The organism is Variovorax atrisoli 110B (assembly GCF_000382045.1).
GTDB lineage: Bacteria > Pseudomonadota > Gammaproteobacteria > Burkholderiales > Burkholderiaceae_C > Variovorax > Variovorax atrisoli.
Map to the genome: position 1 here is coordinate 1 of NZ_KB907450.1, position 55,947 is coordinate 55,947.

The 55,947-nt window shown below is 67.8% G+C and carries 53 protein-coding genes (1 of these 53 only partly in view); 34 read left to right on the top strand and 19 right to left on the bottom strand.

The genetic code is table 11. The features are described 5' to 3' along the window. The 9 genes from G369_RS35225 to G369_RS0100030 form a co-directional block, all read left to right on the top strand. Positions 1 to 2,747: RHS repeat-associated core domain-containing protein (locus G369_RS35225; protein ID WP_019651911.1), on the top strand; the 2,747-nt coding region annotated here is incomplete at its 5' end. 3 nt (positions 2,748 to 2,750) lie between these two features. Beyond that, on the top strand, positions 2,751 to 2,942 hold the full coding sequence (locus G369_RS37400; RefSeq protein ID WP_080647781.1) for a hypothetical protein: 192 nt from the start codon (positions 2,751 to 2,753) through the stop codon (positions 2,940 to 2,942). Positions 2,943 to 3,004: 62 nt separating this feature from the next. Next, positions 3,005 to 3,862 carry an RHS repeat-associated core domain-containing protein gene (locus tag G369_RS39780; protein WP_157773605.1) on the top strand — a complete coding sequence of 286 codons (858 nt, stop codon included), beginning with the start codon at positions 3,005 to 3,007 and terminating at the stop codon, positions 3,860 to 3,862. After that, positions 3,863 to 4,177 (top strand): hypothetical protein, encoded by a 315-nt coding sequence (locus tag G369_RS37410; RefSeq protein ID WP_080647782.1) that lies wholly within the window; start codon positions 3,863 to 3,865, stop codon positions 4,175 to 4,177. It abuts the gene before it with no gap. A gap of 153 nt (positions 4,178 to 4,330) precedes the next feature. After that, positions 4,331 to 4,687: a hypothetical protein gene (locus G369_RS38380; RefSeq protein ID WP_132798449.1), complete on the top strand. Its 357-nt coding sequence runs from the start codon at positions 4,331 to 4,333 to the stop codon at positions 4,685 to 4,687. Positions 4,688 to 4,987: 300 nt separating this feature from the next. After that, a complete protein-coding gene (locus G369_RS0100015; RefSeq protein WP_019651913.1) occupies positions 4,988 to 6,004 on the top strand; it encodes a sugar ABC transporter substrate-binding protein in 1,017 nt (338 codons plus the stop codon). Positions 6,005 to 6,044: 40 nt separating this feature from the next. Next, the gene (locus G369_RS0100020; RefSeq protein WP_019651914.1) at positions 6,045 to 7,010 is read left to right on the top strand and encodes an ABC transporter permease; all 966 of its coding nucleotides are present in this window, start codon (positions 6,045 to 6,047) and stop codon (positions 7,008 to 7,010) included. A 164-nt stretch (positions 7,011 to 7,174) separates the two neighbouring features. After that, on the top strand, positions 7,175 to 7,975 hold the full coding sequence (locus tag G369_RS0100025; RefSeq protein ID WP_019651915.1) for an ATP-binding cassette domain-containing protein: 801 nt from the start codon (positions 7,175 to 7,177) through the stop codon (positions 7,973 to 7,975). Beyond that, positions 7,968 to 9,197: an ROK family transcriptional regulator gene (locus G369_RS0100030; protein ID WP_019651916.1), complete on the top strand. Its 1,230-nt coding sequence runs from the start codon at positions 7,968 to 7,970 to the stop codon at positions 9,195 to 9,197. The genes G369_RS0100025 and G369_RS0100030 overlap by 8 nt, the downstream gene beginning before the upstream one ends. Here G369_RS0100030 and G369_RS0100035 read toward each other — a convergent pair. The 6 genes from G369_RS0100035 to G369_RS0100060 form a co-directional block, all read right to left on the bottom strand. After that, positions 9,194 to 9,610, bottom strand: coding sequence for a DUF6194 family protein (locus tag G369_RS0100035; protein WP_019651917.1), 417 nt, complete (start codon positions 9,608 to 9,610; stop codon positions 9,194 to 9,196). The genes G369_RS0100030 and G369_RS0100035 overlap by 4 nt on opposite strands. Before the next feature lie 25 nt (positions 9,611 to 9,635). Continuing rightward, a complete protein-coding gene (locus G369_RS0100040) occupies positions 9,636 to 10,655 on the bottom strand; it encodes a tripartite tricarboxylate transporter substrate binding protein (protein ID WP_026346094.1) in 1,020 nt (339 codons plus the stop codon). A 13-nt stretch (positions 10,656 to 10,668) separates the two neighbouring features. Beyond that, positions 10,669 to 12,105 carry a sensor histidine kinase gene (locus G369_RS0100045; protein ID WP_038113861.1) on the bottom strand — a complete coding sequence of 479 codons (1,437 nt, stop codon included), beginning with the start codon at positions 12,103 to 12,105 and terminating at the stop codon, positions 10,669 to 10,671. A 137-nt stretch (positions 12,106 to 12,242) separates the two neighbouring features. After that, entirely contained in the window at positions 12,243 to 12,908 is a 666-nt protein-coding gene (locus G369_RS0100050; RefSeq protein WP_019651920.1) for a response regulator, read from the bottom strand. Between the two features lie 230 nt (positions 12,909 to 13,138). Further along, a complete protein-coding gene (locus tag G369_RS0100055; protein ID WP_019651921.1) occupies positions 13,139 to 14,149 on the bottom strand; it encodes a Bug family tripartite tricarboxylate transporter substrate binding protein in 1,011 nt (336 codons plus the stop codon). 93 nt (positions 14,150 to 14,242) lie between these two features. After that, a complete protein-coding gene (locus tag G369_RS0100060; protein ID WP_019651922.1) occupies positions 14,243 to 15,037 on the bottom strand; it encodes an IclR family transcriptional regulator domain-containing protein in 795 nt (264 codons plus the stop codon). Between the two features lie 199 nt (positions 15,038 to 15,236). Between G369_RS0100060 and G369_RS0100065 the strand changes: the two genes are divergently transcribed. The 15 genes from G369_RS0100065 (at position 15,237) to G369_RS0100135 (ending at position 31,738) form a co-directional block, all read left to right on the top strand. Continuing rightward, positions 15,237 to 16,160, top strand: coding sequence for a shikimate dehydrogenase family protein (locus G369_RS0100065; protein ID WP_020722892.1), 924 nt, complete (start codon positions 15,237 to 15,239; stop codon positions 16,158 to 16,160). A gap of 142 nt (positions 16,161 to 16,302) precedes the next feature. After that, positions 16,303 to 17,136: a shikimate dehydrogenase family protein gene (locus G369_RS0100070; protein WP_019651924.1), complete on the top strand. Its 834-nt coding sequence runs from the start codon at positions 16,303 to 16,305 to the stop codon at positions 17,134 to 17,136. 23 nt (positions 17,137 to 17,159) lie between these two features. Then, a complete protein-coding gene (pcaB, locus tag G369_RS0100075) occupies positions 17,160 to 18,374 on the top strand; it encodes a 3-carboxy-cis,cis-muconate cycloisomerase (RefSeq protein WP_019651925.1) in 1,215 nt (404 codons plus the stop codon). After that, positions 18,371 to 18,802, top strand: a complete 432-nt coding sequence (locus G369_RS0100080) for a carboxymuconolactone decarboxylase family protein (protein WP_019651926.1) — start codon at positions 18,371 to 18,373, stop codon at positions 18,800 to 18,802. Before pcaB ends, G369_RS0100080 begins: the two co-directional genes overlap by 4 nt. Then, positions 18,799 to 20,031: an MFS transporter gene (locus tag G369_RS0100085; RefSeq protein WP_019651927.1), complete on the top strand. Its 1,233-nt coding sequence runs from the start codon at positions 18,799 to 18,801 to the stop codon at positions 20,029 to 20,031. The genes G369_RS0100080 and G369_RS0100085 overlap by 4 nt, the downstream gene beginning before the upstream one ends. Beyond that, a complete protein-coding gene (locus G369_RS0100090; RefSeq protein WP_019651928.1) occupies positions 20,028 to 20,792 on the top strand; it encodes an alpha/beta fold hydrolase in 765 nt (254 codons plus the stop codon). The genes G369_RS0100085 and G369_RS0100090 overlap by 4 nt, the downstream gene beginning before the upstream one ends. A 134-nt stretch (positions 20,793 to 20,926) precedes the next feature. Continuing rightward, complete coding sequence (locus tag G369_RS0100095; protein ID WP_019651929.1) at positions 20,927 to 22,804, top strand: bifunctional sugar phosphate isomerase/epimerase/4-hydroxyphenylpyruvate dioxygenase family protein; 1,878 nt, start codon at positions 20,927 to 20,929, stop codon at positions 22,802 to 22,804. Between the two features lie 88 nt (positions 22,805 to 22,892). Beyond that, entirely contained in the window at positions 22,893 to 24,302 is a 1,410-nt protein-coding gene (locus G369_RS0100100) for an MFS transporter (RefSeq protein ID WP_019651930.1), read from the top strand. Between the two features lie 64 nt (positions 24,303 to 24,366). Next, positions 24,367 to 25,056: a DsbA family oxidoreductase gene (locus tag G369_RS0100105; protein WP_019651931.1), complete on the top strand. Its 690-nt coding sequence runs from the start codon at positions 24,367 to 24,369 to the stop codon at positions 25,054 to 25,056. A 121-nt stretch (positions 25,057 to 25,177) separates the two neighbouring features. Beyond that, positions 25,178 to 25,648 (top strand): hypothetical protein, encoded by a 471-nt coding sequence (locus G369_RS0100110; protein WP_026346096.1) that lies wholly within the window; start codon positions 25,178 to 25,180, stop codon positions 25,646 to 25,648. Positions 25,649 to 25,704: 56 nt separating this feature from the next. Next, positions 25,705 to 27,255 carry a DUF1800 domain-containing protein gene (locus tag G369_RS0100115; protein WP_051127536.1) on the top strand — a complete coding sequence of 517 codons (1,551 nt, stop codon included), beginning with the start codon at positions 25,705 to 25,707 and terminating at the stop codon, positions 27,253 to 27,255. 163 nt (positions 27,256 to 27,418) lie between these two features. After that, the gene (locus G369_RS0100120) at positions 27,419 to 28,630 is read left to right on the top strand and encodes a DUF1501 domain-containing protein (protein ID WP_019653462.1); all 1,212 of its coding nucleotides are present in this window, start codon (positions 27,419 to 27,421) and stop codon (positions 28,628 to 28,630) included. A gap of 373 nt (positions 28,631 to 29,003) precedes the next feature. After that, a complete protein-coding gene (locus G369_RS37415) occupies positions 29,004 to 30,368 on the top strand; it encodes an NHL repeat-containing protein (protein ID WP_019651934.1) in 1,365 nt (454 codons plus the stop codon). A gap of 64 nt (positions 30,369 to 30,432) precedes the next feature. Continuing rightward, on the top strand, positions 30,433 to 30,945 hold the full coding sequence (locus G369_RS0100130; RefSeq protein WP_019651935.1) for a hypothetical protein: 513 nt from the start codon (positions 30,433 to 30,435) through the stop codon (positions 30,943 to 30,945). Positions 30,946 to 30,991: 46 nt separating this feature from the next. Beyond that, positions 30,992 to 31,738, top strand: coding sequence for a tRNA-uridine aminocarboxypropyltransferase (locus G369_RS0100135; protein WP_019651936.1), 747 nt, complete (start codon positions 30,992 to 30,994; stop codon positions 31,736 to 31,738). A 30-nt stretch (positions 31,739 to 31,768) separates the two neighbouring features. Here the strand turns inward: G369_RS0100135 and G369_RS0100140 are convergent, their stop codons facing one another. Next, positions 31,769 to 32,599, bottom strand: a complete 831-nt coding sequence (locus G369_RS0100140; RefSeq protein ID WP_019651937.1) for an HDOD domain-containing protein — start codon at positions 32,597 to 32,599, stop codon at positions 31,769 to 31,771. 250 nt (positions 32,600 to 32,849) lie between these two features. On the opposite strand from G369_RS0100140, the gene G369_RS0100145 reads away from it, so the two are divergent. Continuing rightward, on the top strand, positions 32,850 to 33,329 hold the full coding sequence (locus G369_RS0100145; protein WP_019651938.1) for a DUF4188 domain-containing protein: 480 nt from the start codon (positions 32,850 to 32,852) through the stop codon (positions 33,327 to 33,329). On the opposite strand, the gene G369_RS0100150 is transcribed toward G369_RS0100145, so the two are convergent. Next, on the bottom strand, positions 33,310 to 34,236 hold the full coding sequence (locus G369_RS0100150) for a LysR family transcriptional regulator (protein ID WP_019651939.1): 927 nt from the start codon (positions 34,234 to 34,236) through the stop codon (positions 33,310 to 33,312). The two genes, G369_RS0100145 and G369_RS0100150, sit on opposite strands and share 20 nt — an antisense overlap. Positions 34,237 to 34,390: 154 nt before the next feature. On the opposite strand from G369_RS0100150, the gene G369_RS0100155 reads away from it, so the two are divergent. Next, on the top strand, positions 34,391 to 34,795 hold the full coding sequence (locus tag G369_RS0100155) for a RidA family protein (RefSeq protein WP_019651940.1): 405 nt from the start codon (positions 34,391 to 34,393) through the stop codon (positions 34,793 to 34,795). Between the two features lie 252 nt (positions 34,796 to 35,047). Further along, positions 35,048 to 36,064 (top strand): patatin-like phospholipase family protein, encoded by a 1,017-nt coding sequence (locus G369_RS0100165; RefSeq protein ID WP_019651941.1) that lies wholly within the window; start codon positions 35,048 to 35,050, stop codon positions 36,062 to 36,064. Between the two features lie 145 nt (positions 36,065 to 36,209). On the opposite strand, the gene G369_RS0100175 is transcribed toward G369_RS0100165, so the two are convergent. From G369_RS0100175 to G369_RS0100200, 6 genes are all read right to left on the bottom strand, one after another. Then, positions 36,210 to 37,688 carry an N-acyl-D-amino-acid deacylase family protein gene (locus tag G369_RS0100175; RefSeq protein WP_051127523.1) on the bottom strand — a complete coding sequence of 493 codons (1,479 nt, stop codon included), beginning with the start codon at positions 37,686 to 37,688 and terminating at the stop codon, positions 36,210 to 36,212. Then, positions 37,688 to 38,674, bottom strand: coding sequence for a Bug family tripartite tricarboxylate transporter substrate binding protein (locus tag G369_RS0100180; RefSeq protein WP_019651944.1), 987 nt, complete (start codon positions 38,672 to 38,674; stop codon positions 37,688 to 37,690). The genes G369_RS0100175 and G369_RS0100180 overlap by 1 nt, the downstream gene beginning before the upstream one ends. Positions 38,675 to 38,732: 58 nt before the next feature. Continuing rightward, positions 38,733 to 39,464, bottom strand: coding sequence for a cysteate racemase (cuyB, locus tag G369_RS0100185; protein WP_020722894.1), 732 nt, complete (start codon positions 39,462 to 39,464; stop codon positions 38,733 to 38,735). Then, complete coding sequence (locus G369_RS0100190; RefSeq protein ID WP_026346100.1) at positions 39,461 to 40,411, bottom strand: N-carbamoyl-D-amino-acid hydrolase; 951 nt, start codon at positions 40,409 to 40,411, stop codon at positions 39,461 to 39,463. Before G369_RS0100190 ends, cuyB begins: the two co-directional genes overlap by 4 nt. A gap of 178 nt (positions 40,412 to 40,589) precedes the next feature. Continuing rightward, complete coding sequence (locus G369_RS0100195; RefSeq protein WP_019651947.1) at positions 40,590 to 41,516, bottom strand: LysR family transcriptional regulator; 927 nt, start codon at positions 41,514 to 41,516, stop codon at positions 40,590 to 40,592. 51 nt (positions 41,517 to 41,567) lie between these two features. Continuing rightward, entirely contained in the window at positions 41,568 to 42,146 is a 579-nt protein-coding gene (locus G369_RS0100200) for a dihydrofolate reductase family protein (RefSeq protein ID WP_019651948.1), read from the bottom strand. Between the two features lie 237 nt (positions 42,147 to 42,383). On the opposite strand from G369_RS0100200, the gene G369_RS0100205 reads away from it, so the two are divergent. Further along, the gene (locus tag G369_RS0100205; RefSeq protein WP_019651949.1) at positions 42,384 to 43,439 is read left to right on the top strand and encodes a DMT family transporter; all 1,056 of its coding nucleotides are present in this window, start codon (positions 42,384 to 42,386) and stop codon (positions 43,437 to 43,439) included. Positions 43,440 to 43,490: 51 nt separating this feature from the next. On the opposite strand, the gene G369_RS0100210 is transcribed toward G369_RS0100205, so the two are convergent. Further along, positions 43,491 to 44,780, bottom strand: a complete 1,290-nt coding sequence (locus G369_RS0100210) for an MFS transporter (RefSeq protein ID WP_019651950.1) — start codon at positions 44,778 to 44,780, stop codon at positions 43,491 to 43,493. Between the two features lie 10 nt (positions 44,781 to 44,790). Continuing rightward, entirely contained in the window at positions 44,791 to 46,167 is a 1,377-nt protein-coding gene (gene chrA, locus G369_RS0100215) for a chromate efflux transporter (protein ID WP_019651951.1), read from the bottom strand. 453 nt (positions 46,168 to 46,620) lie between these two features. On the opposite strand from chrA, the gene G369_RS0100220 reads away from it, so the two are divergent. Continuing rightward, positions 46,621 to 46,977, top strand: coding sequence for a hypothetical protein (locus G369_RS0100220; protein ID WP_019651952.1), 357 nt, complete (start codon positions 46,621 to 46,623; stop codon positions 46,975 to 46,977). 5 nt (positions 46,978 to 46,982) lie between these two features. On the opposite strand, the gene G369_RS0100225 is transcribed toward G369_RS0100220, so the two are convergent. Then, positions 46,983 to 47,399 carry a GFA family protein gene (locus G369_RS0100225; protein WP_026346101.1) on the bottom strand — a complete coding sequence of 139 codons (417 nt, stop codon included), beginning with the start codon at positions 47,397 to 47,399 and terminating at the stop codon, positions 46,983 to 46,985. A gap of 119 nt (positions 47,400 to 47,518) precedes the next feature. Further along, a complete protein-coding gene (locus G369_RS0100230) occupies positions 47,519 to 48,400 on the bottom strand; it encodes an AraC family transcriptional regulator (protein ID WP_019651954.1) in 882 nt (293 codons plus the stop codon). A gap of 257 nt (positions 48,401 to 48,657) precedes the next feature. Here G369_RS0100230 and G369_RS0100235 point away from each other — a divergent pair, with 257 nt between their 5' ends. The 5 genes from G369_RS0100235 (at position 48,658) to G369_RS0100255 (ending at position 53,257) form a co-directional block, all read left to right on the top strand. Then, a complete protein-coding gene (locus tag G369_RS0100235; protein WP_019651955.1) occupies positions 48,658 to 49,959 on the top strand; it encodes a UDP-N-acetylglucosamine 1-carboxyvinyltransferase in 1,302 nt (433 codons plus the stop codon). 108 nt (positions 49,960 to 50,067) lie between these two features. Beyond that, positions 50,068 to 51,117 carry an NAD(P)H-dependent flavin oxidoreductase gene (locus tag G369_RS0100240; protein WP_019651956.1) on the top strand — a complete coding sequence of 350 codons (1,050 nt, stop codon included), beginning with the start codon at positions 50,068 to 50,070 and terminating at the stop codon, positions 51,115 to 51,117. A 39-nt stretch (positions 51,118 to 51,156) separates the two neighbouring features. Next, the gene (locus tag G369_RS0100245) at positions 51,157 to 51,828 is read left to right on the top strand and encodes an alpha/beta hydrolase (protein ID WP_019651957.1); all 672 of its coding nucleotides are present in this window, start codon (positions 51,157 to 51,159) and stop codon (positions 51,826 to 51,828) included. A gap of 138 nt (positions 51,829 to 51,966) precedes the next feature. Next, complete coding sequence (locus tag G369_RS0100250) at positions 51,967 to 52,881, top strand: DUF3014 domain-containing protein (RefSeq protein WP_019651958.1); 915 nt, start codon at positions 51,967 to 51,969, stop codon at positions 52,879 to 52,881. 121 nt (positions 52,882 to 53,002) lie between these two features. Further along, positions 53,003 to 53,257 carry a hypothetical protein gene (locus G369_RS0100255; protein ID WP_019651959.1) on the top strand — a complete coding sequence of 85 codons (255 nt, stop codon included), beginning with the start codon at positions 53,003 to 53,005 and terminating at the stop codon, positions 53,255 to 53,257. Between the two features lie 22 nt (positions 53,258 to 53,279). On the opposite strand, the gene gcvP is transcribed toward G369_RS0100255, so the two are convergent. Further along, a protein-coding gene (gene gcvP / locus G369_RS0100260) for an aminomethyl-transferring glycine dehydrogenase (RefSeq protein ID WP_019651960.1) crosses the window boundary here: on the bottom strand, positions 53,280 to 55,947 show its 3' portion. Its footprint extends 248 nt past the window's final position; the window shows 2,668 of its 2,916 coding nt (coding positions 249-2,916); its start codon lies off the right edge, out of view; the stop codon is at positions 53,280 to 53,282.

The following is a 55,947-nucleotide window of genomic DNA, read 5'->3' on the forward strand; positions in this document are numbered from 1 at the left end:
TCCGGCTGACCTACGTGACCGATGCGCTGGGCGGGGAGACCTGGCACTACTACGACATCCAGGGCTACACCTACCGCATCATCCATCCGGACGGGTTGCAGGAGTGGTTCTTCCGCGACGACGCGAAGAACATCACGCGCCACGTGCACACCGACGGCACGACCGACGACTACACCTACGACCCAGACGGCAACCTGCAGACGCACACGCGTGCCGATGGAAGCCGCGTGCACTACGAGTACGACAGGCTGAACAGGCTCACGGGCATCCGTGACGGGGAAGGTGGTGTGTGGAAGCGCGACTACGACGCGCAGGGCCATCTCACTGAAGAGATCGATCCGCTGGGCCACAAGACCGAGTACGCCTACGACAAGGCCGGCAGGCCCGTGCGCATCACCGATGCTAAAGGCGGCGTCAAGGTGCTCGCCTATTCCCCATCCGGCCAGCTGCTGAGCTACACCGACTGCTCCGCCAAGACCAGCCGCTGGGAATACGACGATCGCGGCCGCCTGGTCAAGGCCACCGATGCCGCCGGCAACGCCACCAGCTATCGCTATGCCGCCGGCCAACTCGAAGAGATCGAACAGCCCGACAGGACGAGCGAGCATTTCGAGCACGACGCCGAAGGTCGCTTGCTCGTGCACACCGACGCGCTGGGGCGCGCCACGCGCTACAGCTACACGCGCGCCGGCCTGATCGCCGGCCGCACCGACGCCGCCGGCCGTTCGCTCAGGTACCACTGGGACCTGCTGGGCCGCCTGACCGAACTGCACAACGAGAACGGCAGCCGCTACGACTTCCGCTACGACCCGGTGGGCCGACTGCTGGAAGAAACCGGCTTCGACCGCAAGGCCACCCAGTACGTCCACGAAGAGACAACGGGCGTGCTCGCCGAAGTGATCGAGGCCGGCCACCGCACCGAGCTCGAATTCGATCCACTCGGCCGCCTGAGCGAACGACGCGCCGGCGGGCAATCCGAACGTTTCGCCTACGACCGCAACGGCCGCCTGCTCGAGGCGACCAACAGCGATGCGCGCCTGCAGTGGTTCTACGACCCGGCCGGCAACCTGACGCGCGAGCACCATCACTACCTGGAGCGCAAGCGCACGGCAGTCTGGCAGCACCGCTACGACGAACTCAACCATCGCGTCGCCACCGTACGGCCCGACGGGCATGTCACCCAGTGGCTGACATACGGCTCCGGCCATGTGCATGGCCTGATGATCGACGGCCAGGACATCCTCGGCTTCGAGCGTGACGACCTGCACCGGGAGATCGCACGCGAGCAAGGCAACGGACTGAGCCAGCGGCAGAAATACGACCCGGCGGGCCGGCTGCTCGAACAGCACATCTCCCGCACCAGGCCAGGCGCCATCGAATCGACCACCGGTATCCAGCGCCGCTACACCTACGACAAGGCTGGCCAGTTGGTGACCATCGGCGACAGCCGCCGAGGCAGCCTGAACTACCGCTACGACCCGGTGGGCCGCCTGCTCGAAGCCAACAGCCGCCTCGGGCGCGAGACCTTCGCTTTCGACCCCGCAGGCAACATCGTCGATCCGCCCCCGGCCAACGAGCCGCTGAGGCACCCGGCCGGCAAGCTGCTGGACAACCTGCTGAAGAACTACGCCGGCACCAGCTACCGCTACGACGAGCGCGGCAACATGACCGAGCGCGTACGCAACGGCTGGCGAACCGTCTTCGCATGGGACGGCTTCAACCGCATGACCGCGGCGACCGACCACAGCGGCATAACCACCACCTTCAGTTATGACGCGCTGGGGCGTCGTCTTTCCAAGAGTTCGGGCGACACCACGACGCTGTTCGGCTGGGACGGCGACGTGCTCGCATTCGAGAGCACGCAGAGCAGCTCAGCGATCGAGGAGGGCGGCGAGCACGGCTGGAGCGTGCACTACATCCACGAGCCGAACTCGTTCGTGCCGCTGATGCAGGTGCGCCGTGCGAGCGCGATGGCGCTGAGCGAGACGACGGATGCGAAGGCGTTGATGGAGGCCAATGGAGGCGCCTACGACATCGAGCAGGATCCGCTGTGGAATGGCGAGCAGAGGCAGGTGCCGCGGGCGTTTGACAGAAGGGAGATGGCGTTCTATCAGTGCGATCACCTGGGCACGCCGCAGGAATTGACGGACCACGAAGGCAGTGTTGCCTGGTCGGCGCAGTACAAGGCGTGGGGAGAGGCGCGGGAGGCGATCAGCGAGGCGGGGAGACGGGCGGGGTTTAGGAATCCGATTCGGTTTCAGGGGCAGTACTGGGATGAAGAGACGGGGTTGCACTACAACCGGTATCGGTATTACGACCCGCAGGTAGGGCGGTTTATCAGTTCTGACCCAATAAAACTCCTGGGTGGATTAAATGTTTTTGCGTATGCAAAAAATTCAACTGCTTTCATTGATCCACTCGGATTGGCAACAACGGCGCCACCTACGATCACTGCATCTGAAATTACAGACAAGACCAGATCCGAAATAAGAGCGTTGGCTGCTTCTAAGGGATTAATTGCGACTGGGCAGCCGGATTCTGCAGGATTACCTCGTAAATGGAAATGTCCATGTACCGGCAATCAAAGATTGCGCTTGGATCGCGGGCACATTGATCAGCAAACAGGATTGCCTTACAACGACCCGAAGGCTGCTGTGGATCACGTACACGGGTATCAGCCGGATGGTTTGACAAAAATTGTGTCGCCTGTGGATGGGAATGCGCATTTTCCAACGAAAGGACCATGAAAAATGAGTGAACTATTAAAGCGATACACGTCAGCTGATGGTTGTGTTGACGCTTGGATTGAGCAGGAGTCGTCGATTCATCTGAAATCTGTTTCTAAATTTGGGGATCCAGTTGAGTTGACTGCCAAGGAGGCTCGAATATTGGCGGAAAATTTAAATAAATTGGCGGAATTGTTGGATGCGATGGACGAGTAGCACTACATCCACGAGGCGAACTCGTTCGTGCCGCTGGTGCAGGTGTTAGCGGTGCGAGCGCGATGGCGCTGAGTGAAACCACCGACGCCAAGGCGTTGATGGAAGCCAGCGGAAGCGCCTACGACATCGAACTGGATCCGCTATGGAACGGCAAGCAGGGGCATGTGCCTCAGGCGTTCCACAGGAAGGAGATGGTGTTCTACCAGTGCGATCACCTGGGTACGCCGCAGGAGCTGACGGACCATGAGGGAAGCGTTGCGTGGTCGGCGCAGTACAAGGCGTGGAGAGAGGCGCGGGAGGCGATCAGCGAGGCTGGGAGAAGGGCGGGGTTTAGGAATCCGATTCGGTTTCAGGGGCAGTACTGGGATGAAGAGACCGGGCTGCACTACAACCGGTATAGATACTACGACCCGCACGCGGGGCGGTTCGTCTCAAAGTATCCGCTTCGAATTCTCGGTGGTGAAAATTTCTACGAGTACGCACCGAGTCCGACATATTGGATCGACCCCTTTGGGCTAGCGCGAAAAGGAGGGCAGCGGGCGAATGGGGATAGCACTCCACCGAAAAAACCAGAGCCGGAAAAAACGACCCAAACGCAGGAGACGACGCAATGTCCGTTAATAACGCAAGTGCGGCACTATACAAATCGAAAAGGGTCGACTGGAATTCAACTTGCCGGTAAAGTCATTGCAAGTGACAACAATCGTGTCTATGCCGAACCTGCAAGTGCGAAGCCACTAAGCCAACGCGATGCCGAAGATAAGTATCAGATCGGACAGGGCAGAGGTCGGGACTATGTTGAATTTGACGTGCCAGTGTCAAGGATTGAATGGGTAGAGAATCCCAGATATCACAGGCAAGAGTTGACCATTAAAGGTGATGTTCCAGCATGCAATCTCAAAGTCTTTAGGAGGGCTTAAATGATGAAGGATAATAAGGAATTGAAATATGATGGAGAGAAGATTTTAAATGTTTTGCGGGAAATCGAATACATGCTAATTTCGTTGCACAAAATTGGTTCCTACTATGCGCACGAACTTCCCGGTAAAAAATTGGAATACAATGCAGAAACAACCAAATTCATTGATGACGGTGATGTAACGAGGCGGCTCTCAAAAATTCGGTCTACCTTGTCCGAGGTTTTTGACGAGACGCGAGGTGAAGACGATCTGACAGACATTGAGCGTGCTTTGGAGGGGCTGCGGTTTTGGAAGCCGGGTAGTAATGGTAAGTGAGTAGCGCTGTATAGCGTGCCTAAAATTTCGACTCCCTGGTTTCTGATGGCTTTAGAGCTGTTATCGAAGTCGAACCTTGAGGAGATTATTTGATGCTCCGATGGCAGTGCCGGCAGATGAGGTTGTAGTTTGATAGTTCTTCAATTTGGGCCGTTGAGCAAGGATGAATTGGCGATTTATTTCGATAAAGAAGGTGCTGATTTGCTTTCGTCGAAGATTTCCGCATTGCTAGGCGGAAAGGGCAACGCCGAGCGTGTTGGCTGTCTTCGGTCGCTTCGAGGTGATCCAGAAGAATCGATGATTGAAATGCGATTGAATGTGCTAGATCGCCTCGAAATGAAAAATAATTTGCTTCTCTTGGATATGAGCTCAGATGCCTTGGAATATGCGTTTTATCAGCTGAGTGAATTTCTGAGAACAGGGTACTTCTTCCCCTCCGAATTCTGGAGCTTTTCAAGGGAGGGGCGAAAGTACGATACGCAGGTTTTCTTCGGCAAGCTCTCCTCTTGAAGATGAATTTTTTGGCTCCGGCTTGAGAGGGCTACTCGGAGGCTGCGCGGACCTCCTTCAGGATTGCGCGCACGTTAGACCTTACCCTGCGCGAAACCCCTCGTTCATCTGGCCGCAGCCTGAGCCACAGGCTTCCACGCCTCTACCCCCGTCGTCTCCGGGTTTCCGATAACTAAATCACCTTGATTTAGTCCCTCCACTACCCGATAGTCCCCTTGCGCCCGGACGCCCGCTTCCCACCACGCGATCCGGATCCAAAACCGCAGGCGCAAACCAACCGCCCGCTCAAGGAGACAAACCATGCACACCAGCCCCCGCTCCGTCCTCGCCCTGGCTGCACTGTCGCTCGCCGCAGCCGCTGCGTCGACCGCTGCCTTCGCCGCCGACCAGCCCGTCATCGGCCTCGTGACCAAGACCGAAACCAACCCCTTCTTCGTGAAGATGAAGGAGGGCGCCCAGGAAGAGGCCAAGAAGCAGGGCGCGAAGCTGCTGTCCGGCGCGGGCAAGGCAGACGGCGACAACGCCGGGCAGATCACGGCGATGGAGAACATGATCGCGGCCGGTGCCAAGACCATCCTCATCACGCCGAGCGATGCCAAGGCCATCGTTCCCGCGATCAAGAAGGCGCGTGACAAGGGCGTGATGGTGATCGCGCTCGACAGCCCGGCCGATCCGCCGGATGCGACCGACGCGCTCTTCGCCACCAACAACTACACCGCCGGCGTGCTGATCGGCGAGTACGCGAAGGCCGCGATGGCGGGCAAGCCGGCGAAGATCGTCGCGCTCGACCTGCTGCCGGGCCACCCGGTGGGTGCTCAGCGGCACAACGGCTTCATGAAGGGCTTCGGCCTGCAGGCCAACGACGCGAAGTCGAACGAGTTGTCGAAGGCGCCCGAGATCGTTTGCATGGCCGACAGCTACGGCGACCAGGCCAAGGCGCAGACGGTGATGGAGAACTGCCTGCAGAAGGCGCCCGACGTGAACCTGGTCTACACCATCAACGAGCCCGCCGCTGCCGGTGCGTACAACGCACTCAAGCGCGCCGGCAAGGAGAAGGGCGTGATGATCGTTTCGGTCGACGGCGGCTGCCAGGGCATCAAGGACACGGCCGCCGGCATCATCGCCGCGACCTCGCAGCAGTACCCGCTGAAGATGGCCGCGATGGGCGTGGCCGCGGGTGTCGAATACGCCAAGACGGGCAAGAAGGCTTCGGGCTATGTCGATACGGGCGTGACGCTGATCGCGGGCAAGAGCGTGGCGGGCGTCGACAGCAAGGACACCAAGACCGGTGCCGAGCTGTGCTGGGGCAAGAAGTAAGCAGCCGAGCTGACGACGAATTCCAGGGAGGCACATCTCGATGGCGAAATCCGCATCAGCCACGCACCACATCCCGTGGGGCGCCCTGGGGCCGTGGCTGGCCCTGCTGGGCGCATGCATCTTCTTCGCGACCCAGTCCGACCGCTTTCTCACGGGCGGCAATCTCTCGCTGATCCTGCAGCAGGTGATGGTGGTCGGCGTGATCGCCATCGGCCAGACGCTGGTGATCCTCACGGCGGGCATCGACCTGTCGTGCGGCATGGTGATGGCGCTGGGCGGCATCATCATGAGCAAGTTCGCCACCGAGCTCGGCCTGCCGGCGCCGGTGGCCATCCTCTGCGGCATCGGGGTGACGACGCTGTTCGGCCTTGCCAACGGCCTTCTGGTCACCCGCATCAAGCTGCCGCCGTTCATCGTGACGCTGGGCACGCTGAACATCGCCTTCGCGATCACGCAGCTTTATTCGTCGTCGCAGACCATCACCGACCTGCCCGGCGGCCTCACGGGCCTGGGCACCACCTTCACCATCGGCGGAGCCGAAGTGGCCTGGGGCTCGGTGCTGATGGTGGTGCTCTATTTCCTCGCGTGGTTCGTGCTGCGCGAGACGGCGGCGGGGCGGCACGTCTACGCGGTGGGCAACAACGCCGAGGCCACGCGCCTCGTGGGCATTCCGACCCAGCGCGTATTGCTGGGCGTGTATGTGATGGCAGGCGTGCTCTACGGCATCGCCTCGCTGCTGTCGGTGGCGCGCACCGGCGTGGGTGACCCGAACGCGGGCCAGACCGAGAACCTCGACGCCATCACGGCCGTGGTGCTCGGCGGCACCAGCCTCTTCGGCGGCCGCGGCATCGTGCTGGGGTCGCTGATCGGCGTGCTGATCGTGGGCGTGTTCCGCAACGGGCTCACGCTGATGGGCGTGTCCTCGATCTACCAGGTGCTGGTAACGGGCATCCTGGTGATCCTGGCCGTGACGGCCGACCAACTCTCGCGCAGGGGAGCCCGCTAGCATGAAGCTCACCCCCAGTCTTCGCGCACTTCGTGTCGCTTCGCCAACCCCCTTGCAGGGGGCAACGCCTGCGGCCGGGCAGAGCCCGTTCCGCGGCGTTCCCCGAGGGGGCCGCGCCAGTCTCGTCGGCCGCGGTTCGCGTGCCAGCGTGGTGGAGAACTGAAATGAACACGACTACTACGGACCGCAAGGTCGTGATGCAGGCCAAGGGCCTGGTGAAGCGCTACGGACAGGTCACCGCGCTCGCCGGCGTCGACTTCGAGCTGCGCGAGGGAGAGATCCTCGCGGTGATCGGCGACAACGGCGCGGGCAAGTCCTCGCTCATCAAGGCGCTGTCGGGCGCGATCGTGCCCGACGAGGGGCAGATCCTGCTCGACGGCAAGCCGGTCAACTTCCGCAATCCGCTGGAGGCGCGCCGCGCGGGCATCGAGACGGTCTATCAGGACCTGGCCGTGGCGCCCGCCATGACCATCTACGAGAACCTGTTCCTCGGCCGCGAGCTGCGCCGGCCCGGCTTCATGGGCAATGTGCTGCGCATGCTCGACAAGAAGAAGATGCTGCAGGAAAGCACTGCGCGAATGGCCGACCTGAAGGTCGGCATCCAGTCGATGACGCAGGCGGTCGAGACGCTCTCGGGCGGCCAGCGCCAGTGCGTGGCCGTGGCGCGCAGCGCGGCCTTCGCGCGGCACGTGGTCATCATGGACGAGCCCACCGCCGCGCTCGGCGTGAAGGAGGGCAACATGGTGCTGGAGCTGATCCGCCGTGTGCGCGACCGCGGCCTGCCCGTGGTGCTCATCAGCCACAACATGCCGCACGTGTTCGAGGTGGCCGACCGCATCCACGTCGCCCGCCTGGGCCGCCGAGCGGCCGTGCTCGACCCGAAGAAGATCAGCATGAGCGACACCGTCGCCGTCATGACCGGCGCCATGCCGCCCGACCAGCTGCCCGCGGAGGCGCATGCCTGATGCGCAAGCACCCCCAGCTGTGCGCACGCCCGACCTGCTGCGGCCCCGCGGCTCCAACCAGGTCGGCATGCGCCAGTTCAACGAGCGCACGGTACTGCAGGCGCTGCGCGTTCACGGCAGCCTTCCCAAGGCCGACCTGGCCCGGCTGACCGGGCTGAGCGCGCAGACCATCGGGCTCATCACGGCGCGGCTGGAGGAAGACGGACTCATCGTCAAGCAAAGCCGCGTGCGCGGGCGCATCGGCCAGCCCTCTGTTCCGCTGGCGCTCAACCCCGACGGCGCCTTCGCCATCGGCATCAAGGTGGGCCGGCGCGGCGCCGAGTGGCTGCTGATCGACTTCGCTGCGCAGGTGCGCGAGCGCCACGCCATCGGCTACGACTTTCCCGACGCCGACGAGCTGCTGCCCGCCATCGCGCAGCACATCCACCGCCTGCGCGACGGCCTGGGGCCGCTGGCCGCGCGCAACGTGGGCGTGGGACTGGCCGCGCCCTTCCTGCTCGGTGGCTGGCACCGCACGCTGGGGCTGTCGAAGGCGCAGTCCGACCTGTGGAACCAGATGGACCTGGCCGCCGAGGTGCGGTCGCGCATCGACCTGCCCGTGAGCTTCGCGCGCGACACGGTGGCGGCCTGCGTGGCCGAACTGGTGGGCGGGCGCGGGCACGACCTGAAGAGCTTTCTCTACATATTCGTCGACACCTTCGTGGGCGGCGGGCTGGTCATCAACTCGCACCTGCACACCGGCGCGCATGGCAATGCGGGTGCGCTGGCATCGCTGCCGATGCAGCCGCCGGGCACCCGCGGCGCTCTGCCGCCGCAGCTGGTCGCGCAGGCATCGCTGTGGGAGCTCGAACAGCGCCTGTCGGCCGAAGGCCTGGACCCCATGGCCGCCTACGACGACCGCGCGCTGCAGCCGCCTTTCGCTCAGACCACGACGGCCTGGCTGGCCAGCGCATCGCAGGCGCTGGCGCATGCCATCGTGTGCGGCACCGCCATGCTCGACCTGTCCGACGTGGTGGTGGACGGCTCCATGTCACGCCTGTTGCTGCAGGCGCTGCTCGACCAGACCCGCGACGCGCTCGACCACTGCAACTGGGAAGGTCTCTGGCAGCCGCAACTGCATGGCGGCAAGGCCGGCGCGCAGGCCTGCGCTCTGGGTGGCGCGATGCTGCCGCTGCACGCGAACTTCGCGCCGGACCACGATGTGTTCCTGAAGGCGGCCTAGCCCGCGTGCCCGCCCTGACCGGTCTTTCGCGATCGCGCGAGGCTCAGCGCCTCGGCGATCAGCGGCTTGACCCTCTCGAAGGTCTTGGCGCTCGGGTTGATCACGCTGACCCAGTACATCTTCCCGTAAAGCGGATGCGGCATCAGCGTGTCGATCGCGCTGTAGTCGGGCGCGGCCGGCTGCTCGCCGAAGAGCGCGCGGAAGGTCTCCTTGCCCACGCCGAGGTTCAGCCGGAACACGCCAGGGCGGTCCAGCTTCGAGGCATTGTCGAACTCGTTGTCCTTCGTCACGATGGTCGCGAAAGGGAACTTGTCGTCGCCGTCGTGGAAGAAGAAGGTGTTGTCGTCGGCGATCTGGAAATGGCCGCCGGCCAGCATGTCGATGAGGTATTGGGTGATCGCGTCTTCGGTCATGGGCGCGATCTTGCCCGCATTCCCATCAGGAGGTCGGCCAGCGCCGCAGCCCCAGTTCGTCGGCCAGCCGACGGTAGGCCTTGAGCTGCGCCTGCACGTAGTCGTCGAGCGCGGTGCCGGTGAGGGCGAAAGGGTAGAGCCCGTGCTGCTCGCGCAGCGCTGCATAGCCGGGTGCGGCGCCCGCCTCGCGGAACGCGGCGACCCAGGCCCGCACGGCGTGCTCGGGCACGTCGGCGCTCAGGTACAGGCCGCGCACCGTCGGCCACACGAGGTCCACCCCTTGCTCGCGCGCGGTCGGCACGCCGGTGAGCGCGCCGCCCAGGCGGTTCTCCGACAGCACAGCGAGCAGCCGCACCGGCGTGCCGCCTGCCATGGCCTGCAGCGCCTCGGCGGCGTCGCCGGGGAACGCGTCGACATGCCGGCCCTGCAGCGCGCTCAACGCGTCGCCGCCGCCTTCGAAGGAGACGAATCGCATCGCCTTGTGGTCGCGCCCGGCCGCGCGCACCAGCAGCGCGGCCTTCACCCAGTCCTGGCTGCCCACGGTGCCGCCCGCGCCGAAGGCGATGCGCGACGGGTCCTGCCGCAGCGCGGCGACCAGGTCCTGCAGGCGCCTGAAGGGCGAGTCGCGGTGCACGGCGACCACGCCGTAGTCGGTGCCCAGCGTGGCGATCCAGCGCACGGCCGAAGGCGGATGGGGCCCGAAGCGGCCCTGCGCCAGGTTGAGCAGCGAGCCGCTGGAGAACGCCACCAGCGTGCCCGGCCCGCCGAGCTTGCCGGTGGCGATGCGGTCGAAGGCCACGGCGCCGATGCCGCCCGGCAGGTAGCGCTGACCCAGCGGCGGGCGCGCCGGCCGCACGGCCTGCAGCGCGTCGCGCGCAAGGGCGCAGGTCAGCGCGAAGCCGCCGCCGGCCTTGGCGGGAATCACGCAGTCGGCAGCTTCCTCGGAAGGGTCGCTGGCGGCCATCGCACGCAGGCCGAAGGACGGCGCGAGCAGCGCACACAGCGCGCGCAATGCGTGACGTCGGTGGAGGGCAGGAGATGGCATGGCGGCGGACCTGTCAGTTGGAGGTTGGGGCCGACGAGGTGCGCGGCCACCAGATGATCGCGTGCAGCCCCGGTCCGGCCTCCCGGGCTTCGAGCCGCAGCTCGCCGCGATGCCGCTGTGCGATGGAGCGCGCGATGGCCAGCCCGAGCCCGAACCCGCCCTTGCCGGCACGTGCGCCGCGGAGGAAGCGCTGGCCCAGTGCGGCGCGTTCTTCCTCATTGAGGCCGGGGCCGTTGTCCTCGACGTTGAGGCTCCAGCCCGCTGCGTCACTGGCAGCGAAGAGCGTGATCGTTCCTTCTGCGGGGGTGTAGGCGATCGCGTTGCTCACCAGGTTGCCGAGCGCCTCGCGCATCAGCGCGCGGTCGGCCACGGCGGGGAAATCGGGCATGGCGGAGTGGATGCCCAGATCGATGCCCAGGTCGATGCGCTTTGCGCGCGCCAGAGGCAGCAGGTCGACGGCCACTTCGCGCAGCAGCGCCTCCAGGTCGAACTCGGCCGGTTCCACCGACACGGTGTCGCTGCGGCCCAGGGCCAGCAGCTGCTGGGCGCTGCGCGTGGCGCAGGCGATCTCGGCGCCGAGCGCATCGAGCGCGGCGCGCACCTGCGCAGGGTCTTCCTCGCGCCGCGCGTAGTCGGCCTGCATCTGCAGCGTGGTGAGGTGGGTGCGCAGCTGGTGCGAGGCGTCGTCGAGGAACTGCCGTTGCTGCGAGACCAGCTCCTGCGTGCGCGACATCTGCTGGTTGACTGCCGCCACCAGCGGCCGCACCTCGGCGGGCAGGTCGGTCTCGGCGATGCGCGTGAGGTCGTCGCTGGTGCGCGCGCCCACCTCGCGCGCCAGCCGCGAGAGCGGCCGCAGCGCCGCCGCGAGCGCGATGGCGGTGCCGCACAGCAGCATCGCCAGCACCAGCCCGTCGCGCAACGCCGCGCTGCGCACGAATCGCGCGCTGAATTCCTGCCGCGAGCGCGTGCTCTCGCCGACCTGGATCAGCACGCTGCGCCCGGTGCTGCCGGCCGGCGTGCGGTCGAGGTCGCGGCGGTAGGCCGCGAGCCGAACGGCCTCGCCGAAGTAGGTGGCGTCGTAGAAGGCCGGCACGCCCATCGCGAGCTCGGCGGGCGGAGCGGGCAGGTCTGCGCTGCCGAGCTCGACCAGCCCGTCGGAAGTCGAGACGCGGAAGAACACCTGCCCGCTCGCCGTGAGCTCGAAGAACTCGAACATCGTGTACGGCAGTTCGACGGAGAGCCCGCCCGAGGCGGTCGAGATGTTGGCATCGATGGACTTGAGCGCGCCGAGCAGCGAGCGGTCGTAGGCGGCGTTGGCGGCTGCCAGCGCGTCGTGCCGGGTCATCCACAGCTCGATGCAGGTCACGACGAGCAGGGCGGGGAAGAGCAGCAGCGCCAGCCGCTGCCAGAGGCTCGCGCGCCGCAGACGGGCCGTGAAGTTCAGCGGCATGCCCACGACGCGAGAAATCCAGGCGTTCTCTTCGCGAAACACCGTGGAGCTGGCTCCGCCGGGCCGCAGATGCCGCCCCCGGCGCAGGGGGAGGAGAAGCGACACGAAGTGGGCGAAGCCCGGGGCAGTGTCCTCATCTAGTCAGCTTCCAGCACATAGCCCAGCCCGCGCAGCGTGACGATGCGCACGCCGCTGCCGTCCAGCCGCTTGCGCAGCCGGTAGACGAAGACTTCCACTGCCTCGGGGTGCACTTCCTCGTCGTCGGAGAACACTCGCTCCAGGATCTGCTGCTTCGACAGCGGCTCGCCGCTGCGCTGCACAAGCACGCGCAGCACCGCCAGCTCGCGCGGCGAGAGCGCCAGCGCCTCGCCGTTGAGCGTGAAGTGCCGTCGCGCCCCGTCGTACACCAGCGCGCCGCAGGCCTGGCGCGGATGCTCCACGCCGCGCGCGCGGCGCACCAGCGCATGCAGCCTCGCCTCGAGTTCGGCGAGTGCGAAGGGCTTGGCGAGGAAGTCGTCCGCGCCCGCGTTGAGCGAGGCCACGCGCTCGTTCACCGAGTCGCGCGCAGTGAGGATCAGCGCCGGCAGCCGCTGGTCGCGCTCGCGCAGCCGCTGCAGCACCGTGTGCCCGTCGAGCCCGGGCAGGCCGAGGTCGAGCACCAGCGCGTCGTGGTCGCGCTGCTGCAAGGCACGGTCGGCCAGCCGCCCGTCGTCCACCCATTCGACCTGGATGCCCGCGTGCTCAAGCGCCTTGCACAGCCAAGTGCCCAGGGTGTGTTCGTCTTCGGCAAGAAGGATGCGCATCGACCGATCCTATTAGGGCCGGATATTTTCGCGAAACACCGCGGAACCGGCTTTGCCGGGCCGCAGGTGTTGCCCCCTGCAAGGGGGTTGGCGCAGCGACACGAAGTGCGCGAAGCCTGGGGGTGAGTCCGAGGCCACCGCGGAACCGGCTTTGCCGGGCCGCAGGTGTTGCCCCCTGCAAGGGGGTGGGCGCAGCGACACGAAGTGCGCGGAGCCTGGGGGTTTGCCAATCAGTCCGGCTTGATGTTTGCCCTTGCGATGACCTTCTGCCAGCGTGCCTGCTCGGACGCGATGAACTGCGCGAACTGCTCCGGCGTGCCGCCGACGGCTTCGGCCGCGTCGTTGGTCAGCCGCTGCATCGAGTCGGGCGACTTCACCGCCTTCATCGTCTCGGCCGAGAGCTTGGCGAGCTGCGGCGGCGTGATGTTGGCCGGCGCGAGCATGCCGTACCACTGCGTCATCTCGAAGCCGGGGAAGCCCTGCTCGGCCACGGTCGGCACGTCGGGCAGTTGCGGCAGGCGCTTGGCCGAGCCGGTCGCGATGCAGCGCACCTTGCCTGCCTTGATGAACTGCAGCACCGCCGCAGCGCCGATGGCCGATGCGTCGAGCCGGCCGGAGAGCAGGTCGGTCACCATCGGGCCGGTGCCGCGGTAGGGCACGTGCAGCATGAAGACGTCGGCCGTCATCTTCAGGTATTCGAATGCCAGGTGGCCTGCGCTGCCGTTGCCCGCCGAGCCGTAGCTGAGCTTGCCCGGCTTCGACTTGGCGTAGGCGATGAACTCCTTGAGGTTCTTCGCCGGCACGTCGGGGTGCACCACGTAGAGGCTGGGCACCTTGGCCAGCAGGCTCACCGGCTTGAAGTCCTTGTTCGCGTCGTAGGGCAGCTTGGCGAAGATGTACGGGTTGACCGCCAGCGTGCCGATGTGGCCCAGGATGATCGTGTGCTGGTCGGTCGCGCGCGCCACCTCGCCCATCGCGATGTTGCCGGCCGCGCCCGGCTTGTTGTCGACGAACACGCTCTGGCCGATGGTGCGCGAGAGTTCCGCTGCGGTCGAGCGCGCGACGATCTCCGAGCTGCCGCCCGGCGCGAAGGGCACGACGAAGCGGATCGACTTGCTGGGCCAGGCGTCTTCGGCGAAGGCCATCGAGGGCAGCAGGCCGCCGAAGGCTGCCGCGCCGCCGGCCTGGAGCAGGCCGCGGCGGCTCAGGCGGGCGTCATGGGGGAAGAGGGGGGCGGACATGTTGCTTGTGTCTCCAGCGCTTTTTGGATTGAAAGCGCGCATCGTGCCCGGGGGATGCTGTCGGAAAGCTGTCAGTCCGGACGGCCACCCGGGTCAGATCAGGTTGCGCATCGCCTGCGCCGTCTCCCGCAGCACCGGCAGCACCCGAGTCACCGCATCCTCCGAGCTCTCGTGCCCCATCGGCATGGTGATGTTCAGCGCTCCCACCAGCGTGCCGTGCCGGTCGCGCAGCGGCACCGCGATGCCGCGCGAGTTCAGGTCGAGCTGCTGTTCGGAAAGGGCCCAGCCTTGCGCCCGGATGCGCGCGAGTTCGAGCTTCATGCGCTCCATGCTCGCGATGGTGTGCGAGGTGAAGACGGTGAGCTTGCGCGTGGTGAGCCACTCGTCGAGCTCGGCGTCGCTGCGCAGGGCCAGCATCAGCATGCCGGAGGCGGTGACCTGTGCCGGCACGCGCGCGCCGAGCACGTAGCCGGTGCTCATGCTGCGGTTGGGGCCGTTGCGGGCGATGTAGACCACCTCGTCGCCGTCCATCACGCTGAGGTAGGCGATCTCGTTGGTGCCGGCGGCCACCCGTTGCAGGAAGGGCTGCACCACGCGCGGCAGGCGGGCCGACTCCAGGTACGACTGGCCCAGGCGCAGCACGCGCGGCGTGAGCCAGAACAGCTTGCCGTCGCTGGCGACATAGCCCATGTGCTGCAGGGTCAGCAGGTAGCGCCGCGCGGCGGTGCGGGTCATGTTCGTGCGCTGGCCGGCCTGGCTGGCGGTGAGGCGCGGGTTGGCGTCGTCGAAGGCCTCGATGATGCTCACGCCGCGCTCCAAGCCGGCGATCCAGTCGCGCTTGTCCAGGCCTGGTGGCGGCGCCGGGTTGTGGTTGCTGTCCTTGCTCATGGGCGGAAGTGTGATCTGGCGAGAAGGGTTCGAGTTTGCAATTGGTGCAGGTGAAAACCCTCGAAGTGATCGATCATCAAATTTGAAAGATCGATGATCGCACGTTTTGATGTCCCGAAGGCTGCACGGGTTGGCTGGAGAGACTATAAAGCTCGCCATCCGCCCTCCAAAAGAGCGATTGACGAACGGAAGCACGCACATGAGCCATTCCATCAGCGGCAGCACCCAGGCTTACCTGATCCCCGGCGACCCGGTTCGCAACGTGCGGCTGCCGCGCATGTTCAATGCGGCCTTCGAGCGCTTCGGCATCGACGCGGTGCTGCTGCCCATGCAGGTGCCGGTGCGCGACTTCGCGGTGTTCTTCAAGTCGGCCTTCCTCGCGCGCAACGTGCGCGGCATGGTGATCGCTCCGCCGCACAAGCCGCTGGTGGTCGACCTGCTCGAAGGCTGCGGGCTCTTCGGCCGCGTGGCAGGCTCGGTCAACGTGGTGCGCCGCACCGAGGGCGACCAGCTCGAGGGCGATCTCTTCGACGGCGAGGGCCTGATCGGCGCGCTCGACCACTACAACATTCCCTTCCGCGGCAAGCGCGTGCTGATCCTGGGCGCGGGCGTGAGCGCCGCGGCCATCGGCGTCGCGCTGGCCGAGGGCGGTACGGTGAACGGCGCGGCGCACATCGCCATGTACGACAAGGCCGCCGGCAAGGCGGCCGGCGTGGCGGCCAAGCTCGACGCCTTCTTCGACGCCGAGGTGGTCGCCGCCGACAGCAATGCGCCCGAGGGCTTCGACCTCGTCATCAACGCCACGCAACTGGGTCTGAGCGACGACGACGCGGCGCCGGTCGACGTGACGCGCATGGACAGCCACGCCGCGCTCTTCGACATCCTGCTGCGCAACCAGCCGACGCCGCTGGTGCGCGCGGCCCGTGCGCGCGGGCTCAATGCGCAGGCCGGCTTCGAGATGCTGATCCAGCAGATGCCGCATTACTTCCGCTACTTCGGCCACATGGACGCGGCGGATGCGATGACGGCCGACGCCGGTTTCCTGCGCGAAATCATCTATCCGCCCGCGATGCGCGCCGAGATCGCGCAGCCGCTGCGCTACCACTCACCGAGCGTGGCGTGAATGGCTCACCCCCAGGCTTCGCGCACTTTGTGTCGCTTCGCCAACCCCCTTGCAGGGGGCAATGCCTGCGGCCCGGCGAAGCCGGTTCCGCGGCATTCCTGGAAGAAACCTTCGACCTTTGACTGCACAGATTGATCCACCAATGATTTCCGGCAAATCCACCCTCATCGCCCACATCGGCTTTCCCACGGAGGCCTTCAAGGCCCCGATGATCTACAACCCCTGGTTCGACAAGCACGGCATCGATGCCGTGGTCGTGCCCATGGGCGTGAAGCCAGAGGACTACGCGGTGTCGCTGCCGCAGATCTTCAAGTTCAGCAACATCCGCGGCGCGCTGGTGACCATGCCGCACAAGGTGACGACGATGTCGCTGGTCGACGAAGTGACGCCCACCGCGCGCGTGGCCGGTGCCTGCAACGCCATCCTCAAGCGCCCCGACGGCACGCTGCTGGGCGACCAGTTCGACGGCGCCGGCTTCGTGCGCGGCGTGGAGCGCAAGGGGCGGCTCTTCAAGGGCACGCGGGTGCTGGTGTCGGGCGCGGGCGGCGTGGGCTCTGCCATCGCGGCGTCGATCGCCGCGGCGGGTGCCGCAGAGCTGATGCTGTTCGACATGAGCGAGGCTTCGGCCAACGCGCTGGCCGCGCGCCTTCGCGAGCACTATCCGCAGATGAAGGTGGCCACCGGCTCGAAGGACCCGGCCGGCTACGACGTGGTGGTCAACGCCACGCCGCTGGGCATGAAGGAGGGCGATCCGCTGCCCTTCGACGTGGACCGCATCGACCCTTCGACCTTCGTCGGCGAGGTGGTCATGAAGACCGAATACACGCCGCTGCTGCAGGCCGCCAGGGCCAAGGGCTGCCAGGTGCAGGTGGGCACCGACATGCTGTTCGAGATGATCCCGGCGTACCTGGAGTTCTTCGGCTTCGGCACCGCCTCGCCCGAGGAACTGCGCGCCGTGGCGCAACTGAAATACTGAAAGAAGAAAGGAAGGCTCGTCCGATGAGCATTTTCGAAGGCTTCCTCTCCACATCCGAAACGCTGGGCGCGTTCAGCGACCGCGCCTTCGTCGACGCCATGCTGCGCTTCGAGGCCGCGCTGGCGCGCGCGCAGGCGGCCGAGGGGCTGATCCCCGAGAGCGCTGCCAACTCGATCGTCAGCAGCTGCAAGGTCGAGCTGTTCGACGTCGCCAAGATCGTTCGCGAGAGCGGACGTGCCGGCAGCGTCGCGATCCCGCTGGTGAAGGCGCTGCGCGAGGCCGTGGGCCTCTTCAATGCCGAGGCCGCGGCCTTCGTGCATTTCGGCAGCACCAGCCAGGACGTGATCGACAGCGCGATGGCGCTGGTCACGCGCGAGGCTGTCGCGCTGATCGAGGCCGACCTCGCCAAGGCCGCCGACGCGCTCCTGCGCCTGGCCGTGACGCATGCCGAGACCCCGATGCTCGCGCGCACGCTGATGCAGCCGGCCTCGGTGACCAGCTTCGGCTTCAAGTGCGCCGGCTGGGCCGCGCCGCTGGTGCGCAGCCGCATCCGCCTGCGCGATGCCGCCAAGCATGCGCTGCAGCTGCAGCTCGGCGGCGCCATCGGCACGCTGGCGCAGATGAAGGGGCAGGGCGCGGCCGTGCGCAGGCGCATGGCCAAGGAACTCGGCCTGGGCGACCCCGGCGCGACCTGGCATACGCAGCGCGACGAATGGGTCGCGCTCGGCTGCGAGCTGGGCCTCATGACCGGCAGCCTGGGCAAGATCGCGGTCGACATCTCGCTGCTCGGCCAATACGAAGTCAGCGAAGTCACCGAGCCCAGCGAACCGGGGCGCGGCGGCTCGTCGGCCATGCCGCACAAGCGCAACCCGGTGGCCTCGATGGTGGCCATCGCCGCCGCGCACCGCGCGCCGCAGCGCGTGGCCGCGTTGCTCGGCGCCATGCCGCAGCAGCACGAACGCGCCCTCGGCGCATGGCAGGCGGAGCTGGGCGAATGGCCGCAGCTCCTGATGTCGGCGCATGGCAGCGTGCGTGCGATGGCCGGTGCATTGCCCGGCCTGCAGGTCGACGCCGCGCGCATGCGCGCCAACATCGACCGGCTGCGCGCCGAACTCCCGCGCGACGCGGCGGACGAATGGTTCGCCCCCGCGCTCGCCCACGAAGCCGGACAGACCGCGCTCGCCGAAGTGAAGGCGCTGCAGGCCCGGCTCGACGCACAAAAGGAACTATCCCAATGACCACCCCCGAAAACCCGCCCGTGGAACCCGGCGTCTATGAAGCCGGCCTCGTCAACCGCCGCCGCGTGCTCGGCGACGCCTGGGTCGACAAGTCGCTGGCCAACCGCAACGGCTTCAACGCCGAGTTCCAGGAGCTCATCACGCGCCACGCCTGGAACGACATCTGGGGCCGACCCGCGCTGGGCGACAAGACGCGCCGCTTCATGGTGCTGTCGATGATGCTGGGCATCCACGCCTATGAAGAGTTCGCGATGCACGTGCGCGCCGCGCTCGACGGCCCGCCCGAGTCGCGCCTCACGCCGGACGAGATCAAGGAAGTGATCATGATGGCCGCCATCTACTGCGGCGTGCCCGTGGCCAACCACGCCTTCGGCATTGCGACGGGCATCCTGCGCGAGAAGGGCCTGCTGCCGCCGCTGGCGCAGTGACCGCGCCGCCTGCCTCAGGGAGGGGCGGGAAGGGGCGCTTCGACGTCACCTTCACGCTGCTCCTGCCGCTGCTGCTCGCAGCGCAGCCGGTGGCCACCGACAGCTATCTTCCCGCGCTTCCCGCCATCGCGAAGGAGCTCGGTTCGGCCAGCACCAGCCTCACGCTGTTCGTGCTGGCCTTCGGCTTTGCGCAGCTGCTGTGCGGGCCGCTGGCCGACCGCTTCGGGCGTCGGCCGGTGCTGCTGGCGGGGCTGGGCTGCTACACGCTCGCCGCGCTGGGCGGTGCCTTCGCCGACAGCGTGGCGCTGCTCGCAGGCTGGCGCACGCTGCAGGGTTTCTCGATGGCGGCCATCCTGGTGTGCGCACGCGCCGCTGTGCGTGATCTCTACCCGGCGCATGAAGGGCCGCACGTGATGGCGCGCGGGCTCACGGGCCTGGGCATCGTCGGCCTGATGGCGCCGCTGCTCGGCGCATGGCTGGTGCAGGGCGCCGGCTGGCGCTGGGTGATGGCGGCGATGGCGGCCTATGCCGCGGTGCTGTTCGCGCTGTGCTGGCGCTCGTTCGGCGAAACACGACGGCCCCTGGGCGAGGGCGGGTCGTCCGCGCCGCGCGGCAGCACGCGCGCGGTGTTCGCGAGCCGGTCGTTCCGAGCCTGGGCCTCGGTCGCGGCCACCACCTACGGCGGCCTGTTCTGCTTCCTGCTGCTCTCGCCGATGGTCTACATCGGCTACCTGGGCTGGTCGCCCGCCTGGTACGGCTGGATCCCGGCCGGCGGCTCGCTGGTCTACATCTTCAGCACCACCATGTGCCGCAGCCTGCTGCGCCGCTACGGCCCTGTGCGCACGGTGAAGCTGGGCGCGTCGCTGAGCCTGGCCGGCGCCACCATCCAGGCGCTGGGCTGCTGGCTCATGCCGCTGAGCGCGGTGCCGCTGTTGTTCGGACACGCCGTCTACTGCCTGGGCCACGGCATCCACCAGCCCTGCGGGCAGGCGGGTGCGGTGGGCGACCTGCCGCACCTGGCCGGCCGGGCCGTGTCGTGGTCCGGCTTCGGCATGATGATGGTCGCGTTCTGCGCAGGGCAGCTCGCCGCGCGGTTCGTCGACGCCGATTTTTCCAACGGCGCCTGGCCGATGGTCCTGCCCATGCTGCTGGCCGGCAGCGTGCTGGTGGCGATCGCGTTCTTCTGGCTGCCGCGTCTGCAACACCCGAAAAAGGAAACCACACCATGACCCGTTTGAATGTCGTTCGCGAGGGCAACGGCCCCATCGTCGTGCTCAGCCATGCGCTCGGCTGCGACCTGAGCATGTGGGACGGCGTGGCCGCGCAGCTCGCCCGCGCCCACACGGTGCTGCGCTACGACCACCGCAACCACGGCGCCTCGGAGGTGGTGCCCGGCGAGCTGCGCATCGAGACGCTGGCGCAGGACGCGGCCGAGCTCATTCGACGCGAGGCGGGCGGCGAGCCCGTGCACTTCGTCGGCCTCTCGATGGGCGGCATGACGGCGCAGGCGCTGGCGGTGCGCCACCCCGAGCTGCTGAAGACGATCGTGATCGCCAATTCCGCCGCGCACTACCCCGACCAGACGCCCTGGCGCACGCGCGTCGAGACCGTCGGCGCCAAGGGCGTTGCCGCCATCGCGCCCGGCGCGGTGTCGCGCTGGCTCACGCCGGCGTGGGCCGCCACGGCCGAAGGCGCGGAAGCCGCGAAGAAGCTGCACGACGTGCTGGTGCGCACCGACGCGCAGGGCTACATCGAGAGCTGCAACGCCGTCGCGGCGATCGACTTCCGCGAGAGCAACCACCGCGTCGCGGTGCCCACGCTGGTCATCGGCGGGCTGCAGGACGAAGCCACGCCGATGGCGATGTCGCAGGCCATGGCCGCAGCCATTCCGCATGCGCGGCTGCAAACCATCGATGCCGCGCACCTGAGCGCCGTCGAGCGGCCGGCGGAATTCGCGCAGCTGCTGATCGATTTCTGGCGCAGCCTCTGAGCGCCGACGGAGGGATGCGCGGCCTAGGTGTATCCCGTATTTCGTGCGAATAACGGTTGCGAGTGATCGATGATCGATCAAAACTGCGCTGAATAGATTGTGACGATGCCCGGGTGTTCCTAAAGTCCACCCCCATGCATCGATCCATCGCCACCGTCTCGCTCAGCGGCACGCTCCGCCAGAAGCTCGAAGCCGTCGCCGACGCCGGCTTCGACGGCATCGAGCTGTTCGAGGCCGACTTCATCAACTTCAAGGGCACGGCCGCCGAACTGGGCCGCATCGCCGGCGACCTGGGCCTGAGCATCGACCTGTACCAGCCGTTTCGCGACTTCGAAGGCATGCCCGAGGCGCAGTTCCGCCGCAGCCTGGAGCGCGCCGAGCGCAAGTTCGACCTGATGCAGGCCATGGGCGCACCGACGATGCTGTGCTGCTCCAACACGTCGCCGCTGGCCATCGACGACCCCTCGCTGGCGGCCGCCCAGCTGCACGAACTGGCCGAACGCGCCGCGCGCCGCAACCTGCGCGTGGGCTTCGAGGCGCTGGCCTGGGGCCGCTACACCTCGCTGTACGGCCAGGCCTGGGAGATCGTGAAGCAGGCGAACCACTCGCACCTGGGCCTGATCCTCGACAGCTTCCACACCCTCTCGCTGAAGGACGACCCGGCCGGCATCGCCGCCATTCCCGGCGACAAGATCTTCTTCCTGCAGATGGCCGACGCGCCGCTGCTGTCGATGGACGTGATCCAGTGGGCGCGCCACCACCGCTCGTTCCCGGGGCAGGGCGACTTCGACGTGATCGGCTTCTTCGAGCAGGTGCTGCGCGCGGGCTACACCGGGCCGCTGTCGCTGGAGATCTTCAACGACATCTTCCGCGAGACACCGAACCGCCGCACCGCCGTGGATGCGATGCGTTCGCTGCTGTACCTGGAGAGCGAAGCGCGCCAGCGCCTCGCCAAGCCTTCGGTGCTGCAGCAGGTGACGCTGTTCGACCCGCCGCCGGTGCCGGCGCTCTCGGGCCTGTCGTTCATCGAGTTCGCAGCCGACGAGGCTTCGGCCGCGACGCTGGCAACGCTGGTCGGCCAGCTGGGCTTCCGCCGCATCGGCAGGCACCGCTCCAAGGCGGTGACGCTGTACCGCCAGGGCGACATCAACCTGATCGTCAACGCTCAGCCCGACTCCTTCGCGCGCCAGCGCTTCGAGGCGCACGGCACCTCGGTGTGCGCACTGGGCGTGCGCTGCGACGATCCGCTGGCCGCGGTGGGCCGCGCCACCGCCATGCGCTCGCAGCGGCACGACAGCCCGGTCGGTCCCAACGAGCTGCGCGTGCCGGCCATCGTGGCGCCGGGCGGCAACCTGATCCACTTCGTGCCAGAGATGCTGGGTGCCGATGGCCTGTACGAGAGCGACTTCATCCTCGAAGACGAGGGCGCGGGTGCCAACGACGCGGGCCTGCAGCGCATCGACCACGTGGCGCTGGGCCTGGCGCTCGACCAGCTCGACACCTGGGTGCTGTTCACGCGCGCCGTGCTCGGCCTGGAGCCCGGCGAGAGCCTGGAGCTGGCCGACCCGTTCGGGCTGATCCGCAGCCGCGGCGTCGCCAACGCCGACCGCAGCCTGCGCCTGGTGCTCAACGTGTCGCTGAGCCAGCGCACCCGCACCGCGCGCACGCTGAGCGTGACCGGCGGCGGCGCGGTGCACCACATCGCCCTGAGCTGCGCCGACATCTTCGAGACGGCCGCGAAGCTGCGCGCCAACGGCACGCGCTTCGTGCCGATCTCCGACAACTACTACGACGACCTGGCCACCCGCATCGACATCGACCCCGCGCTGCTTTCGCGCATGCGCGAATCGGGCGTGCTGTTCGACCGCTCGCCGGCCGGCGACTACCTGCACATCTACACCGAGAGCTTCGAGAGCGGGCTGTTCTTCGAAGTCGCGCAGCGCGTGGGCGGCTATGACGCCTACGGCGCGCTCAACGCACCGGCGCGCATGGCGTCGCAGGCGCAGGACTGACAGAGGCCCGCCAGCGCATCGACAGACCGTTTCGTTTGACAGACAGAGAGCTGATTTCTTTTTTTCACGTCACCACTGGAGACAACACATGGCAAACACCTCAGCCCATGAGCCGCAAGGCAGGCACCAGTCGAAGAAGGCCGCGGCAAGCGGCTGGATCGGCTCGGCGCTGGAGTACTACGACTTCTTCATCTACGCCACCGCCGCTGCGCTGATCTTTCCGCAGATCTTCTTCCCCAAGGGCGACCCGACGACGGCCATCGTCGCCTCGCTCGCGACCTACGGCGTGGGCTACGTGGCACGCCCCATCGGCGCCTTCGTGCTCGGCCACTGGGGCGACACGCACGGGCGCAAGCAGGTGCTGGTGCTTTGCATGTTCCTGATGGGCTTCTCGACCGTGGCCGTCGGCCTGCTGCCGACCTACGACCAGGTCGGCCTGCTGGCGCCGGTGCTGCTGGTGCTGCTGCGCCTGGTGCAGGGCTTCGCGGTGGCGGGCGAGATCTCGGGCGCGAGCTCGATGATCCTGGAGCACGCACCCTTCGGGCGACGCGGCTTCTTCGCGAGCTTCACGCTGCAGGGCGTGCAGGCCGGCCAGATCCTGGCGGCCGCCGTGTTCCTGCCGCTGGCGCACTACATGCCGGAAGACGCGTTCAATTCCTGGGGCTGGCGCATCCCGTTCCTGCTGAGCTTCCTGGTGATCGTGGCGGGCTACATCATCCGCCGCGAGGTCGACGAGACCCCGGCCTTCGCCGAAGTCGACAAGAAGGGCGAAACGGCCAAGGCGCCGATCATCCAGGCCTTCACCGACAGCTGGGCCGACATGCTGCGCGTGGTCTGCATGGCGCTGATGAACGTCATTCCGGTGGTGGCCACCGTGTTCGGCGCGGCCTACGCCGTGCAGGCCGCCTACGGGATCGGCTTCCAGAAGGACGTGTACCTGTGGATCCCGGTGCTCGGCAACATCCTGGCTGTGATCGTCATCCCGTTCGTGGGCAACCTGTCGGACCGCATCGGCCGCCGCCCGCCGATCATCGTCGGCGCGCTGATCTCGGGCCTGCTGTCGTTCGTGTACCTGTACGCCATCAGCATCCGCAACGTGCCGCTGGCCATCGTCATGTCGCTGCTGATGTGGGGCGTGATCTACCAGGGCTACAACGCGACCTTCCCGAGCTTCTATCCGGAACTGTTCCGCACCCGCAACCGCGTCTCGGCCATGGCCATCTCGCAGAACATCGGCACCACCTTCACCGCGCTGCTGCCGGCCCTGTTCGCCGCCGTCGCGCCTCCCGGCTCGACCAACGTGTGGTTCACCGTGGGTGCCATCACCTTCGCGGTGACCGTGCTGTCCGCACTGGCCGCCTTCAGCGCCCGCGAAACCTACCGCATCCGCATGCGCGACCTGGGCGACCCGAACGCGGTGCCGGTCGACAAGCAGGAGTACGACCGCCTGCGCGAGCAGACGATGCAGGAAGCGCGCGTGACCAGGGTCGCGGCCTGAGGCCGGCGCGGCAGGCGAAGACCTTTCGCCTGCCAAGGGTTGTGGCGCCGGGAAGAATGGCGCCATGACCTCCACATCTTCCCCCTCCCGCCTCAAGATCGACTTCGTCTCCGACGTGTCCTGTCCCTGGTGCGCCATCGGCCTGAGTTCGCTCGAGGCGGCGCTGGGCAAGGTGGCGCCGGAGATCACCGCGGAGCTGCACTTCCAGCCCTTCGAGCTGAATCCGCAGATGCCGCCCGAAGGCCAGGACACCTTCGAGCACCTCAACCAGAAGTACGGCTCCACGCGCGAGCAGCAGGCCCAGTCGCGCGAGATGATCCGCCAGCGCGGAGCGGCGGTGGGCTTCGAGTTCAGCCCCGAGGGCCGTCCGCGCGTCTACAACACCTTCGATGCCCATCGGCTGCTGCACTGGGCCGAACTGGAGAGTTCCGACAAGCAGGCGGCGCTCAAGAAGCTGCTGCTGAAGGCCTACTTCACCGACAGCCAGAATCCTTCCGACCCCGAGGTGCTGGTGCGCGCCGCCACCGAGGCGGGGCTCGATCCGGTTCGAGCCCGGCAGATCCTGGAAAGCGACGAGTTCGCGCAGGAAACCCGTGAACGCGAGCGCATGTACACCGATGCCGGCATCCACTCGGTGCCCGCGATCATCATCAACGACAGGCATCTCATCTCGGGCGGCCAGCCCGTCGAAGTGTTCGAGCGGGCCCTGCGCCAGATCGCCGGTGCTGCTCCTTCGAGCCTTGCCACAGCCTGACTTAGCTGGCACTTAGGCGCCGGCTTTGTCCGGCGTTACGACGGTAAAGACCGTCAACCCGAAGCGGGCTCCAGTGGTTGAGGAGGCGTCCCTGAACCACTGTCACACAGGAGTCCCGAAGATGAAGAAGAAAAGCCTAATCGCCGCACTTGCCCTCATGGCTGCGGCTTCGCTGCCGGCACTGGCGGACGAATACGGCAGGCACCCGTTCTATCTCCACGCCTTGTCCGACCTGCGCACCGCGGCCTGGAAAGTGGAGCACCGCCGCCCCGAGGACGGGCAGGTCTCGCGCGACGAGCAGGTGGTGATCGACGAGATCCACGCCGCCATCGGCGACCTGCAGCACGCCGCATGGCTCGACGGAAAGCCCGTCGAGTGGCGCGAGCCCACCGATGCATGGCTGCCGCGCGAAGGCCGCCTGCACGCCGCGGCCGATCTGCTGCGCAAGGTCCGCTCCGACGTCGCACGCGAAGAGGACGACCCGCGCTCGCGGCCGTACCAGCAGCGCGGCCTCGCGCACGTCGACCTCGCGCTGGCCACCGCGCAGCACGCCATCGGCGACGTGCGCCGCCACGACCTGCGCAGGGAGTGAGGGCGGTGCCGGCCACCGCTTCGCCGATCTTCTCCCAGCCCGCGCGGCGCGTGTCGATGGCGCTCGGCGCCTGCGCGCTGGCGCTGCTCGCGGCATGCGCGAGCGCGCCGGGAGATCATCGGCCCATGGTTTCGGTGTCGCTGCCCTCGCAGCAGGTGGACGAGGCCACGCGCCTGCGCTGGCTCGACCGCGTGAGCTGGGGCGCCAATGCGAGCAGCGACGCGCAGCTCGCCAGGCGCGGCCTGTCGCTGTGGATGCGCGACCAGCTCAACCCGCGCCCCGCGCCGCTGCCGCCGGCCGCGCAGGCGCAGATCGACGCGATGGAAATCTCGCGCGTGCCGCTCGACCAACTCGTCACCGGCCTCGAGGCCCAGCGCAAGGCGGCCGACGCGCTGCCCGACGAAGACCAGAAGAAGGCCGCGCGGCAGGAATACCAGCAGCACCTCAACACGCTGGTGCGCGAGGCGCAGCAGCGCTTCGTGCTGCGTGCGCTCTATTCGCCCAACCAGCTGCAGGAGCAGATGACGTGGTTCTGGATGAACCACTTCAACGTCAACCTGCGCAAGGACAACATCCGCGCGATGGTGGGCGACTACGAGGACAGCGCGATCCGTCCGCACGCGCTCGGCAGGTTCCGCGACCTGCTCGGCGCCACGCTGCACCACCCGGCGATGCTGCGCTACCTCGACAACGCGCAGAACGCCGCCAACCGCATCAACGAGAACTACGCACGAGAACTGATGGAGCTGCATACGCTGGGCGTGGGCAGCGGCTATACGCAGGGCGACGTGCAGGAACTCGCGCGCGTGCTCACCGGCGTGGGCGTGACCAACCAGCCGCTCGATGCGCCGCCGCCGAACGTGCGGCCCAACCTGCGTGGCGACTACGTGCGCAAGGGGCTGTTCGAGTTCAACCCGAACCGCCACGACTACGGGCCGAAGACGCTGCTGGGCCAACCCATCCAGAGCCGCGGTCTGGCCGAGGCCGACGAGGCGCTCGACCGCCTCGCGCGCGCGCCGGCCACCGCGCGCTTCATCTCGCGCAAGCTGGCCGTGTACTTCGTCTCCGACGATCCGCCGCAGGCACTGGTCGACCGCATGGCCGCCGCCTTCACGCGCAGCGACGGCGACATCGCCGTCACGCTGAAGGCGCTGTTCGAGTCGCCCGAGTTCTCGGCTTCGCTGGGCCGCAAGTTCCGCGATCCGGTGCACTACGTGATGGCGGGCGTGCGCCTCGCCTACGACGACCGCGTCGCCACCAACGTGAATCCCATGCTCGGCTGGATCAACCGCATGGGCGAGCAGCTCTACGGCCACGAGACGCCGGATGGCTATCCGCTCAACGAGGCGGCCTGGGCCAGCGCCGGTCAGATGAACACACGCTTCGAGATCGCGCGTGCCATCGGTGCGAACGGTGCGGTGCTGTTCCGTGCGGACGACAAGGCGCCGCTGGAGAAGCCCGCGTTCCCGCCGCTGGCCGATTCGCGCGCGGTACGCACGATGCAGGGCAGCATGAGCGCCGACACGCGAGAGGCGCTGGCGCAGGCGAAGAATCCGCAGGAATGGAACACCTTCCTGCTGGCTTCGCCCGAGCTGATGCGCCGCTGAAGGTATTCGGTTTTTCTCCCTCTCCCGCCGGGGGAGGGCAGGTGTGGGGGCAAGCGGCGTTCGACAGGACACCGAGGCTGAACGAACGCCGCATGCGCCCATCCCGACCTTCCCCCCAGAGGGGAAGGCGCAAGGCAGGAAGAAAGAAGAAAGGACAACCGTCATGCAACGCAGAGATATCCTGAAGCTCGCGGCCGCCGCACCGTTCGCAGGTGCTGCTGCCAAAGTGATGGCCGCGCCTTCCGCCGAAGGCGCCAAGCTGCTCGTCGTGTTCCTGCGCGGCGCATACGACTGCAGCAACCTCCTCGTGCCCACGAGCAGCGACTTCTACTACGCCTCGCGCCCCAACATCGCCATCGCGCGACCCGGCACGCCTAATGGCGCGCTGCCGCTGGACGGCAACTGGGGCCTGCATCCCGCACTGGCGCAGAGCGTGATGCCGATGTTCCAGCAGAAGCAGGCATCCTTCATCGCCTTCGCCGGCACCGACGACCTCACGCGCAGCCACTTCGAGACGCAGGACTCCATCGAACTCGGCCAGGCCCTCGACAAGCGCCGCGACTACCGCTCGGGCTTCCTCAACCGGCTGGCCGGCGTACTCGGCGCGGGCCCCGTCACCGACGTGTCGCCCATCGCCTTCACCGACCAGCTGCCGATCTCGATGCGCGGCAGCGCCAAGGCCGCCAACATGGCGCTGGCCGGCAATGCGCGCTCGGGCATCGACGCGCGGCAGAGCCAGGTCATCACCGCCATGTACCGCAACACCACGCTGGCCCAGCCGGTGGCCGAGGGCTTCCAAGTGCGCGACGAGGTCATGCGCGCGGTGCAGGCCGAGATGGACGCGGCCAGCCGCAACGCCATGTCCGCCAAGGGCTTCGAGCTGGTGGCACGCCGCATGGCGCTGCTGATGCGCGACCGCTTCGACCTCGGCTTCGTCGACGTCGGCGGCTGGGACACCCATGTGGGACAGGGCGGCGCCACCGGCTACCTCGCCAACCGTTTTGAAGAGCTGGGCCGCGGCGTCGCCGGTTTCGCGCAGGAGATGGGCGACGACGCCTGGCGACAGACCGTGGTGGTCGTCATCAGCGAGTTCGGCCGCACCTTCCGCGAGAACGGCAACCGCGGCACCGACCACGGCCACGGCACCGTCTACTGGGTGCTCGGCGGCGGCCTATCGGCACAGGCCGGCGGGCGCGTGGTGGGCGAGCAGCAGGCGCTGACGCAGGCGACGCTGTTCCAGAACCGCGACTATCCGGTGCTCAACGAATATCGCGCGGTGTTCGGCGGGCTGTTCCAGCGGATGTACGGCCTTTCCCCGGCGCAGCTGGCCAAGGTGTTCGACGGCGTGGCACCCAGGGACCTGCGGTTGGTCTAGCCGGCGGCGTCGAGGCCGGCCGTGGCGGCGGCGGCCGGTCTTGCTTTTCCTTTTCACCCCCTGATGGGCCTGCGTTCCAGGACGCCGGCCTGCGCCTGCCTGCGTCCCGCCGGCGGATTCTTGTATTCCGACATCCCGAATTCCGGGGATGGCTGAGACACAAATAGTTAACAAAGATAATGCTCGTCACGTCCAGACCAGTCGCGCAGGGGCGGTTTTCGCTTCGCGCGAGGTTTTAGTGCTTCGACCAAGACCTATCGCTGCTTCTGGAATTCGCCTCTTCCAACGCCGGCCAAGGGTGCCGGAACCTGTCGTTTCGCCGCCAGGCGAAGTGCCCACGTCCAAGAAAAGGAAACCGATGTTCTCGCCCCGCATGTCTGCTCTTGCCAGTGTCTGCGCCATCGCCGGTGCCACCGTGGTGCTGGCCTCCTGCGGGGGAGGCTCCGGAGGAGGCGGCGGCTTCGTTCCGCTGGCTCCCATCGCGCAGCCGCAGCCGCAGCCTCAGCCCGAGACGCCTGTGGCGATGCACACGGTCGGTGGAACCCTCAGCGGCATCACCAGCGGCAAGCTCGTGCTGCAGAACAATGCGGGCGACGACCTGACGCTCACGGCGGACGGCAAGTTCAGCTTCGCGACTCCCGTCAAGGAAGGCAGCACCTACGCCGTCACCGTGCGCACCCAGCCGCTGTGGCAGTTCTGCACCGTGAGCAACGGCGGCGGCAACGCAGCCGCCGAGGTCACCGGCGTGACGGTCAGCTGCAAGGAGGCACTGGCAACGGTTTCGACGTTCGCGGGTACGGGCACCCCCGGCGATGCGGACGGCGAGGGGCTCGCCGCCACCTTCCAAATCCCAAGGGGTGTGAGGCTGGATGCTGCCGGCAACCTCTACGTGACCGATGCCCAGAACAAGCTGATCCGCGCGATTTCTCCCTCGGGCTTTGTCTCGACCGTGGCGGGCAAGGGCGCGGGCGGAACCTTGTCCGATCCTTTCGACCTGGTCCTGGATGCCGCCGGCAACATCTACGTGACCGAACTGACGACCCACCTGGTCCGCAAGGTCACGCCGACCGGGGGGGTGAGCGCACTGGCCGGGACCGCCGGGACTGCCGGCTGGGCCGACGCGAACGGCACCAGCGCGAAGTTTTCCCAGCCTTCGGGCATCGCCTTCGATCCGCAGGGCAACCTTGTCGTCGCCGATTCGCTGGGCCAGAGGATCCGCAAGATCGCGCCCGACCTCGCGGTCAGCACCTTCGCGGGCTCGGGCGCGCAGGGCTCGGACGACGGCACCGGCACGGCCGCAACCTTCAGCGTGCCCGCCGGCATCGCGATGGACGCCGCCGGCAACATGTTCGTGACCGACTTCGGCAGCCACGTGATCCGCAAGATCACGCCGCAGGGCGTGGTCACGACGCCGTTCGGCAAGCGGAACACGACCGGTCACGCCGACGGTAAAGGCAACGACGCGACCTTCTCTTTTCCGGTGGGCATTGCGATCGACTCCAGCGGCAGCCTCTACGTGGGCGACAGTTCGAACCATGTGATCCGCAGGATCACGCCGGACGGCATGGTCAGGACGCTGGCGGGCAAGGCGGGAACGTCCGGGGCGGATGACGGCGTGGGCAATGCAGCGACGTTCTACCGGCCCTACGGCGTGGCGGTGGACGCCGCGGGCAACGTCTACGTGGCAGACCTGTTCAACAACAAGATCCGCAAGATCACGCCGACGCCCGCGCCCTGAGCCGCCTGGGTCCTCATGCGCCATGATCCGGGCCACCGTGCGAGAAGGATCGAGAGAAGAAGCCATGGCCGTGATCGACCAACACCTGCGAATCCCCGAGTTGCAGCGGCTCGGCATGTCCGCCGCGCTGTTGCAGCTGGCTGCCGGCCAGTGCCTCCACGAGGCCTTCCGGGGCTTCTGCCTGGGGCCGCCGTTCTACAACTATCACGGCGCCCGTGCGCCCGAAGGGCCCACCCTGGTCCCGCTGTGGGACCACGGCAGCAGGGTCTGCGCGCTTCGTGAAAGCGAGGGCGGCCTGGAGTTCATCGAGTTCAGCATCGAAGACCCGGCCGGGTTCGAGCGGCTCGCCGGCACCGAGCAGGGGTTCTGGGCGACCCGCTTCGACTTTCTCTACGAATGCGATCTGGCCGATGAAGCCTTGCGCAGCGCCGCCGCACGGGTCGGATTCCGTTTTCTCGACCGGTACCTGAGGTCGAGAGAGGCGGCCGAAGAGCAGCTGAGCAGCTTCGGTGCCCATCGGGTGTGGCTTCGGGAGCTGGTCGCCGGCATCGACCGCGATGCCGCCGCGCCTGCCTGATCGCAGGGCGTAGAGCGTGGGCGGCGACACCGCGGAGAATCCCCGCATGCCTCACGCCGTTTCCCTTCTTCGCGCCGCCCGCCTGGCGCGAAGCGCCAAGCCCTTTCTCGCCCGCGGCGGTTTCAAGCGCGAGCGCTGCGCGGGCTGCCGCCTGCTGCCCAGCCATTGCATGTGCGCCATACGCCCATCGGTTGCGACACGCGCGGGCGTGTGCCTGATCATGGCCGACATCGAGCCGCTCAAGCCCACCAACACCGGCTGGCTGGTTGCCGACGTGGTGGCCGACACCTTCGCATTCGGCTGGGCCCGTACCGAGGTCGATCCTGCGCTGCTGGCGCTGCTGAACGATCCCCAGTGGCAGCCCTACGTTGTATTTCCGGGGCAGTACGCCGCGCCGGAGCGGGTGGTGCAGGGCGTCGAGCAGCCGGCAATGCACGGGGACGCAGCCGCGAAGCGCCCGCTCTTCATCCTGTTCGACGCGACCTGGGCCGAGGCGCGCAAGATGTTCCGCAGGAGCCCCTATCTCGACCGGCTGCCGGTGCTCAGCCTCCGTCCCGAGCAGATCACGCAGTACAAGCTGCGCAACTCGGGCCGCGACGACCACTTCTGCACCAGCGAGGTGGCGGCGATGTGCATGAACCTGGCGGGCGAGGGCGCTGCAGGGAAGACGCTCGAAGCCTACCTGCCGGTGTTCTCGCACCACTATCTGCGCGCGAAGAACCAGCAGCCCGTCGACTGGGCGGGCGCCGAGCATCTGCGGCTGCGCGAGGTGGTTTCCTCGCAGGATTCCTGAGCCCGCGGCCGGCCGGGGGCCGGGCCGGCGTCAGGCGATCATCGATTCCAGTTCGGCCGCCAGTTCGCGAGGCGCCGGCATTTCCTGGACCACGTCCTCGGTGATGCCGGCCGCGAGTGCCGACTGGCTCGGCCAGCCGCCTTCGAGCTTGCCCAGATCGACTCCCTGGCGCTCCAGCGCCACGCGCCACACCGCCAGGTGCAGCACGTCACCCAGCGCATCGGCATGCTCCGACTTGTCGGGGCTCACGAAGCTGGAAAGCCCGCCGACCAGGTCGGGGGCGAAGCCCCAGCGCCGCGCCAGCGACGCGCTCACGTCGCCGTAGTGGTAGCCGAACTCGACCAGCTCCAGCTGCGCGCGACCGAGCGACTCGAAGGGGTGCAGGGCGTTCAGCTCGCCGATCCGGCCGGGCATCGCCTGGGCCATGATCAGGTGGCCGATGGCATGCATGCTGCCGGCGGTGAACGCCAGGTTCGGATCGACGTGGCGCGTCTTGGAAGCCAGGTACCGCGAGACCGAGGCCACGCGAAGGCTGTGGGCCCAGAAGGCCGGCAGGCTGACGCCCTCGACCTTCCTGAAGGTGCCCGCCAGGCCCGAACTCACGACCACCGAGCGGATCGCCGAGAGCCCCAGCATCAGGATCGCGCCCTGGATCGACGAAATCTTGCGCCGCAGCCCGAACAGTGGCGAATTGATCATCTGCAGCACCTTCGCCGCGAGCACCTGGTCGAGCTCGATGCGGTTCGCGACCGCCGCGAAGGACACCTCGTCGTTCCGCAGCATCTCGATCAGGTCGGACACCACCCGCGGGACGGTGGGGAGCGACTCGTCATTGGCAAAGAGTTCGTCGAGTGTCTTCATGGCGCTGTGGAGGGTGTTATTGCCTTTGTATGCAATGGATTTTCCTCCAGCGGATGGGCCATTTGGGGGCTCCAGCAGTGCAAATCCGCAATTTCCACTGATTCCGGTGGGGGAGGGATTACCCTGATCCAGGCGCACTTGGCGCCGCGTACAGGCGTTTCGTCGCATGGCGGTCGCCGCTCGGGCCCCGCGGTGACATAGTCCGGCCGACCCGAACACCACCCGAACACGACCCGAGGAGTCCCTTCCCATGATTCACCCGGAACGCCTGACCGCCCGGCTGGACGGCGACTTCGTCGTCTTCCTCATCGGCATGCGCATCAACCAGCCGCTGAAGCTGCACAAGTGGCTTCCCGTCGCGGCGGCCATGCCCCGGATGCTCAAGGAACTCAAGCAGCAGCCCGAGCGCGGCCTGCTGCACGCCGACCTGTGGTTCTCGCGCACGATCCTCGTGCTGCAGTACTGGCGCTCCATGGAGCAGCTGCTGGCCTACGCCAAGGACAAGGAGGCCGAGCACCTCCCGGCATGGCGCGCCTTCAACAGGGCCATCGGCACCGACGGCTCCGTCGGCATCTGGCACGAGACCTACGCGGTGTCTGCAGGCACCTACGAGAACATCTACGTCAACATGCCGCCCTTCGGCCTCGGCCGCGCCGGCAGCCTCCAGAGCGTCGCCGAGGCCCATCGCTCGGCGGCTGCGCGATTGAGGGCTACGAAGGCGCAGGGGTGACGACCGGCGCATGCCGCGCCATCACCTCCACCACCCAGTCGATGAACACCCGCAGCTTGGCGCTCACATGCCGGTTCGGCGGGAACGCCAGGTACAGCGGCATCGGATCGAGGCTCCAGTCCTCGAAGAGCGGCACCAGCTCGCCGCCGGGCAGGTGCGCCTTCGCCATGTAGCCGGGCAGCCAGAGCACGCCCAGGCCTGCCAGGCCTGCCGCGAGGTAGGCGTTGCCGTCGTCGAGCGAGAGCGCGTAGCGGCCCTGCACCTCGATGCGCTCGCCGCCGCGCTGCATCGCATACGGAAAGGTCTTGCCGTTGCGCGACCACAGGAAGCCGACGATGCGGTGGTGCGAGTCTTCCAGCTCGCGCGGATCGCGGGGCGTGCCGGCGCGCTCCAGGTAGCCGGGCGCCGCGTACACGCCGAGCTGCAGGTCGCCCACATGGCGCGCCATGAGCGACTGGTCGGTGAGCTCGCCGCCGCGCACCACGCAATCGACGTTGTCGCCGATGAGGTCGACCATGCGGTCGCTCACGCCCATGTCGAGCTGGATGTCGGGGTAGCGTGCGTGGAACGCCGGAAGCTCCGGCACCAGGATCGTGCGGGCCAGCGGGGTGGGCACGTCCACACGCAGCCGGCCTCTCGGTGAAGCCGATGCGCCCGAGAGGCTGGTCTCGGCATCGTCCATGTCGGCCAGCAGGCGCACCACGCGCTCGTAGTAGGCCGCGCCGTCGGCGGTGAGACCGACCTTGCGCGTGGTCCGGTTGAGCAGCTTCACGCGCAGCCTGGCTTCGAGCTGCTGCACCAGCTGGGTCACGCTGGTCTTGCTCATGTGCAGCGTCTCCGCCGCCTTGGTGAAGCTGCCTGCCTCCACCACGCGGGCGAAGGCCTGCATCGCGTCGAAACGGTCCATGTGCGCGCTTTCCCTGGTGCCTTGAGTGTCGATCGATTGTTTGGTCTGCCCAAACAGTCATTGTCGGCATTGCCCGTTTATCCGCGAGGCGCGCTTTTCTAAAGTCCCTTCATCCCGTTCATTGATTGATTGAAGAGAAAGAAGGAAAGCATCCATGGCCAAACGCGACGTCGTCTTCCCGCCCGGGCGCCAGGCGCTCTATGAAAAGAACCGCTACTCGCCGGCGATCCGCTCCAACGGCTTCCTGTTCGTGTCGGGGCAGGTCGGCAGCCGCGAGGACGGCTCGCCCGAGCCCGACCTCGAAGCACAGGCGCGGCTCGCGTTCAAGAACCTGAACGCCGTGCTCGCCGCCGCGGGCTGCACCTTCGACGATGTGGTCGACGTCACCGTCTTCATCGTCGACCCGGAGAAGAACTTCGAGACGGTCTGGAACATCGTGCCCGAGTACTGGGGCGATGCGCCGCACCCCACGCTCACCGGCATCGGCGTGACGTGGCTCTACGGCTTCAAGTTCGAGATCAAGGTCATCGCCAGGCTGCCCGACGGCGCGCAGGAATGACGACTTTCTTTGTATGAGGAGGGCTGTACAGCCCGATCGACCTGCCCCCCGGAGGCTGAAACTCACCTGTTCGAGTGATGCATCGCCGCACGGATTGACCCACATTGCGCCTGAGAGATCCGTGGCTGTCCAGCCAGCGATCGTTCGGCGTGGGGAACGATCGCTTCACCGGCAATCCCCGCATTGAAAGCCCGGTGCCTTCGATGGAAAGACGGCGCCGCGGCGCCCATCCACTCGAGCAAGGAGCACAGCATGTCTTTCAAGATTCTCTGCTGCGACGGCGGCGGCATTCGCGGTGTCATCACGGCGTTGCTGATCCAGGACCTGGACCAGAGCTTCGGCATCGTCGCAGGCGCGAACGGCTTTGCCGGTACTTCAACCGGCGGGCTGATCTCGCTGGGCCTGGTGAACGGCGTGGCCATCGGCGACATCGTGAACATCTACGAGAACGACGGCGCCACCATCTTCAAGCCCAACGGCTGGCTGCTGGATGCGCAAGCGAAGCAGCAGGACAAGGCTCCGGCGAAGTCGACCGAGGAGCTGCTGGGCAGCGGCCCGGGCATCTTCAAGTGCCAGTACGTCAACACCGGCCTGCAGCAGGTCGCGCAGCAGCTGGTGGGCACCGGCGTGCTGTCGTCGGCCAGCCGCTTCGTGGCGGTCAACTCCGCGCGGCTGTGGGACCCGAGCCAGAACAGCTGGGAGCCCTGCACCATCTCCAACGGCCCGAGCAACGCCTATCGCGGCATCAGCATGGTCGATGCAGCACTGGCCACCTCGGCCGCGCCGACCTACTTTCCGCCCTACCAGGTGGGCAGCTACGGCTACTTCGCCGACGGCGGCACCTTCGCCAACAACCCCTCGATGACGGCGATGGTGGAGGCGATCTACCAGGGCTACGCGAGCGGCACCTCCGACATCCTGATGCTCTCTCTGGGCACCGGCGTGAACCCGGTCGGCATCTCGCCCGGCTCGGTGCCGAACCCGCTGGACTGGGGCGTCACGCACTGGCTGTGGCCCTTCGGCAATGGCACCGTGCCGGCGACGGCGCTGCTCAACCTCACGATGGACGCCACCGCCGAACTCGCGGCGATCCAGGCCGGGCAGATGCTCGGCGGCAACTACATGCGCGGCAATGTGCCCCTGGCCCAGCCCTTCGGCCTGGACGACTACAGGAACGTCGGCGAACTGGTGAGCGCGACGCAGGACTACATCAAGAATTCCTCCGAGTGGGCGAAGGTGCGCGACTGGGTCGAGACGAACTGGAAGTGAGGCCGGCTCCGGCGGCTGCGGCCTTTCAATACGCGTCGAGCATCCGCTGAAGCTCCTTCCGATCGCTCGCCCTTGTCAGGCCTCGGATCGGAAGGACCCGGGCCTTCTGCGTCGTGTGCATCATCGATAGAAGAGGAATGCCGGCTCAGTGCCGCTGCAGCACCTTGCCGGGCCGCAGGCCGGTGGGGCGCCGCCCGTCCCAGACCCGCTGCCCGTTGACCCAGACGCCTTCGATGCCCCGGCTTGCCTGGACGGGGTTGTCGAAGGTGGCGAGGTCGGTCACGCGCTGCGGGTCGAAGGCCACCAGGTCGGCCCGCAGGCCGGGCCGCAGCAGGCCTCTGTCGACCAGCCCGTAGTTGCTCGCGGCCAGTCCGGTCATCTTGTGGACGGCGGCTTCCAGCGTGAGCAGACCCTTGTCGCGCACCAGCCGCGACAGCACGCGGGTGAAGGTGCCCCACTGGCGCGGATGCGGATGCGGATCGAAGGGAAGCCCGTCGGAGCCCACCATCGTGCGCGGGTGCGCCAGGATGCGCTCCACGTCGCGCTCGTCCATCAGGAAGTAGATGGCGCCCGCGGGCGCGAGCCGCTGCAGCATGGCTTCGTCGTCCAGCCCCCATTCGCGCTGCAGGTCGGCGAAGTCGCGCCCCTGCGCGGACGGGTCGCCCTTCGACCATGCGATGAGCGTGCGGCGCGCCAGCCGCACGCGGTCGAGCCGCAGCATCGTCGAGGTGGCGGGATAGGGATGGCAGTCGAGGCAGACCGGCTGCATGGCGCCGGCCTCGTCGATGCGCGAGAGGGTTTGAACCGACCTGCCATGGTTGCGCTCGCCCGCGAGCTTGTGGTGCGAGAACACGACGCGCGCGGTCAGCGCACGCCCGATCTCCAGGGCCTCTTCGATCGCCTCGTCGATCCGGTCGGATTCGTCGCGCAGGTGAACCGCGTAGACCATGCCGCCGCGGCCCCGCATGGTCTGGCCGATGTCGATGATCTCCTGGGTGGTGGCGTGCTGTGCGGGCGGGTAGAAGGTGCCGGTGGACATGCCGAACGCACCGGCGTCCAGCGCCTCGGCCAGCAACTGCCGCATGGCGGCTCGTTCCTGCGTCGTGGCGGGCCGCTGCAGATCGTCCATCGCGCTCACGCGCAGGCTGGCGTGGCCCACGAGGGGGATCACGTTGGCTGCGGCGGGCGCCTGCCGCAGCGCGTCCATCCAGCTGGAGAAGCTCGCATAGCGGAACAGCTCGGGCGGGCCCAGCAGATCGAGCGGCTGGGGCAGGGGGCTGCCGGGCGGCACGGGCGCGAGGCTCACGCCGCAGTTGCCGGTCACCACCGTGGTCACGCCCTGCGAAACCTTCGGCACCATGTCTGGATGCGCGAGCAGGTAGCCGTCGTCGTGGGTGTGGGAGTCGATGAAGCCGGGCGCGAGGCTCAGGCCGTCGAGCTCGACGATGCCGGCGCCGGCAACCTCGCTGCCCGGCGGCAGGATGTCCGCGATGGTGTCGCCCTCGACCAGCAAATCCGCGCGGCGCGGCGGGGCGCCGCTGCCATCGATCACCGTGCCGCCGCGCAGCAGCAGCAAGTGATGTTGTTGTTGCTGCTGCCCGGATGGAGTCGCGGGGCCCGCCATCAGTCGAGCTTCTCGATGCGGTTGTGCTCGATCAGCTCGCCCCAGCGCCTGTTCTCCCGGTCGATGGTGCGCTGGAAGTCGGCGGGCGTGCCGCCGGCCGGCACGGCGCCCAGCTTGGCGAGGCCCTCGCGCACGCTGGGGGTGGCCAGCGCGGCGTTGATCGCGGCATTGAGCTTCTCGATCACCTCGCGCGGCGTGCCGCGCGGTGCGACCACGCCGCCCCAGGCCACGGTCTCGTAGCCCTTGATGCCCGCCTCGTCCAGCGTCGGCACGTTGGGCAGCATGGCGATGCGCCTGGTGCTGCTCACCGCGAGCGCGCGCACCTTGCCGGACGCGACCAGCGGGCCGACCTCGGAAGAGTTGGCGAACAGGTAGTCGATGCGTCCGCCCATCAGGTCCTGCAGCGCGGCCGGTCCTCCGTTGTAGGGCACGAAGAGCACGTCGATGCCGGCCATGCTGCGCAGCAGCTCGCCGCCCATGTGGCCGGTGGTGCCGATGCCGGGTGCGCCGAAGGACAGCTTGCCCGGCTGCTTGCGCGCCGCGGCCACCAGCCCGGCAACGTCGTGGATGGGCGACTCCTTGGGCACGATCAGCACGTTGTAGAGGTCGAAGGCCTGGGCCACCGGCACCAGGTCGCGGTCCACGTCGTAGGGCAGCTTCTTGAACAGCGTGCGGTTGACCGCCAGCGTGTTCACGTTGCCGTAGCCGATGGTGTAGCCGTCGGCCGGCTTGCTCTTGATCTGCAGGATGCCGATGTTGCCGGCCGCACCGGGACGGTTCTCGATGACCACCGGCACGCCGAGCGACTTCGAGACCTCGTTGGTCACGAGCCGCGAGAGCACGTCGGGCGAGCCGCCGGCCGCAGAGGGCACGACGAAGGTGATGGGCCTCTCGGGCCACGCGGCCCAGGTCGGGGCCGAGCCTGCGAGCAGGCCGAAGGCAGCGGCCAGCACGGCCATCGGGCGGGAGAACTTGCGACGGATCATCGGAAGGGGCTTTCGTGGATTTCGTGGAAGTAAAAAAGGGGAGAGTGGGAAGGGCGCCTCAGTGCCCCCGGCGGCAGTGCGCGATCGCTGCCAGGGCCAGCGCGTCGATGGAGTCCGTGAGCACGCAGTCGAACTCGCCGCGCCGGTGATGCGGGACCGCCAGCGGAAGCTCGGTGCAGCCGAGCACCACGGCCTTCGCACCGCGTGCGACCAGCGCGCGGATGCCTTGTGCGGCGGGCTCCCATGCGGCATCGACCTGCCCGGCCTTGACCGCAGCGATGGCGGCCACGCAGTGGCGCTGCACATCGTCGGCCGCGGGAACGATCGCCTCGTACCCCGCCTGCTCCAGCGCGCGCTGGTACAGGCCGAGCGCCAGCGTGGCCGGCGTGCCGAGCACGCCCACCTTGCCCTCCAGGAGCCCGTGTCCCCGCAGGTCCTGCAGCACCGCCTCGGCGATGTTGAGCAACGGCAGATGGGTGGCGCCCTTCAGGTCGTCGAACCAGAGGTGCGCGGTGTTGCAGGGCACCGCGATGCAGCCGGCGCCTGCGGCCTCCAGCAATCGGATGCCGCGCTGCATGGCGGGCAGCGGGCTCTCGCCGCCCTGCAGCATGGCGCTCGAGCGATCGGGGATGCGCGGGTCGTTGCACAGGATCGTCGGGATGTGGTCCTGGTCGACGGCGGCCTCGGTCAGCTGCACCATCCGCAGCGCGAAGGTCGCGCCCGCCAGCGGTCCCATGCCGCCCAGGATGCCCAGGGCCCTCGGTGCGGACGAAGGCTGCTGCCCGCTCATGGCAGCGGATCCCCGGCGCCGGTGCGCTCGACGATCAGGCGGTAGTGCTCCGGGCGGCGGTGCTTGGCGAAGTTGAAGACGTGCTCGCGGAAGTGCGCGCCGAGCGCCAGGTCGGCGCGCACGCAGATCACTTCGTCTTCCTCGCTCACGGCGCGCGCGACGATCTCGCCGGTCGGCGCCACGATCACGGAGCTTCCGATCATGTGGTGCCCGTCTTCGGAGCCGCACTTGGCTGCCGCCGCCACCCAGATGCCGTTCTGGTAGGCGTTGGCCTGCAGCGAGATCAGGTGCGTGGTGGTGCGCAGGTGTGCCGGCTCGTTCCAGTGGATGTTGAGCGAGGGCGTGTTGTAGCCCAGCACCACCACCTCGGCGCCCTGCAGCGCCATCACGCGGTAGGTCTCGGGCCAGCGGCGGTCGTTGCACAGGCACATGCCCATGCGCACGCCGTCGGTGTCGAAGGCGCGGAAGCCCAGGTCGCCGACCTCGAAGAACTTCTTCTCGAGATGCTGGAAGGGCGCCTCGGGCTTGTGCTCCGAATGGCCCGGCAGATGGATCTTGCGGTAGCGGCCCGCGATGCTGCCATCGCGCCCGACGATCACCGCCGAGTTGAAGGCGCGGCCGTCCTCGGTGAGCTCCGCATAGCCGAGGTAGAAACCCACGCCGAGCCTGCGCGCTTCGTCGAAGAGCGGCTGCGTCGCCGGGCCGGGCATGCTGCGCTCGAAGAAGCGCTCGCGGGCTTCCTCCTCGGTCATCCAGTAGCGCGGGAAGAAAGTGGTGAGCGCGAGTTCGGGAAAGGTCACGAACTCCGCGCCGCGGCCGTGGGCCTGGCGCAGCATGTCGACCAGGCGGGCCACCACGGACTCGCGGCTGTCCGACAGGTGGACCGGGCCCATCTGGGCGACGGCAAGGCCGAGAAAACGGGGGGGAGAGCCTGGGCGCGATGTCATTTGAACCTTCTTCGTTGCAGCCGTGTGATCGGTGCAATCGATTATTCGAAGCGGCTCGCGTGACGTCGAATGACGATTTGTCGCTCGGGTTTAACAGCGTGCTAAAGGTCTGCCTCCCGCTGGTGCGCGCATGCGCGCCTGCACCGGCGCAGGGCGCGCAGGCATCCGGCAGGGGGCGTCAGCGCAGGATCTCGTCGTCGTCCGCCAACGGCATCGCCAGCCCGCGCTGCAGCAGCACGCTGTGCAGGGCGCGCAGCAGCGCCTGGGCCGCTGGCGAGAGCGGCTCGGTCTGCAGATACACCAGGTCGGCCACGATCGGAAGCGCGCCGCGCACCGGTATCGCCTTGAAGGGCGACCCGAGCCAGCCCTGCAGCGAGTACTCGTCCACCAGCGCGATGCCGGCGCCGGCATGCACCAGCGAGCAGGCGTACTGCGGCGAGGTCACCTCCACGCTGATGCGCGGCGACGCATCGCGCGTCTCGAACATCTGGTCGATGCGCAGGCCCAGCGGCGAGCCGTGCGGATAGCCGATGAATTCATGGGGCAGCAACTCGTCCAGGCCGACTTCCTCATGCATGGCCAGCGGATGGCTGCGCGGGCAGATGCACATCAGGCGGCTGCTTGCCAGGGGCCTGGTCGCGAGATTGGGGTGGTCGACCGGAAAGGTGGAGATGCCGAGGTCGGCCCGCTGCTGCAGGATGCGTTCCTTCAACGCTTCGTGCGTGAGGCAGTGGAAGTGGACCTGCACGTCGGGCATCGCGTTGCGCAACTGCGAGATCGCCAGGGGCACCAGCGTCTGCCCGATGCTCGGACTCGAGAGGATGCTCAACAGGGTGCGCCGCCGCAGCGCGAGATCGTGCGAGAGGCTGCCGATGCGCTGCACGCCGCCATAGACCTGCTCGACTTCCAGATACAGGCGCCGCGCTTCCGCCGTCGCATGCAGGCGGCCCTTCACCCGTTCGAACAGCAGGAAGCCGAGCCGGCTCTCGGTATGAGAAAGCAGCCGGCTGACCGCCGGAATGGAAACGTGGAGCAGGCGTGCCGCGCCGCTCACCGAGCCGGTGATCATCACCGCGCGGAACACCTCGATCTGTCGCAGGTTCATGCCTGATTCTGAAGCATGCGGCATGCCTCCGATGCTGCACCTGCCACCCGGCTAAGCCGCCTTCAACGCGCCCGCGAGCTTGTAGGTGTTGAGCAAGAGCCCCGACGGCGTCGTCTTCGTGCCGACGAGCTCGAAGGCGCGTCCCGGCGTCCCTTGCGCGAACAGGCGCTTGCCCGTGCCCACGAGCACCGGGTAGACGATCAGCATGACCTCGTCCGCCAGTCCCTGCGCGAGCAGCGTCGAGGTGAGCGTGGAACTGCCCCACAGCACGAGGTCCGGCCCCGCCTGCGACTTGATGCGCCGCACGCCCTCGACCACGTCGGCGCCGACTGCCTCGAACGGTCCCCACGCAAGGCTCTCCGGGCGGTGGGTGACGACGAACTTGGTGGCCGCATTGAGACCGTCCGCCATCGGACCCGCGGGCGCCTTCGGCCAGTAGTCCGACCACATGTCGTAGGTGCGTCGGCCCAGCAGCAGGTCGAAGCGCTGCCCATGCGCGGCGAGCACCTCGTCACGGCCGGCGGGCGTGCGGTAGGGCACCGTCCAGTCGGCATAGGGGAAGCCGTCTTCGCCGGAGGACTGGATCACGCCGTCGAGCGACACGTGCTCCATGATCTTGAGCTTTCTCATTCGGGTCTCCGTATCTGGTCGTTGGGATTGGAGGACTGGGGATGCTGAACTGCTCCCGGCCTTCGCGCAACTCCACCCGTCCGGCAGAACCTTCGCCGTGGCTCTCAGAGTGCGCAGAGAATGCGCCCAGGAACCCCAGGAGCATGAATTCCCGGCATTCAGGAATCTCTGCCATGGCCGAGGCTGTCCGATGCCACGAGCGGGCAGCCATTCGCTTCACGATGAACCAGGCATCCCATGACGGCGAAACACTTCTCCCTGCCTGCCGCACGCGGCGGATTGCTCGCGCTGCTTGCGGCGCTTCTCTTCGGCGTCAGCACGCCGCTGGTCCAGCACTTCGGCAAGGGGCTGGGTGCATTCACCACGGCCGCGTTGCTGTACGCAGGCGCGGCAGCCATCGGCATGGCTTCGCGTCAACGCGTGGAGCGAGAGGCTCGCGTGGTGCGGGGCGATGTTCCGCGGCTCCTGTCGATGGCCGCATTCGGTGCCGTGCTCGGGCCCGTGGCGTTGGCCTGGGGGCTCCAGCACACCAGCGGCGCCAGCGCGTCGCTGATGCTGACGCTGGAGGCGCTGTTCACGGCGTTGCTCGCGCGTCTGCTGTATCAGGAGACGATGGACCGGCGCGTGTGGGCCGCGATGCTGCTCCTGCTGGCTGGCGGCGTCGCATTGGTGCTGGACCAGTGGCGCAGCGGCGCCACGCAGTCGTGGGGTTTGCTCGCGGTGTTGCTCGCCACCGCCGCATGGGGGGCTGACAACACGCTCTCGCGCGCCCTGGCTGAACGCGACCCGGGACAAGTCGTGCTGGGCAAGGCGGCCATGGGAACGGTAGCGACGGCTGTTCTCGCATGGCTGCTCGGCGAGCCCATGCCGGCGTGGGGCGCCGCGGTTGCGCTGTTCGCGATCGGTGCGAGTGGCTACGGGTTGAGCCTGCGCTTCTACCTTCTGGCCCAGCGGGCCTTCGGTGCGGCACGCACGGGCTCCGTGTTCGCCTTCGCACCGTTCATCGGCGCAGCCTTCTCCGTCGCGCTGGGCGATCGCAGCGGAACCTGGGCGATGGCCGCCGGCGGCACCCTGATGATGCTGGGTGTGACGCTGCACCTGGCGGAGTCGCACGGCCACGAGCATGAGCACGAACGCCTCGAGCATGAGCACGCGCACCGCCATGACGACGGCCATCACGACCACACGCACGACGTGCTTCCCGTGGGATCGCACAGCCACTCCCATGTGCACGAGCCGATGCGCCACGCGCACTCCCACGTTCCCGATGTGCATCACCAGCACATCCATTGAGGCGACCTGATCGTCGTGTTCCGGGAGGGCTTCGTGCCTCCACGGCTGCGCTCAGTCCCCCTCCAGCCGGTCCCGCCGCATCGCGCGCCAGAGCGCGAGGTCGTAGGTGATCTTCAGGAGTCCGCATGCGACCAGGGGCAGCGAGATCCATCCCGCTGCGAACAGCGCGCCGCTGAGCGTCGGGCTGATGGCCGCGGCCAGGCTTCGCGGCACGGCGGTGAAGCTCGCGGCCGCACTGCGTTCGGCGGGCGTCACCACCGCCATCACATAGGCCGTTCGCGTGGGAACGTCCATCGAAGACAGCGAGCTGCGGATCATCAGCAGGGCCAGCGCGACCGGCAGGCTCGGCGCCACCGCGGCGAGCACGAGGCAGACGTTGGCGGGCAGGTGCGTGAACACCATCGTGTTGAGCAAGCCGATGCGCTGCGCCACCACGGGCGCCGCCAGTTGCGAGGCTGCGCTGAGCAGGCCTGTCCAGAAGAAGAACACACCGGCCTGGGTCAAGGAGAAGCCGAACCGCTCCAGCAGCCAGAGCGACATCAGCGCGTTGACCGTGAGCCCGCCGGCGAACGCGTCCATGCTGAAGAGGGCGGCCAGCCGCATCACCACGCGGCGTGAGGGGCCCAGCGGAGCCGGCGCCACGGGCATGCTGTCAGTGCTGCCCGCGCCTGCTTGTGTAGGCAGGTTCCGGTAGAGCCAGAAGACGATCAGTCCGATGGCGGCGTAGACCACGAACATCCCGCGCAGTGCATCGAGCCGCCCGAGTCCCGTGTGCCGCACCAGCCAGTCCGGCGCTGCGGCAGCCAGCGCACCCAGGGCCGCGCACAAGGCGCCGAGCAGGCTGTAGCGGGCGAAGAGGGCCGTGCGCGCGTGGCCTTGCGCCGCGCTGGCCAGCCGCGCGTGCTCCAGGGGAAGGAAAACGCTGACGTCGCCTGAACTGGGGTTGAGCGTGCCGACCAGCGCCACGACCAGCAACGGCCAGAACGAGGAGAGCCCGGCGAAGCCGATGCCCGTCGCGGCCATCAGCAGGGCGGCGCAGCGAAGCAGGCGCCCCGCCGCGAAGCGATATCCCCAGGCGCCGACCGCGAGCGTCGCGAGCGCCGAGCCCAGCATCGTCGCCGTGCTGACGACGCCGACCTCCAGCGTCCCCAGCCCTATCGACAGCAGGTAGGCCGGCAGCAGCACGGCCATGTATCCGTCGGCGAAGGCGCGAAGGCCCCGCGCGACGAGCAGCGGCAGGGCGCCCGGATCGACACCGGAGGGCAGCAGGCGCGCGAGGCCGCGGCGTGGTCGGGGCGTGGGGCTCGCCGGTTCGGCTCCGGCCGGGGCTCGGAGGGTCATGCCGAATCCTTCAGCGCAGCAAGGGCAGCGCCAAGCTCACCGCCAGCCCGATGGCCGCGCAGGCGCCCAGCAGCGGCATCACCCCGACCTTGAATCGGAACAGCGCAACGACCGCGGCCGCGGCGATCAGCGCCGACACCGCGTCGAAATGGCCGCCGAAGCCCTTGGGCCACAGCACGTGGTAGGCGAAGAAGAGCGCCAGGTTCAGGATCACGCCGACCACTGCCGCCGTGATGGCCGACAGCGGCGCGGTGAAGCCCAGCCTGCCGTGCGTGGCCTCGATGGCGGGGCCGCCGGCCAGCACGAAGATGAAGGAGGGCAGGAAGGTGAAGAAGGTCACCACCGTTGCAGCCAGGGCGCCCGCCAGGAAGAGCGAGTCGGGCCCCAGCACCTGCTTCAGCCAGCCGCCGACGAAGCCCACGAAGGCCACCACCATGATCAGCGGCCCCGGCGTGGTTTCCCCGAGCGCCAGTCCGTCGATCATCTGCGCGCCCGAAAGCCACTGGTAGTGCTCGACGGCACCCTGGTAGACGTAGGGCAGCACCGCGTAGGCGCCGCCGAAGGTCAGCAGCGCCGCCTTGGTGAAGAACCAGCCCATCTGCGCGAGCGTGCTCTCGGTTCCCAGCACGGCGACGAGGATGCCCATCGCCAGCAGCCAGAGGCCCAGTCCGATGGCAATCACCTTGAGCAGCTGCCGGCGCGAGAAGCGCGCATGCGGCGGCGTGGGCGTGTCGTCATCGATCAGCGCGGGGCCGTAGCCTTGCGTCGCGCCGCCATGGCCGCCGCCGAGCGCGAAGACCCCGGGCGCCCATCGCGCGCCGAAGTACCCGATGAGACCGGCGGCAAGCACGATGGCCGGAAACGGCGTGTCGAAGGCAAAGATCGCCAGGAAGGCCGCGCCCGCGATGCCCCACATCCACCGGTTCCTGAGCGCGCGGCCGCCGATGCGGTGCGCCGCATGCAGCACCAGTGCCGTGACCGCCGGCTTGATGCCGTAGAAGATGCCCGCGACCACGGGCACGTTGCCGAAGCGCAGGTAGATCCACGACAGCGCGATCAGGATGAACAGCGAGGGCAGCACGAACAGCGCGCCGGCCACGATGCCGCCCCAGGTGCGGTGCATGAGCCAGCCGATGTAGGTGGCCAGTTGCTGCGCCTCGGGGCCGGGCAGCAGCATGCAGAAATTCAGGGCATGCAGAAAACGCTTCTCGCTGATCCAGCGCCGCCGCTCGACCAGCTCGGCATGCATGATCGCGATCTGTCCGGCGGGGCCGCCGAAGCTGATGAAGCCGAGCCTGAGCCAGAAGCGGAAGGCTTCGGAGAAGGAGATCGGCTCGGGGCGCGCGGAAGGCGCGAGGGAAGAAGTGTCGGGCAAGGCGGTGTCCACGGAAGGCTCCGTTGTGAGTCACCAGCGCTTGGACGGGACACCGTCTTTCTTTGCAGAGCGGGAGGCTGTTTTCCCGGGGAAACAATCGTAGCAGAGCAAAAGCGCGATGAAGCGCCCTGTCTCGTGCGCGCACCGCGACCAGTGCCTTTGCCCTGATGCCGCGCCGGATTCGCGCTTGACGCCCGCAGTCGGCACCGCTTACATTGCCCCCGCCTCGTGATGAGCGAGGCCGGGTTTGGAAGCCCGCCGACATCCTGCGACGAGAGCCGCAGCCACCGCACTGGACTGCGGCTTTTTCGTTTGCGCCTATTTTTAGGCGGCTTGAACGGGAGGGCTCGCGCCCTGCCGGTTTCCGCAAGGATGTCCCGGTCTTCCAACCCGTTCGAGCTGCCGCCCTTGTTTGGAAGCGAGGGCGTCGGTTTCTGCAAATCGACATCCTTGGGAGGCCCACACATGGCCAATGCTTCTTCGAACGACGCGGCAGGCGCCGATGCCCGCTGCGCCGGCGCGTCCTACCGTCCCACAGCCCAGTTCAGGCCCTTCGAGTGGGTCCAGGGCGAGCGCCTCGATGCTTCGCGGCAAAGCCAGGCCGCATTCCTCAACGATGCGCGCGACGTCGTGCAGGGCGCGCAGACGCTCGTCCAACTGCTCGGCTGGGATGAAGACCGGCGCGATGCCGCTTCATCCGATGCGGACCCTGCGCCGCTGTTCGACGCGGGGCAGCGCAGTTCGCTGCAGCGGCTGCTGTCGGCGGCGCTGGGGTTGCTTCATGAGCGGATCGAGGTGCAGTGCGAGGCGCTGACGAGCTAGATCGATCACTGGCCCGGCGGCATCTTCTCGAATCTGGTCAGCGCCGGGTCCAGCACATCCCATTCGTATCCGCGCACTGCATAAGTCACCGCCTGCGGCTTGAACCGGCTCGGATCGTCGTGGCTCGCGGCATGCACGGTGATGACGTCCGGCATCGCCGCATAAGTCATGTACACGGGTGAGCCGCAGGCGGGGCAGAAGGCGCGGGTCTTCACGTTGCCGCTGTCGCCGACCATGTCCCACAGCGCGGCGCTGCCGGTCTGCTTCACACCGCCGCGCATGAAGCTCAGGTACGAGCCGTGGCCGGTGCCGCTCTTGTGCTGGCAGTCGAGGCACTGGCAGTGGTTCTGGAAGATCGGCTCGGAGGGGATCTCGTAGCGGATCGCGCCGCATGCGCAGCCGCCGGTGTAGGAAGGGTTCATTTGTCTTGTCCTTTTGAGGTTGCCTGGCCAGCGGGAGCTGGCGGGAGGCAACCAATTTATTTGGACAAGGGCAGGGCGGGTGAGTAACAAGTTCGTCGCGAATGGGCGCCGCCTGGAACTCAGGCTTCCACGGGCACGTAGAGGTCGATCACGGCGCCTGGCTGGTCGGGTGCGAAATCGCCGCTGTACATCTCGAAGTCGGGGCTGTCGACGACTCGCAGGCCCGAGGCGGGAATCAACTCGCCCCAGATGATCACCATCGCACTTTTGACTTGCGGGTGCAGGGCGGAGCCGTTCAGGGTGATGCGGAAGACTGCGTAAGTCGCCGCCGGAATCTCCTTCACCTCGAAGCCCTTGGGGAGCGGGCAGTCGCCGGTCTTCACGCCCACGCCGGCCATGTACATGAAGTTTCCCGCTTCGCGGTCCACGCTCCAGACGACGCCGTAAGTCGCCCAGCTCGGAAGCTGCGTCTCCAGCGGCAGGGTCCCGACAAGCGCCGACCACAGCTGGGGAATCTCGGATTTCGTGGTGCCGTCGAAGCGTCGGGACGGGCCCGCGACACGGAACTCGTCGAGCTTGACCAATTCGGGCAAGCGGGCCACAGCCGTGGCGATGCTGCTGGGTGCATTCATTGGAAACTGTCCTTCGATTGGGTTGGGAGAGAAGCCGGAACGGAAACGGCCGGGTGACGCGCCGAAGAGGCGCTTGAACGCGCGCGTGAAAGCCTCCTGCGACTCGAAGCCGCAATCCAGGGCCAGGTCGATGAGCTTGGCGTCGGGCTCGGCGCAGAGCCTTCGGGCGCTGCGCACGAGTCGACGCCCGCGCACGTGCGCCATGACGCTGCGGCCCATGCGGGCAGTGAACATCCGGGAGAAGTGGTATGCCGAAAAACCCGCGCGTTGCGCAATCAGTTCGAGCGTGAGGGGCTCGTCGAGCCGCTCCTCGATCCAGGCCAGGAGAGGGGCGAAAACGTCGGGTTCGCGGGGCATCGGGTTGTCCATGCAGCGATCATGAAGTGTCGCAAACCGGCTGTCCTGACCGAACTTGCTGCCGCACGCCACGGAAACCAGCTTGCCGAAATCTGTTGGATGTAACGCGAAAGAATTGTTATTTCAGCGGCTTCTGCTTTGAAGTTCTTACAACTTCGGCGCCGTTCGTGGCGCTTTCAGGCGGTAAAGTCCTGTCTCCCGTTTCGGACTATTTCCGAATCTTTACTGCCGCCTCCCATCCGGTCGCTTTCGCGCTTTCTCTCCTCTCCATGTCCAACCTCATCGTGCACGGCGGTACGCCGCTGCGTGGCCGCATCACCCCTTCCGCCAACAAGAACGCAGTGCTGCCGGTGCTCTGCGCCACGCTTCTCACCTGGGAGCCGCTTCGCCTGCATGGCGTGCCCGACATCACCGACGTGCGCAAGATCCTCGACATCTTCCGCACCCTGGGCAGCGACGTTCGCATGGACCACGAGACGGGCACGCTGGAGCTGCACCACCGCGAGACGGCCTTCGACGCATCGCGCCACCGGCTGCCGGAGGAGATGCGCTCGTCGATCATGCTGGTGCCGCCGCTTCTGGCGCGCTTCGGCGTGGCGCGGCTGGAGGACAACGTCAAAGGCTGCACGCTGGGCGTGCGCGAGATCGATCCGCACGTGGAGGTGTTCCAGCGCTTCGGCGGCGAGGTGGAGCGCACCGAGGGCTCGCTGCTCGTGCGCAGCAAGGGCCGGCTGATGCCCACCGACCACTGGCTGGACTACGCCTCGGTGACGACCACCGAGAACTTCGTGCTGTGCGCCGCCGCGACGGACGGCGCCTCGACGCTGACCAATGCGGCTTCCGAGCCGCACGTGCAGGAGTTCTGCCGCTTCATGGCGATGATCGGCGTGCGCATCGAGGGCATCGGCACCTCGCGGCTCACGGTGCATGGCGGCGGCGCGCTCAAGGGCGGCGAGTTCCGCTTCGACGAAGACTTCCATGAGATCACCACCTTCCTCGCGCTGGGCGCCATCACCGGCGGCGACGTGGTCGTGCGCAACAGCGCGCCGGAGAACTTTCCGCTGCTGGACCGCACCTTCGCCAAGTTCGGCGTGCAGATCGAGCACAAGGAAGGCTGGTCGCGCGCCGTGCGCAGCGGCCCGCTGAAGGTGCAGACACCTTTCACGAGCAACGTGCTCACCAAGGTGGAGGCGGCGCCGTGGCCGTACTTCCCGGTGGACCTGCTGCCGATCTTCATCGCGCTGGGCGTGCGTGCCCAGGGCAACGCGATGTTCTGGAACAAGGTCTACGACGGCGCGCTGGGCTGGACGGGCGAGCTCTCGAAGTTCGGCGCGCACGTGTTCTCGTCCGACCCGCACCGGCTCATCACCTTCGGCGGCAATCCGCTGACGCCGGCGGTGGTCGAGAGCCCCTACATCATCCGCGTGGCGATCGCGCTCTTCATGGTGGCGGCCAGCATCGAGGGCCGCTCCGAGATCCGCAACGCGGCGCCGATCCGCCGTGCGCATCCGCGCTTCGTCGAGAACCTGCGCAGCCTGGGTGTGCAGGTGGAGTGGACCAGCGAGGAGTGAGGCCCTCCTGAACCCGGGTCGTCGCCGCACCGGGCGATGACCCTGCCGCGGCGGCGCCCAAGGGCTTGGCTGGAGAATGGACGGCATCCGACAAAGGAGCGCCCTCGAATGACAACCACCTCGCTGCAGCAGATTCTCGGCACCGAACTCCCCCTCATCCAGGCCCCGATGGCCGGCATACAAGGCAGCGCGATGGCCATCGCGGTCAGCAATGCCGGCGGCCTGGGTTCGCTGCCGGCAGCCATGCTGAGCACCGACGCGCTGCGCAGCGAGATCGCCGCGATCCGCGCGGGCACCGACAAGCCCTACAACGTCAACTTCTTCTGCCACACCCCGCCCGAGCCCAGCGCCGAGCGCGAGGCCACGTGGCGCAGCGCGCTGGCGCCTTACTACGCCGAGTACGGCATCGACGCCGCGAGCATTCCGGCCGGGCCGGGTCGCAACCCCTTCAGCGCCGAGGTGGCCGCGCTGCTGGCCGAGTTCAAGCCGCCGGTCGTGAGCTTCCATTTCGGGCTGCCTTCCGAGGCGCTGCTGGCGCAGGTGCATGGCTGGGGCGCGAAGGTGCTGGCCTCAGCCACCACGGTGGACGAGGCGCTCTGGCTCGAGGCGCACGGCGCCGACGCGGTGATCGCCCAGGGGCTGGAGGCCGGCGGGCATCGCGGCCACTTCCTCTCGCATGACCTGACGAAGCAGCTGGGCACCTTCGCGCTGCTGCCGCAGCTGGTCAAGGCGGTGAAGCTGCCGGTGATCGCCGCTGGCGGCATCGCCGATGCCGACGGCGTGGCGGCGGCGATGTCGCTGGGCGCGGCGGGCGTGCAGATCGGTACGGCCTACATGCTCACGCCCGAGGCGACGACCAGCGCGGTCCACCGCGCGGCGCTCAAGAGCGAGGCGGCGCGGCACACGGCGCTCACCAATCTCTTCACCGGCCGGCCGGCGCGCGGCATCGTCAACCGCGTGATGCGCGACCTCGGGCCCATCGGCAAGGCGGCGCCGGAGTTTCCGCTGGCCACCTCGGCCATCGCGCCGCTGCGCGCCAAGGCCGAAGCGAAGGGCAGCGGTGACTTCTCTCCGCTGTGGTCGGGGCAGAACGCGACCGGCTGCCGCGAGATTCCGTCGGCCGAGCTCACCCGCGCGCTGGCGCTGGGCTTCCGCTGATCCGAAGGAAGAGACGAACAACATCACATCCGCCCAACCATGACCCAGCTTCACCTGCCCCTGAAATTCCTCGCGCACGGCGCGCAACCCGATGCCCGCGAGCCCTGGCTGCTGGTGCTGATGCACGGCGTCGGCAGCAACGAGCAGGACCTGTTCGGCCTCGCGCGCATGATGCCGCCGCAGTTCCACGTGTTGAGCCTGCGCGCGCCCTATGTGCTGTCGCCCGACGCCTATGCGTGGTTCGAGTTCCAGGTGCTGCCCAACGGCGAGCGCCGCATCGACGAGGAGCAGGAGCGCGAAAGCCGCTTCCTCGTCGGCGAGATGGTCGCCTCGGCCGCGCAGCAGCTGGGCGTGCCGCCGGAGCGCGTGATCGTCGGCGGCTTCAGCCAGGGCGGGATCATGGCGCTGTCGCTGCTGCTGACCAGACCCGCGAGCGTGCGCGCCGCGATGGTGTGGCACAGCCGGCTGCTGCCGCAGGTGGTGCCGCACATCGCGCCGCCCGAGGCCTTCGAGGGCAAGGCGCTGTGGGTGAGCCACGGCAGCGCTGACAACGTGATTCCGCCGAGCGCGGCGCAGGCCACGCGCGAGCTGGCGCGCAGCCTGCCGCTGGCGCTGTCGGGCACGGACTTCCCCGGTGCGCACGAGATTCGCCCGGCCGAGCTGCAGGCCACGCTGGCGTGGCTGCAGTCGCTGAGCGCGCAGCCGGGCTGAACCTGCCGAGCTTCTTGCTGAACTTCGGCGCGACAGCCGCGTCACAGGGCGTTACGACGAGGCGGGCCGGCCATGACCCGATCTGGTGCACCATAGCCGCTCGCCTTCCTGACACTCCAGCACAAGGAAACCGCCCGTATGTCCGACAGCGACAACCGCGACACCCGCGACGCCCCCGAGTTCAGACCCCGCCGTGAAACGCCCATCGGCACCATCGTCGTGGGCGTGCTCGTGCTGCTCGCAGCCGCGTTCTTCGGCTGGCGCTGGTATCAGCAGCAACAGCAGAAACCCGCCGATCCCGTGCCGGTGGCCGCCGCGCCCAACGACGCGCCTGCTGCACCCCCGCCTGCCGCAGCGCCCACGGGCCCGCAGAACCCGGTCGATGCGCTGGCGCAGCCTGACCCGGCATTGCCCAAGCTGGCCGATTCCGATGCGCGCGTGACGAAGGCGCTGAGCGAGCTTCTCGGCGCCAAGAGGGTCGCCGAGTTCCTGCGACCCGACGGCATCGTGCGGCGCTTCGTCGCCACCGTCGACAACCTGCCGCGCGAGCACGCGCCGCCAAGCGTGTGGCCGGTGCAGCCCGCGGGCCAGCGCTTCATCACCGAGGGGCCGCAGGGCGGGGTGCAGACCATCGCCGCCAACAACGCGGCGCGCTACAACGGCATCGTGCTGCTGGCCGAGTCGGTCGATCCGGCGAAGGCCGCCGCCGTGTATGCAAAGCTCTATCCGCTGTTCCAGCAGGCGTACGAAGAACTCGGCTATCCGGGCCGCTACTTCAACGACAGGCTCATCGCCGTCATCGACCACCTGCTGCAGGCGCCGGAGCCCAAGGGCCCGGTGCAGGTGCGGCTTGTGGAGGTGAAGGGCGACGTGCCCTCGCAGCGCCCTTGGGTGCGCTACGAATACGTCGACCAGCAGCTGGAGTCGCTCTCCGCGGGCCAGAAGATCCTGGTGCGCATGGGGCCCGAGAACGAGCGCAAGGCCAAGGCCAGCCTGCGCGGGCTGCGCCAGCAGATCGCCACCGGCGAGATCGCGAAGAAGAAGCAGCCCTGACGGCGGGGCTTGCCGGCGCCGTGGGTCTGCTCCGGCGCGCGATGTAGGCCCGCACCGATTGCACGGCTCCTCGGGGTCGCCGAGCCTTGGCTGGTCGAAAACCAAGCTCGGAGACACACCCATGAACCTGATGAACGTTGACCTCTACCAGAGTGCCACCGATTCGGAGAAATTCCTTGCGCTTCCCGCGGGCACCGACCCGGCCGAGCTGATGGGCCCGATGACCTTCGACCAGGACTACGCGCAGGTCAGGCGCTACCGCGAGGCATTCCAGTTCGATCCGTCCGAGCCCTACGCGGGCGTCAACGCCGCGAAGATCGCGGCGGACATCCTGACGGTGAAGTGGGCGACCTACCGCCGCGAGCCTTCGCAGTAGAAGGCTTCGCAGGGCCTTTCGCTCAAGCCTCTTCGGCCTGCTCGCTGTACTCGCTCACCGGCACGCAGCTGCAGAACAGGTTGCGGTCGCCGTAGACGTTGTCGACGCGGCCGACAGGCGGCCAATACTTCGCGGTCTTGAGCGAAGCCAGCGGGAAGGCGCCGAGTTCGCGCGAGTAGGTGTGGCTCCACTCGCTGCCCAGCAGGCTGGCGGCCGTGTGCGGCGCGTGCTTGAGCGGGTTGTCTTCCTTCGGCCAGACGCCTTCCTCGATGCGGCGGATCTCGCCGCGGATGGCGATCATCGCGTCGATGAAGCGGTCGAGCTCGGCCAGCGGCTCGCTCTCGGTCGGCTCCACCATCAGCGTGCCGGGCACGGGGAAGCTCAGCGTGGGCGCATGGAAGCCGTAGTCGATCAGGCGCTTGGCCACGTCTTCGGCGGTGACGCCGCTGGTGTCCTTCAGCGGGCGCAGGTCGAGGATGCACTCGTGCGCGACGTGCCCGTTGGGGCTCGCGTACAGCGTGGGATAGTGGTCCTTCAGGCGCGCGCTGATGTAGTTGGCGCTCAGGATGGCCGTCTCGGTCGCGGCCTGCAGGCCCTTGGCGCCCATCATGCGGCAGTACATCCAGCTGATCGGCAGCACCGCCGCGTTGCCCAGCGGCGCGGCCGACACCGCGCCCACGCCGTTGGAAGGCACGCCGGCCGTTGCGTGGCCCGGCAGGTAGGGAACGAGGTCTTCGACCACGCAGACGGGGCCGACACCGGGGCCGCCACCGCCGTGCGGGATGCAGAAGGTCTTGTGCAGGTTCAGGTGGCTCACGTCGCCGCCGAACTCGCCCGGCGCAGCCACGCCGACCAGCGCGTTCATGTTGGCGCCGTCCACGTACACGCGGCCGCCGTGCGCATGCACCAGCTCGCACAGCTCCTTCACGCGGGTCTCGAACACGCCGTGGGTGCTGGGGTAGGTGATCATCACCGCGGCGAGGTTGGCGCTGTGCTTCTCGCAGGCGCGCTTGAGGTCGTCGATGTCGACGTTGCCCTGCGCGTCGCAGGCCGTCACCACCACCTGCAGGCCGACCATCTGTGCGCTGGCCGGGTTGGTGCCGTGCGCGGAAGACGGAATCAGGCAGATGTTGCGGTGGCCCTGGCCCTGGGCCTCATGGAAGGACTTGATGGCCAGCAGGCCCGCGTACTCGCCCTGCGAGCCCGCGTTGGGCTGCAGGCTGATGCCCGCGTAGCCCGTGGCCTCGCACAGCCAGGCGCGCAGCTGGGCGTCGAGCTGGGCATAGCCCTGCAGCTGGTCGGCCGGTGCGAAGGGGTGGATGTTGGCGAACTCGGGCCAGGTGATGGGGATCATCTCGCTGGTCGCGTTGAGCTTCATGGTGCAGCTGCCCAGCGGGATCATGCTGCGGTCGAGCGCGAGGTCCTTGTCCGACAGGCTGCGGATGTAGCGCAGCATCGCCGTCTCGCTCTTGTGGGTGTTGAACACCGGGTGCGTGAGGAATGCGCTGGTGCGGCGCAGGTCTTCGGGGATCAGCGGCGTGGTGTTGCCGGCGAGCTCGTCGAAGCGCGGCGCCTGCGTGCCGGCGGGCGCGAACAGGGCCCACAGCATTTCGACGTCGGCGCGCGTGCTGGTCTCGTCCAGCGAGATGCCCAGGTGCTGCTGCAGGCGCTGGCGCAGGTTGACGCCTGCTGCCTGCGCGCGCTCGATGATCGCCTGCGTGTCTTCGCCGGTGCGGATGGTCAGCGAGTCGAACGCGGTGGCATTCACCGGCTCGCGGCCCATCTGCGCGAGGCCCTTGGCCAGCACGGCGGTGAGCGCAGCCACGCGCTGCGCGATGCGTGTGAGGCCGTCGGGCCCGTGGTACACGGCGTACATGCTGGCCACCACGGCCGGCAGCACCTGCGCGGTACAGATGTTGGAGGTGGCCTTCTCGCGGCGGATGTGCTGCTCGCGCGTCTGCAGCGCGAGGCGGTAGGCCGGCTGGCCGTGCGTGTCGACGCTCACGCCCACCAGGCGGCCCGGCAGCGAGCGCTTGAACTCGTCGCGGCAGGCCAGGTAGGCGGCGTGCGGGCCGCCGTTGCACAGCGGCATGCCGAAGCGTTGCGTGGTGCCGCAGACGATGTCGGCACCCCATTCGCCCGGAGGCGCGAGCAGCGTCAGCGCCAGCAGGTCGGCCGCGACGATGAAGGCCGCGTCGCACTGGTGCGCATGGCCCGCGAGCGGACGCAGGTCGTGCACGTGGCCGGTGGTGGCGGGGTACTGCGCGAGCACGCCGAAGAAGGCGCCGCTCACCATCAGGTGCGGCAGCGTTTCCGACACGGTGCTCACCTTGACCTCGATGCCCAGCGGCGCGGCACGGGTCTTGATGACCTCGATGGTCTGCGGATGGCAGTCGCCCGAGACGAGGAACACGTTGCTCTTGCTTTTCACGCTGCGCTTGGCGAGCGTCATGGCCTCGGCGGCGGCGGTGGCCTCGTCGAGCATCGAGGCGTTGGCGATGGCCATGCCCGTGAGGTCGCACACCATCGTCTGGAAGTTGAGCAGGGCTTCCATGCGGCCCTGCGAGATCTCGGCCTGGTAGGGCGTGTAGGCGGTGTACCAGGCGGGGTTCTCGAGGATGTTGCGCAGGATCACGCCCGGCGTGTGGTTGCCGTAGTAGCCCTGGCCGATGAAGTTGCGCAGCACCTTG

Excerpts from the sequence above, each read along its gene's own strand:
- G369_RS0100100 (WP_019651930.1), top strand. The coding sequence starts at position 22,893 with ATGGCAAACACCTCAGCCCATGAGCCGCAAGGCAGGCACCAGTCGAAG.
- G369_RS0100020 (WP_019651914.1), top strand. The coding sequence starts at position 6,045 with ATGGCGAAATCCGCATCAGCCACGCACCACATCCCGTGGGGCGCCCTG.
- G369_RS0100225 (WP_026346101.1), bottom strand. The coding sequence starts at position 47,399 with ATGAACCCTTCCTACACCGGCGGCTGCGCATGCGGCGCGATCCGCTAC.
- G369_RS0100150 (WP_019651939.1), bottom strand. The coding sequence starts at position 34,236 with ATGGACCGTTTCGACGCGATGCAGGCCTTCGCCCGCGTGGTGGAGGCA.
- G369_RS0100015 (WP_019651913.1), top strand. The coding sequence starts at position 4,988 with ATGCACACCAGCCCCCGCTCCGTCCTCGCCCTGGCTGCACTGTCGCTC.
- G369_RS0100165 (WP_019651941.1), top strand. The coding sequence starts at position 35,048 with ATGTCTTTCAAGATTCTCTGCTGCGACGGCGGCGGCATTCGCGGTGTC.
- G369_RS0100175 (WP_051127523.1), bottom strand. The coding sequence starts at position 37,688 with ATGGCGGGCCCCGCGACTCCATCCGGGCAGCAGCAACAACAACATCAC.
- G369_RS0100255 (WP_019651959.1), top strand. The coding sequence starts at position 53,003 with ATGAACCTGATGAACGTTGACCTCTACCAGAGTGCCACCGATTCGGAG.
- G369_RS0100080 (WP_019651926.1), top strand. The coding sequence starts at position 18,371 with ATGACCACCCCCGAAAACCCGCCCGTGGAACCCGGCGTCTATGAAGCC.
- G369_RS0100220 (WP_019651952.1), top strand. The coding sequence starts at position 46,621 with ATGGCCAATGCTTCTTCGAACGACGCGGCAGGCGCCGATGCCCGCTGC.
- G369_RS0100105 (WP_019651931.1), top strand. The coding sequence starts at position 24,367 with ATGACCTCCACATCTTCCCCCTCCCGCCTCAAGATCGACTTCGTCTCC.
- G369_RS0100120 (WP_019653462.1), top strand. The coding sequence starts at position 27,419 with ATGCAACGCAGAGATATCCTGAAGCTCGCGGCCGCCGCACCGTTCGCA.
- G369_RS0100095 (WP_019651929.1), top strand. The coding sequence starts at position 20,927 with ATGCATCGATCCATCGCCACCGTCTCGCTCAGCGGCACGCTCCGCCAG.
- cuyB (WP_020722894.1), bottom strand. The coding sequence starts at position 39,464 with ATGAGCGGGCAGCAGCCTTCGTCCGCACCGAGGGCCCTGGGCATCCTG.
- G369_RS0100115 (WP_051127536.1), top strand. The coding sequence starts at position 25,705 with ATGGCGCTCGGCGCCTGCGCGCTGGCGCTGCTCGCGGCATGCGCGAGC.
- G369_RS37400 (WP_080647781.1), top strand. The coding sequence starts at position 2,751 with ATGAGTGAACTATTAAAGCGATACACGTCAGCTGATGGTTGTGTTGAC.
- G369_RS0100050 (WP_019651920.1), bottom strand. The coding sequence starts at position 12,908 with ATGCGCATCCTTCTTGCCGAAGACGAACACACCCTGGGCACTTGGCTG.
- G369_RS0100140 (WP_019651937.1), bottom strand. The coding sequence starts at position 32,599 with ATGAAGACACTCGACGAACTCTTTGCCAATGACGAGTCGCTCCCCACC.
- G369_RS37410 (WP_080647782.1), top strand. The coding sequence starts at position 3,863 with ATGATGAAGGATAATAAGGAATTGAAATATGATGGAGAGAAGATTTTA.
- G369_RS0100190 (WP_026346100.1), bottom strand. The coding sequence starts at position 40,411 with ATGACATCGCGCCCAGGCTCTCCCCCCCGTTTTCTCGGCCTTGCCGTC.
- G369_RS0100195 (WP_019651947.1), bottom strand. The coding sequence starts at position 41,516 with ATGAACCTGCGACAGATCGAGGTGTTCCGCGCGGTGATGATCACCGGC.
- G369_RS0100025 (WP_019651915.1), top strand. The coding sequence starts at position 7,175 with ATGAACACGACTACTACGGACCGCAAGGTCGTGATGCAGGCCAAGGGC.
- G369_RS0100065 (WP_020722892.1), top strand. The coding sequence starts at position 15,237 with ATGAGCCATTCCATCAGCGGCAGCACCCAGGCTTACCTGATCCCCGGC.
- G369_RS0100130 (WP_019651935.1), top strand. The coding sequence starts at position 30,433 with ATGGCCGTGATCGACCAACACCTGCGAATCCCCGAGTTGCAGCGGCTC.
- G369_RS37415 (WP_019651934.1), top strand. The coding sequence starts at position 29,004 with ATGTCTGCTCTTGCCAGTGTCTGCGCCATCGCCGGTGCCACCGTGGTG.
- G369_RS39780 (WP_157773605.1), top strand. The coding sequence starts at position 3,005 with ATGGCGCTGAGTGAAACCACCGACGCCAAGGCGTTGATGGAAGCCAGC.
- G369_RS0100030 (WP_019651916.1), top strand. The coding sequence starts at position 7,968 with ATGCCTGATGCGCAAGCACCCCCAGCTGTGCGCACGCCCGACCTGCTG.
- G369_RS0100180 (WP_019651944.1), bottom strand. The coding sequence starts at position 38,674 with ATGATCCGTCGCAAGTTCTCCCGCCCGATGGCCGTGCTGGCCGCTGCC.
- G369_RS0100210 (WP_019651950.1), bottom strand. The coding sequence starts at position 44,780 with ATGACCCTCCGAGCCCCGGCCGGAGCCGAACCGGCGAGCCCCACGCCC.
- G369_RS0100230 (WP_019651954.1), bottom strand. The coding sequence starts at position 48,400 with ATGGACAACCCGATGCCCCGCGAACCCGACGTTTTCGCCCCTCTCCTG.
- G369_RS0100035 (WP_019651917.1), bottom strand. The coding sequence starts at position 9,610 with ATGACCGAAGACGCGATCACCCAATACCTCATCGACATGCTGGCCGGC.
- G369_RS0100145 (WP_019651938.1), top strand. The coding sequence starts at position 32,850 with ATGATTCACCCGGAACGCCTGACCGCCCGGCTGGACGGCGACTTCGTC.
- G369_RS0100235 (WP_019651955.1), top strand. The coding sequence starts at position 48,658 with ATGTCCAACCTCATCGTGCACGGCGGTACGCCGCTGCGTGGCCGCATC.
- G369_RS0100090 (WP_019651928.1), top strand. The coding sequence starts at position 20,028 with ATGACCCGTTTGAATGTCGTTCGCGAGGGCAACGGCCCCATCGTCGTG.
- G369_RS0100110 (WP_026346096.1), top strand. The coding sequence starts at position 25,178 with ATGAAGAAGAAAAGCCTAATCGCCGCACTTGCCCTCATGGCTGCGGCT.
- G369_RS0100155 (WP_019651940.1), top strand. The coding sequence starts at position 34,391 with ATGGCCAAACGCGACGTCGTCTTCCCGCCCGGGCGCCAGGCGCTCTAT.
- G369_RS0100045 (WP_038113861.1), bottom strand. The coding sequence starts at position 12,105 with ATGCCGCTGAACTTCACGGCCCGTCTGCGGCGCGCGAGCCTCTGGCAG.
- G369_RS0100135 (WP_019651936.1), top strand. The coding sequence starts at position 30,992 with ATGCCTCACGCCGTTTCCCTTCTTCGCGCCGCCCGCCTGGCGCGAAGC.
- G369_RS0100240 (WP_019651956.1), top strand. The coding sequence starts at position 50,068 with ATGACAACCACCTCGCTGCAGCAGATTCTCGGCACCGAACTCCCCCTC.
- G369_RS0100205 (WP_019651949.1), top strand. The coding sequence starts at position 42,384 with ATGACGGCGAAACACTTCTCCCTGCCTGCCGCACGCGGCGGATTGCTC.
- G369_RS0100200 (WP_019651948.1), bottom strand. The coding sequence starts at position 42,146 with ATGAGAAAGCTCAAGATCATGGAGCACGTGTCGCTCGACGGCGTGATC.
- G369_RS0100250 (WP_019651958.1), top strand. The coding sequence starts at position 51,967 with ATGTCCGACAGCGACAACCGCGACACCCGCGACGCCCCCGAGTTCAGA.
- G369_RS0100245 (WP_019651957.1), top strand. The coding sequence starts at position 51,157 with ATGACCCAGCTTCACCTGCCCCTGAAATTCCTCGCGCACGGCGCGCAA.
- G369_RS0100060 (WP_019651922.1), bottom strand. The coding sequence starts at position 15,037 with ATGAGCAAGGACAGCAACCACAACCCGGCGCCGCCACCAGGCCTGGAC.
- pcaB (WP_019651925.1), top strand. The coding sequence starts at position 17,160 with ATGAGCATTTTCGAAGGCTTCCTCTCCACATCCGAAACGCTGGGCGCG.
- G369_RS0100040 (WP_026346094.1), bottom strand. The coding sequence starts at position 10,655 with ATGCCATCTCCTGCCCTCCACCGACGTCACGCATTGCGCGCGCTGTGT.
- G369_RS0100070 (WP_019651924.1), top strand. The coding sequence starts at position 16,303 with ATGATTTCCGGCAAATCCACCCTCATCGCCCACATCGGCTTTCCCACG.
- G369_RS0100055 (WP_019651921.1), bottom strand. The coding sequence starts at position 14,149 with ATGTCCGCCCCCCTCTTCCCCCATGACGCCCGCCTGAGCCGCCGCGGC.